Genomic DNA, 57,671 nt, shown 5'->3' with positions numbered 1-57,671 from the left:
GTTTAGCGACGAGCGCTCACCTAGTTTTATGGTGTCGCCTGTGAAACAAATATGGAAAGATTTTTCAAGTGGTAAAGGAGGGAATGTGGTGGCATTTTTAATGGAACACGAGCATTTTACTTATCCGGAAGCCATAAAATATCTAGCCAACAAATACAACATTGAAGTTGAGGAAACCTTGCAAACGGACGAACAGAAAGAGCAAGCAGACGAGCGTGAAAGCTTGTATTTGGTGAGTGAGTTTGCAAGTAAGTACTTTCAAAATATATTACATAAAACAGATCAAGGAAAAGCTATTGGTTTGAGTTATTTTAAAGAACGTGGATTTACTGAAGAAACTATAAAAAAATTCCAATTAGGTTATTCTTTAGATGAATGGCAAGCCTTTACAGACGAAGCTTTGAAACAAGGTTATCAGTTGGAATTTCTTGAAAAATCGGGAGTTACTATTGTTAAAGAAGAAAAGCGCTTTGATAGATTTAAAGGTCGTGTCATGTTTCCTATTAGAAGCATGAGCGGACGAGTTCTTGGTTTTGGAGGAAGAATTTTAATTAATGATAAAAAAGCTGCGAAGTATTTAAATTCGCCAGAAAGTGATATCTATCATAAGAGTAAAGTGCTTTATGGAATTTTTCATGCCAAGCAAAGCATCGCCAAAGAAGACAATTGTTATTTGGTAGAAGGATATACCGATGTGATTCAATTTCACCAAAGAGGAATTCAAAATGTCGTGTCTTCATCTGGAACAGCTTTAACTCCAGATCAGATTCGTTTGATAAATAGATTGACAAAAAACATCACTGTTCTATTTGATGGCGATGAAGCTGGAGTTCGTGCTTCCCTACGAGGTATCGACCTTATTTTGGAACAAGGTATGAACGTGAAGATTTGCACTTTTCCTGCAGGTGACGATCCAGATAGTTTTGCAAAACAAAATACCTTAGAGGAACTTAGTTTATATTTAGAAGAGCATGCCCAGGATTTTATCCAATTTAAAGCCTCCATGTTATTTGAAGCTTCTAAAAACGATCCGATTAAAAAAGCTGAAACCGTTCGGGATATTGTAAATAGTATTTCTAAAATTCCAGATAGAATTAAGCGGGAAATATATATTCAGGAGTGTTCTAAAATCATGGATATTAGTGAAGACGTCTTGTATAGTACTTTGGCACAATCTTCAAAAAAGGATTTTCAAGATGCTAACAAGCAGTTTAGACAAGATCAAGAAGCGTTTAAAGTTATCAAGAACGAACAAGCCCAAAAAAGGGTAGATGTTCAATATGAATTGGAACGGAAAATTATTCAAATCTTATTATTGTATGGAAATAGAACAGAAGATTTTGAAGATTTAATCCTAAAGGAAAACGAAAAGAACGAGTTGATCCTAGAGCCCATAGTACAGCAAGCCAAGGTATTTGAAAAGATATTTTTGGATCTTCAGGAAGATGAAATGGAGTTTACCAACCTAAAGTTTAAGGGGCTTTATTATAAGATAATTGATACCTTAAACCAAAACCCAGAATTTGCTTTAGAGAATTTTGTAAACGATGTAGATGCAGATCTAGCAACAGAAATGACCACTATTTTAATGGAGGACGAGCGTTACACTTTGTCTAATTGGGAGCGCAAGAATATTTATCCGAAAGAGAAAACAGACTCCGTTGCACAATTGGTAAACGAAACAATTTTAAATTTACGTTGCTTTTTAATTAGCAAAAAAATAGACGCACTTAGCCAAGAGACCAAGACTAACTTAGAGGTTCAGTATCGAGAAATCTTAGAAGAGGTTGTTGGTTATAAAAAATTAGATAATCTACTCTCCAGAAAATTAAATAAAGCCCTTTAAATTTCCATTAATTTCGCTCTATTTATTAAATCAACTATATTTTCCACATGTAATTTTTTCATTAAGCGCGCTTTATAGGTGCTTACTGTTTTTTCATTAATTTCAAGTTCTTGAGCAATTTCTTTGTTTTTTCGTCCCACAGAAATAAGTTTTAAAACTTCAATTTCTCTAGTGGAAAGTTTTTTATAAGGAGATCGGGTAGTTTTGTTTGTATGGCGTCCAAAAGCTACTTTACTCGCTAAGTTATTACTTAAATAGGTGCTGCCTTCTCCCACTTTCATAATGGCTTCTTTAATAGTAATTATATTTGCGCTTTTTGATAAATATCCTGAGGCTCCAGCTTTAATGGTATTGATGGCGTAGATTTCTTCGGGTTGCGCAGAAAACATAAGAACTTTTATTTGGGGATATTCCTTAGACAAGCGCCTTAAAGCTGTGATACCATTAAGTTTTGGTAAATCTATTTCAGATAGAATAACATCTGCCGCTTCCTGTTTAAGGAATTCGAAGATGGCTTCTCCATTACTAACCCCTCCAACAACTTTTATGTCCTTGGAAGCAACAAACAAGAGTTCGATGCCTTTTCTTATAATAGGGTGATTATCAACAACTAACAGTTTTATCATGGTGTAAATATTTTAAATATTAAGTAAGACTGTCGAGGCAAAAAAGGTGAATTGGATAAAGTAAAGATAGGAAATTTCTGTTAAATTATAATTGTTTTTATTTTAAATTATTAGGGATCACACAAATAGGGATGGGGTCCATTTTATGTTTGTTGGCTGAGTTTAGACGCTGATAAATTTTAAACACATCTTTTTGCCTGCCTTCAAAATCATCGATACTTTTATTGTTCTTTACCATTTTCATGGCCCATTCTAGCTCTGGATAGGATGCTCCAATTTGATCTTCGTCAGTTCTATCATCACCAAACAAACCATCGCTTGGAGCTGCATTTATAATGGATTCTGGTACTTGCAAGGCTTTGGCTATTTGGTAAACTTCAGATTTTAGTAAATCGGCAATGGGACTTAAATCCACACCGCCATCGCCATATTTTGTAAAAAAACCAACTCCAAAATCCTCTATTTTATTTCCGGTTCCTGCCACCAATAATTTATTTAAACCAGCATAATAGTACAAGGTTGTCATTCGTAATCGTGCTCTTGTATTTGCCAAAGCCATGTCAATAACTGCACGGTCTCCAGTGGCGGTTACTTCGGCTTTAAACGCTTCAAAAACTGGGGTTAAATCGGTTTTAAGGCTGCTTACATTTTTATAGTTTTCTTTCAAAAATGCTAGGTGTTCTTGAGCTCTTGTTACATGAGTTTCTGCTTGGTGTATAGGCATTTCCAAACACAATACCTCCAAGCCGGTTTTGGCACATAAGGTGGATGTTACAGCCGAGTCGATACCTCCAGAAATACCAAGAACAAAACCATTAACCTTAGCATTTACGGCATAATTCTTAAGCCAATTAACTACATAATCGATAACTTTTTCTGTTTGCATTTTGAACGGATTTTAAACAAAGAATCTTACCTTTGCCTAACAAAAGTAAAAGAAACACCTTATTAATAAAAATTAACTAGCTTATTGTTTTATATGAAGAATTTTAGTGTGCTATTTTTTGTGTTAATATCTGTTTTTTCTTGTAAAAAAGAAAGTCAAGTTGAAAAGAAAATAGCCAATATTCCTATCGATTATATTATTGAACGTTTCGATATAGCTTTTGGTGAAACCACGGCAGAAAACTTAACCGAAACAAAAAATGCTTATCCGTTTTTGTTTTCTGAAAAGTACACGGATTCTTTCTGGATAGCCAAGGTTAACGATACCTTACAACAACAATTAACCGAAGAATCGGCACGTGTTTTTCTGGATCTCAAGGAAGAAAAGAAGGAAATAACCCAACTTTTTCAGCACCTTACATATTATTTTCCAGAATTTAAAACTCCAAGAGTAATTACTACGACCTCTACGGTTGATTATAGAAATAAAGTAATTGTAACAGATACTATTGTGCTAATTTCTTTAGACACTTATTTAGGGAGTGACCATGAATTTTATCAAGGCATTCAGAAATACTTGAGACAGGGTTTTGTTAAAGAACAAATTGTTGTGGATATGGCGGCTGAATATTCAGAAAAGTACATTTATCAACAACAGGTTAAAACCTTATTGGATGAAATGATTTACTACGGGAAACAGCTTTATTTTAAAGACTTGGTTATTCCGTTTAAAACAGATGCTGAAAAAATTGGTTATAGCCAAGAACAAATAGATTGGGCAAATGCCAATGAAACAGAAATCTGGCGTTTTTTTGTAGAACGTGAATTGTTATATAGTACAGATGCTTCGCTTCCAAATAGGTTTATAAATCCAGCTCCTTTTTCAAAATTTCAATTGGAGGAAATAGACAGGGAATCTCCTGGAAAAATTGGGAGATATATGGGTTGGCAAATTGTTAAAGCTTATATGGCGAATAACCAAGTGTCCATAAAAGATATGTTGCAGAAGGAAGCAAAAGAAATTTTTAATCAGTCTAATTTTAAACCTAAAAAATAAATGGCAAATACAACATCTGAAATTCAATTAACTGTCGAGCTTGACGAGAATAGAATCCCGGAAAAACTGTTTTGGACAGCCGAAGATGGCGGTATAAACAACGAAGAAGCGAAAGCTATGTTGTTATCTGTATGGGACAGTAAAGAGCAGGAAACCCTTAGAATTGATTTGTGGACCAAAGACATGCCCGTAGATGAAATGAAATTGTTTTTTCATCAAACCTTGGTAGCCATGAGCGATACGTTTCAGAGAGCGACCAATGATGATAAAATGACCGCAACTATGAAAGATTTTTGCGAGTATTTTGCAGAAAAATTAGAGCTAAAAAAATAAGACTGTTTAAAAAGTAAAGATTTTTTGGCACCATAACGTAATGGCAAGTAAAACCAAAGTATTATCAAAAACTTAAATTGATAATTAATGATCTGAAGTTTTTGGTAACCATGAGTTTACCTGAAAAACGTACTTGTTAAACAGTCTTAGTGTAAGATAAAACTAGTCCATTGCCTTATTTTGGAGCAAGGAACTTATAGAGCAAGCCGGCTAAAAGAGCTCCCACAATTGAGGCTATCCAAAAGAGTCGTAATTGGCTTAAGTGTTCGCCGCCAACAAATAAAGCTTGGCTGGTACTTCTAGCAGGATTTACGGATGTATTGGTTACTGGAATGCTGATTAAATGGATTAAGGTAAACGACAAACCAATGACGAAGCCAGCAAATCCAGGTGATGCATTTTTATGTGTGGCTCCAAGTATTACTATTACAAACATAAAGGTCATAACAACTTCAGATACTAGGGCAGCAGTCATACTATATCCGTGTGGAGATAAGTTGGCAAAACCATTGGCTGCAAAACCATCGTTAAGGCTAAAATTAGGGTTTCCACTGGCGATAAGGAATAAAATGCCAGCTCCGGCAATTCCTCCTAAGACTTGTGCTATAATATAGCCAGGTAATTCTTTGCCTTCAAAACGGTTTCCCATCCATAGGCCAACACTAACCGCGGGGTTAAAATGTGCTCCAGAAATATGTCCTAAGGCATACACTCCAGTTAATACGGAAGGGCTACCCCAGCATAGCCAATTCCCAATTCTGGAACACCTGCAGCAAGCACAGCACTGCCACAACATCCTAGGACGAGCCAGAAAGTTCCAATAAATTCAGCTAAAAGTTTTTTCATGTTTTTAATTGATTAGTTAGTAATTAAAATCTTCTATGTGGTTAATTAGATGGAAGATCCAAAAAAATGTTTTAGATAATCAAGAATTATTTTAGTCTTCGTTTCTTAAAGGTGTGTCCCATTGATCTTTTGGAACAACCTTAGGAATCTCAGTATCGGCTACATAGGAAGGTGTCATTATTTGCACATTATTTTCATTAAAAACATCTAAAATGTTTTGATTTAATACCGAATAAATAATGTTGATATGATGAATGTCCGTGCAGTAAGCATTAATCTCATAGTTTACGGCATAATCTGCTAAATCCTTTTTAAGTACAAATGGAGGAGGGTTTTTTAGCAAGCCTTCGGTTCTATTTGCAGCTAGTTTTAACATGGCATCCACCTGTCTCCAAGGTGTTTCGTAACCTATACCTACCTTGGTGTGTAATATAATGCCTGATTCTTTTGCTTTGTTGGAGTAGTTTGTAATTTTATTGTTTAATAAGACGGAATTTGGCAAGACTATTTCTTCGTTTTTATGTGTACGCAATCGGGTGACCAATAACTTTTGTTCCTCTACAATTCCGATTTGATTTTCTACTTCTATCAAATCCCCAATTTTAAAGGCATTTCTATAAATCATGGAATAACCGGCAATTAAATTTCCAATAAAAGATGAAGAGCCTAAGGAAAATATAACACCTATAAATACAGAAACACCTTTAAACGCAACAGAATCTGATCCTGGAATGTAGGGGTAAGCCATGACCAAAGCAAAAGCATTAATAAAAAATCTAACTATTTTATAAGTTGAAGGAGCCCATTCTGCATTAAAATCTTTAATAACAATCCCACCATCTTTTATTCCTGCAAAGAAAAGTTTAATTAATCTTAAAAGATATTTAGTGATCAAAAAGATGATGGCAATAAAAATAAATTTTGGAATGTATGCTACAAAAGCTTCACCAAAATTAATTAAGGGATTGAAAATTAACTCGCGAACATATTTTGCAAACGCGTTGGTCCAAGGGAAAAGCCCAAGAACATAGTCCAAGACAGCAACTATGAAAAAGATAATAATTATGACTCTAGAAGAATCTAAGAGAATATGGAAAACCCGCCATAAATGATTGGATTTAATAAGGTTAAATGAAATGTTTTCAACCGATTTTATTTGAGACTCAATTTTCTTTTGTAGCCAAATTTTAAAGCGTTTAATAACCCAAAGAATGACAATAAAAAATAAAATTAAAAGGATTAAAATTAAGCCTGCTTGTTTTAAATTTTTTAATAAAACAGGTTTGCTTCTATCATTTCTGTACTTTTCAATTGTAAATTTAATGTTTGATTTAACGGTTTCTGCTAAATCATGTCTGTCCAAACCTTCAAATTCGGCATCGGCATTAAAAATTTGAATTAAGGGTATTTTATTAGCATAAATAATGGAATGTTCTTCAAATTCAATTATTTTAATGGAATCTATGGAAAATGAATCATCTTGTGCAACTTGCTTAATTCTTGCACTAATTGCATTAGCGCGTTTTTCGGCTGTATAAGATGATACGCCTCGAACCTTAAATAATTCGTTACCATCTATTTTTACTGAGGCATGCTCAATTTTGTTTTCAGGAAGATTTTGATAATCTGTGTTTTGTTCCTGGCTGAAGGTGGCAGAAGTAAAAAGGAAACCAAACATGAAAAAAGCGAGCCATATTTGATAATTAATAGAACCTTTTTTATTAAAATGATACATGGATGTATTCATATACTTGAATTTAATGACAAAAAATTAAAGGTTTTTATTTTTTGATGTTACTCAGATTCAGGTAATAGTTTTAATTGCGCTTTTTCTGTTTTTTTCTTATAAATTTATTGTCTTAATCGATATCCAGCAGTCTAACCGGAACCATTAAGTGTGTTTTAGTTTTTTTCTTCTAATCTAAGATAATTCATAAAGTTGAAATCTTATATAAATGAACCAATAAACTTAGTTCCCTTGCATGCGTATTATTTCTAGTACATTGTCTTTATTTTAATTCTGTGTATAAATTATTCCTAATTGACACGATTCGCCAAGTTTTTTCTATTTCTCAAGAATCCCTTTTGGTTTTTAAAAGGAAAATTTTAGTGAAATGGCTAGGCACTTATGAAAACATTCGGTGGGATTTTTCTAAAGTCTAATCTGATGTTTGATTTGAATAAAGTGCGTCCATTTCAAACGGATAAATTACCTTCCAATCGCGTTTCATATCTATAATTGTCCAACCTTTTTCAATGGCTTCGTCCCAACCTTTATTAAAATTTCCAATATGGGAATCCCTGTCGTAAGCCCATTCTCTATCAGCATCTGTATGATGTACATACAATTGAAATGATTTATAACTATTGGAATCTGTCCATTGTAACATTTGTAAATCGCCATCAGAGTTTCCAGCAGCAAATACGGGTTTCCTTCCAATAAATTTATTGATGCCTATTGGTTTTCCTTCTTTATCGTCAACAAAATCAATTTTTGGCAAACGATTAATTACAGGGTTTCCGTCATTATAATCATATTCGGTTGCAATGCTACTTCCAACTACTTGGTCTTTAGGAATGCCATACGTTTTTTCTACCCAAGGTCTCATAAATTCAATGCCACCTCCAGAAACAATATATGTTTTAAAATCGTTGAATCTTAAATAATCAAGGAGCTCTAACATGGGCTGATAAACTAATTCATTGTATGGCTTATTGAAACGAGGGTGTTTTGCCGAAGCTAGCCATTCGGTTACACTTTTTTCAAAAGTTTCCGTGTTCATTCCGGCGTGGGTTGCCATTAAGAGTTCCATAAGTCCTTTTTCGCCAGAAGCTATTAAGGATTTCATGTCGTTTTCTAAAACCGCTTTATATGGTTGCTTGTTTTTCCATTCGGGATGCTCGGGAGCTAAGACCTTTACTCGGTCCATAACATAAAATAGTTGGAAATAGATGGGTTGCTCAGACCATAATGTGCCATCATTATCAAACGTTGCCACGCGTTCGGTGATTGGAATAAAATGATCACTTTCTTTATTGATAACGTCTGAAACGTAGTTGATAATGGCGTTTTTAGTTTCGCCATCTAACCAAGAGGGAAGTGGATCTGTTTTTACCGATGTGGTATCCGTAAGAACTATTTCTACTTGCTGATTTTCTGGTTGTTTAAGACAACCGGTTAAAAGCAGAAATCCAATACATACTATTGAAAATTTTTTCATGAAACTTAAATTAAGTGATAAAGTAATTTTTTATCAGTGATTATTTCAAAAGAAATAAATGAATGATGGGTTTTTTAGAAATTTTTGTAGCATTAAAATAATGGATGACTGTGCTAAAATAATTTCTAACAATTAAAATTAGACTATTTAAACGACGCGTCAAAAAAATAAATGTGCACTCTTGAAACATTTATATAAAAAGAAGGCTGAAGCAATAAGCCCAATTCATCTCCTGCTTTAATAAAAAAAAGGCAGACTGTTGAGTCTGCCTTTCGGTTTTAATAGTTTAAATTTTAGTCGCTACTCATCGTCATTTCTTCGATTTGTTTTTCAACCTTACTCAAACTCCAATCTCCAGCAGTTTGGCTTGGAGGGAATTCTTGGAATGTTGAAAGAAAGTTATATGCATAAGTTTGAATTGCAATTAAAATATAAGCTCTGTCAATATACCAATCATAATAGGTATTAGAACCTTCTAAAGCTTTTTCAAATGGATCTCTTCTTAGATTAAAAAGGTAAGGCGCTCTTAATTCGACAAAAGGCTCTAACCAAATCTGTAATTTTTCAGCTCTGTTTTCTAGGAACATGGCTTTCCAATCTCCAAATCGTAAGGCAGCAATTGACCCAGCGTCATTTACATAAATAAATCCTTCTCTTGGTGATTCTTTTGTTTTTCCTGTTAAATAATCTAATTGATTATAACCATCGATATGATTTTTATAAGATCTGCCATTTAAGGTCACCCCTTTTTTAGCCTTTGCAACAATATCTGGTTCACCAGCTATTGCAGCGAAAGTTGGCAACCAATCTTCGTGTGCAACAATTCCATTTAAGGTTTCACCTGCAGGAAAATGACCTGGCCATCTTACGAAAGCAGGAACACGGTAAGCACCTTCCCAAGAACTGTTCTTTTCACCATGGAAAATAGTAGTTCCAGCATCTGGCCAAGTATTATAATGTACGCCATTGTCTGTAGAATACATAACAACTGTATTATCTGTTATGCCTAATTCATCTAATAAATCAAGTAGTTGTCCAACATGTAAATCGTGCTCAACCATACCATCACTATATTCATCTTGTCCAGAAATTCCTTGATGCTCAGCTTTAACATGGGTTCTAAAGTGCATACGAGTACCATTCCACCAAACAAAGAAAGGTTTACCGGATTTTACAGTTTCTCTAATGAATTTTTTTGTTGCTGCTACACTTTCGTCATCAATGGTTTCCATACGTTTTTTTGTAAGTGCACCAGTGTCTTCAACGCGTTGTCCTCCTTTACCATCTGACCAGCTATGAATTACACCACGAGGACCAAATCTTTCTTTAAAAGTTTTACCGTCTTTTAAAACCAATTCTGCAGGATAATCGAAATTTTCCGGTTCTTCTTCTGCATTCAAGTGATAAAGATTACCAAAAAACTCATCAAAACCGTGATTAGTAGGTAAATGTTCATCGCGATCGCCTTGATGGTTTTTACCAAACTGACCTGTAGTATATCCTTGACTTTTTAACACAGTCGCCATAGTAAGATCACTTTCTTGCCAACCCTCTTTAGCTCCAGGCATTCCTACCTTGGTCATCCCAGATCTAACAGGCACACTTCCACCTATAAATGCAGCGCGGCCAGCGGTACAACTTTGTTGCGCATAATAATCGGTAAATGCAATACCTTCCTTTGCTACGCGATCAATGTTAGGAGTTTTGTAACTCATCATACCACGATTGTTATGGCTGATGTTCCATGTTCCAATATCGTCTCCCCAAATAACTAAAATATTTGGTTTTTGTTTTTTTGTGAAAGTGATATTAATGGGATTAGCATTATTAGGACTCCCGTGAATAGTTTGTTCATAATTTATTTATTGGTTAGTAATTACTCTTACAAATTTAATGAATGCTGTTTTATTGACATATTATTATTATTTCTCTTTTTATATATCCTATTGATTGTCAAGTGTTAATGTCTGCTGTGTCATTGTCGTCTTATTTTAAAATAAAAGTCGCCTGTGCCTGGATCAACCAATCTGCGTCTGTAGGATGAGCTACGTATTTAAAAACTCCAGCCTTTAAATTAATAGGAAGATATCTATTATGGGTGATTAGCTTTCCAGCGCCAGCACCTAAAGGTATGGTCCATTGTTTTGCACTTGGCGCATTCCAATCGGCTGTAATAATTGGACTGGAGTACACGTACCAATTTTTTTTAAGCTTTTTAGACAGAATAACTTGAGTATATAAATAATTAACATCTTCAACACTACTAGGTCCAGCCACCGAAAAAAAGTTTTGTAATAATAAGCCATAAGTAAAACCATTGGTTTGTTTTAAGGCTATAACGGAAGGTCCAATGGAAAATTTTTCAAAACCCAATCCTTCTACACCTGTTGGTAACATAAAAACCGGGCCAATTCCCCAAGAAAAATCACTTGGTTTTGCAAGTGTTAGTGTTCCGAGAAACGTTACGTTTCCTACGCCATTTTCATAACCGCTCTCGGTTGGAACATTCATAAAAGGAAGGTGGGTTTGTGTTATTAAAAGCCAGTTTTTAGATAATTGTATAGGAATAATTGGTTGTAGGTTTACAACATTTGTGTATTTGTCGTTTATAGACAGATTGTAATTAAAAGGAAGGCTTGCCATATTGGCAATGGGATTCTGAATCTTGTCTTCCAAGCCGTGCCCATCTTCAGGATCGGCACTCGTTCTGTTTTCCTGAGCGTTAAGGATTGATGCAAGCATGAAGCCAAACGTAAATAAATAGTGTTTTCTCATGGGTTGATTTTTAAAATTAAATTAATAATTCGCTATCAATCTAGATGTCAACTCTTTTTCTTACGGGGGAAAATTACTTGCTTGTAAGATAAATATACTTATAATAATTAATTAAAGGAAATAAAAAATCGAAATAAATTTTATAAAGCTCTTAAAGTCAGTCACAAACTTTAATTTTATTGAGTTCTAGTATGGTGTCTATTTTGTTTTAGTGAAGATTTATACCACTTAGTTTTTTTATAAACTTTTAGCGTAGATACGAATAGGGAAGGCGTGAAGATTCGGACAAAATGTAGTTATATTTTGGTCTCAATGAAGTGGTTTTTCGCTGTTTTTATTATGGTAAATAAGTAGCTGTTATTATAAAAATAACAGCTACCACAACCATATTAATAGGATATTATTCCGCTTTAACCTCTACAATCTCATACATGTTTTTACCATCTATTTGAATAGGTTGGTAGTAGGTGTTGCCAAATTGAACATAAGTAACATCTCCAATTTTAACCTCATTGCCACCTTCTGGTAAGCCAGGAACAATGGTTCCGGCAGTTGCAGGAACAACTATATATCCATCAGCATTCTTTTCGTAAAAGGCACCGCCATAATAATAGTTATTGGTGGTTTCGGTAACTTGTACTTCTTGTGCTTCTTTAGGTAGGGAAGAAACCTCTGCTCCAATAGGTGCTTGTACAGCAACAAATCCATCTTCGGTTTTTAGGTAATACGTACCATTATCATAGTGGTATTCATCTTTATTATTGTCAGTATCATTAACAATGCTTACAATTATTGCAGTTGTAGCCATGGTAGTTACAAAATAGCCCCAAGGATGCCATATTGGTCCCCAATAAAAAGGTGTATAAGGATGGTAGTAATAAGGTCTATGACAATAATAATTATAACCACCATAATGATAAGGAGGTCTTGAGTAATGAACATGACTAGGTCTTACATAGGTGTTTCCTCGATTGATGTTAACGTTTCTACTATTATCAATATTTATATTTCCTCTATTAATGTTATTTCCATTACCTCTAGTCCCGTCACCTCTTTTTATATCATTTGTTTGAACATTAGAGGTTCTTTTATCTCTAGTATTTAATTTAGGAGCTGCGTTGCTAGCTTTATTATCTAATACTTTAGATTTAGCAGTAGAGGCTGCAGGTCTTGTGTTTTTGTTTGGAATATTATTAGTATTTCTATTTGAAAAATCACGACTATTCGTTTGGTTATGACCGCCATTTATGGTGCGTGAAGGTGTTCTATTTGTTGTTGCTGGTCTTGCAGCGGGTCTTTGTCTGCTCGGGGCTTGTGTTGCGCGACTTGGCATTTGGCTTGGTCTAGACATGGTATGTCCACCACCTCCACGAGAAGCGCCATGACCCATTCTTTGTGCATGTATTGTCTGTAATGGCAATATAAACGACAAGAGGCATATAAATAGACCGGCTTTTAGTTTTGAATTTATTTTCGTTGAAATCATTTTCATAAATTTTAATTAATTTTCTAAAATATCGATGAGTTTAGAATTTGGTGGAGGTAGAAATTCAAATGAAGCCAAAGGAATGTTTGGGTTTAATATCCATTCTTGAAAAGTCGATTCATATTGGAGATTTCGATTATTTTTATAAATAATCACCATTTTTTTAGGTAAAAAATACATGCCATTCTCTATCCATATTTGTACGCTCATGTCATCATTTGTTGCCATGATATAATAACACTCTGTATTTTCAACACGTCTTTTTCCTAAAAAATAAATGTTGTCGAAATCGTCTATTATATCATCTGTAAATGATGGATAAAAGAAATCGGCTGCCGGAAATTTAAAGTCAAATCTTAAGTGCATGTTGTCAATCATGCCAATAATATTGTCTGGTGCTTCAAGGGTTACATAATTATTTTCATCGAAGGAATAATATGTCATATATTCCCCATCATACCAATAGCCATGATGGCCTCTGTCTCCCTTAATTCTTGCAGATAATTTGTTAGGACCAGCCATGCTTACGGTACTTTTGCTGTAGTGCTTTTCAATATTATTATCGTCATTAATTTTGTCAACAGAAGTATTTAGCTTAAAGGTTACAGATTCCAAATCACCAATAACATGGCTCATTTGATCAAGAATAAAAATGGCCGTGGAATCTATTTGTTTGGAGTTTTGGGAAATTCCTATAAGGGGTAGGGCCATAAGTGTTATGGCAATTAGTTTTTTCTTCATAATTATATTTAGTAAAAAGAGGTTGTTTTTTTAAAGCAAGCTCCTATTGACATTGATGTGTTTCTACCTATAGGATTCTGTATTAGGATTTCCTAAAAGCTTCTACTAAAAGATTTATTTTTTGATAGGAGCTACAGGAAATTTTTTCATTAGTTTACTAATGTTTTTAGGAATTGTTTTGTCTCTTTTTTCAGATTTTTCTTGAACATCTGTAGTCATATCACCTTGCCATATCAAATTTTTTCCAGCAGTATCGTACATGTCAATAACAAGTGTACCAACTCTATAGTCACTTTCAGTTAGTGTTGTACTAGCACCTCCCATACCGCCATACATACCTCTTCCGTAACCCCAACGGCCAGCATAACCCATGCCACCATTAAAATCTGAATATGCAGTAATATTGGATTTTGTTTTAATTACAAGATATAAGGTAACAGTTGCATCTCCTCCGGATGGAACTACTTGAATACCTCTAGAATTAAATTCGTTTGTAAAGGCATCACTAATTCTTTTTTTGTCGAAATCGTTTAATTGTTGGTCACTATCTTTTTGCCAACCTCCAAAGCTTACGGTTTTATATTTAGTAAAATCTGTGTTTTTATCGTAGTCGCTGTTTACTTGAGAATACACATTAGTGGTGAAAATTACGGTAGCAAATAAGATGCTAAGAGTTTTAAATAAAGTTTTCATTTTATTTTTTTTAAGTTGTAGTTTGTTTGAAACGAGTGTTTAACACAATAAAATTACAATTATTTTTATTTTTATTTCAATATTTAAAAACAAAACATAATTTTTCAACTACCACTCATTAATCCTATTGGAATCGAGTTTAATAAAAATGAACAAAAGAATGGTGAAAGCCCAAAGTCCGGAGCCGCCATAACTAAAAAATGGAAGTGGAATACCTATGGTTGGAATTAGTCCCATAACCATACCTATGTTTACCATAAAATGGAAGAACAAAATAGCGGCCACACTATAGCCATAAACTCTACTAAACTGCGATTTTTGTAATTCGGCAAGATGTAAAATTCGCAAGAGCAGTAGCACAAAAAGTATTACAACAAAAGAGGTGCCTGCAAAGCCCCATTCTTCGCCAACGGTACTAAAAATGTAATCTGTATGTTGTTCTGGTACAAATTTTCCAGTAGTTCTAGTGCCCTGCATAAAGCCTTTTCCTGTTAGACCTCCAGAACTAATGGCTTTTTCAGATTCGTAAAGATTGTATAAAATATCCCGACGCATTTCAGCAATTCTTGTAGGATCTTTTTCCAAACGCAACCAAAGACTAATTCGGTCTTTTTGATGGCTTTGTAAAATATTATCGTATAGAAATTCAACCCCAGTACTTAAAATAACGCAAGCTATAATGGTAAAAATGGTTTTTATAAGAGCTGGCTTTCTTCGTCTTGTAAAATGATAGGTTAAAATAATGAGGGTAATGACAATACTTGTGGATATGTCATCAAATTTCAAGGAACTTATAGAAATTGCAGCCAATAGTACACCTATAATTAAATATATTCTAGGCAGTCCTTCGCGGTAGAACACAAAAAAGAAAGCCGTATAAACCAAGGCACTACCGGTATCGTTTTGAAGTACTACCAGAATGGCAGGAATAGCAATAATTATTAAGACTTTAACCTGATCTTTAAAATACTTTAAATCGATGTTTAAGTCGCTAATAAACTTGGCGACGGCAAGCGCTGTGGCCGCTTTGGCAAATTCGCTCGGTTGTATGGTCATTCCACCTATACCGTACCACGCCGTGGCGCCATTAACATTTTTCCCAAAAATAAATAGGCCAACCATGGACAGCATGGAAACGATATAAATAACACTGGAAAACCTTTCGTAAAACTTAGATTCTATAGATAAAATGAGGATGATTAAAGCGAAGGTTAAAAGAATAAATAAAGATTGTTTTCCATAAGGTTGATCTATATTAAAATAGTCTACGGTATCGCCAACATGAGAAGCCGATAAAATATTAAGCCATCCAAAACCTACCAACAGTAAAAATAAAATGATGGTGAGCCAATCAAATTGAAAATATTTATTATTATCTCTATACATTATCTGTTAATGGTGAAAGGTTTCCCCGAATAAGGTTTTGCATATTCGTCTTCTAAGCTTTTTTCTAAAACAAGTTTTTCCATTTGTTTTAAGGTCACCTCTCCTTTAATATATTGTTCTATCATTAAACTGGCAATTCTTCCTGCCCAACGCGAGCCATAATATCCATTTTCCACAAAAACAGCTATGGCAATTTTCGGGTTATCCTTTGGAGCAAAGGCAATAAAAATAGAATGGTCGGTTAGTTGGGTTCTTTTACCTTCAATGATAGCAAAATTTTCTGATGTTCCTGTTTTACCACAAATTTCAATTCCAGGAACTTTTAAATATTGTGCAGTTCCATAATTATAAACATCAAATAGACCTTCCACCACAGGTTCGAAGTATTTAGGATCTACAGTTGTGTGCTTCATTGTGGTGTAATTTTCGTCTATAGGCTGCCCAGCTATTTCTTTAATAATGTGTGGGGTGTAATAGTGTCCTCTGTTGGCAATGGCAGCTGTAGCATTTGCCAATTGAATAGGGGTTACTAAAACTTCACCTTGGCCAATAGCATTGGAAATAATGGTTGTGGAACCCCATTTAAAATCTGGATACCATTTATCGTAATAAGCACCATCTGGGATGTTACCTTTTTTTCCAATAGGCAAGTCGTAACCAAGAAAATCGCCCAAACCAAAACTTTTCATATGGTTGCTCCAAACGTCCATGGCATGGCCAGCATCAGGATATTTATCGATACTTTTTCTAAAAGCATTTGCAAAATAGGAGTTACAGGATTTCGCAATACCCAGAATTAAATCTCGTCTTCCACCTCCACAATGACACGCCATAGAACCTCTTCTTCCATAATGATAAGCTCCAGTGCAAACGATTGTGGTTTCTGGAGTAATGGCATTTTCTTGGAGCGCTTCTAAAGCTACTAGAATTTTAAAAGGTGAACCTGGTTCGTGCATGCGCAACAAACCTCTATCTATTAATGGACGGCTTAAGGTGTCGTTATATAACTTGGTGAAATTTCTAGAACGTTGTCTGCCCACTAGTAAGTTAGGGTTATAAGTAGGGGCAGAGATCAAGCTTAAAATCTCTCCTGTAGAAGGTTCGATAGCAACAATTCCTCCACGTTTATTTTGCATGAGTTTTTCGCCGTATTCCTGAAGTTTGGCATCAATAGAAATGGTAATGTCTCTTCCTTGTTGTGGAATGGTGTCGTATAGGCCGTCTTTATAAGGGCCTAAATCTCTGTTAAATCGATCCTTCTGAATAAATTTAATGCCTTTTACACCTCGAAGTTGTTCCTCGTAAGAGAGCTCAACGCCTTGTTTACCCAATAAATCACCCATGTTGTAATATGGGTTTTTTTCTATTTGGTTGGGTGTTGCTTCAGCAATATATCCTAAAACGTTTGCTCCAATGGATGTTTGATAGTCGCGAATTGAACGTTTTTGAATATAAAATCCTTCATATTTCCTCATTTTTTCTTGCAGAACAGCATAATCTTCTTTTGAAAGTTGTGCTACAAAAACAGAAGGCAATCTAGGTGAATAATGGTAAGCCCGTTTATAAATTTTTTTAAATTGTTCTATGTCAATTTTCAAAAGATCGCAAAACTCCAAAGTGTCTAATGGTTTTACATCTTTAGGAATTACCATCACATCATACGAAGGTTGGTTAGAAACCAAAAGAGTACCATTTCTATCGTAAACAAAACCGCGTTTTGGGTAGTCGTATACTTTTCTAATGGCATTATCGTCGTAGAGATTATGTTCTTCAGAATTGTAAACCTGTAAATAAAAGAGCCTAGCAATAAAGCTAAGGCCTACTAGAATAATAGTAATAAATAGTAAAAGTTGTCTCATTATTTTCTCCTGTTAAAAATAACGGTTGTTAATAAACAAAGTATAATAGTAAATATACTAGAGAATAACGTGTTTTGAAGGATTAAAATTATGTTATAAAAGTTAAAAATTTCCAATGAAAACAGAACGAAATGATGAATTACTGTTAAAATAACAATATAGGTAAGTTTAGAGCCAAATTCCACATTGCTAAACTTCATGGTTTGATGGTCGTAAACAGCTCCAAAAGAAAACTTTAAAACAACAGGCCTTATGTAGGCAATTGTAACAGCAGCGGCAGCGTGAATACCGCCCGAGTCCAAAAACATATCTATGGTTAATCCCAGAAAAAAGCTTAATAAAAGAAAGATAACCCGATTGTTTTTTAAGGGAAACAACATAATAAATAAAATATACAAATACGGATTGATATAGCCTAGGAAATTAATATGGCTCAATATCAGTACCTGCAATAAAACCAGGAGGATAAAACGGGAGGCATGTGTTAATACAATACTATTCATGTGGGTTGTTTAATAGCATGTTAATTTCTTCTACATCCTTGTTTTCAATAACATACACGTGTTCTAAACTAGTCATATCGTTAAATAAACGTACATGAATGGTGTAATAATTTTCAGAAGCATCCAGATTATAACTTTCTATGGTTCCTACTGGAATGTTTTTAGGAAAAATGGCCGAGCGCCCAGAAGTTACAATAGTATCTCCTTTTTTTATGGGTGCAATTTTCTGAATTTCGGTTAACTGCACAATGTGTGGCGATTTGCCATTCCAAATTAAAGAACCAAAATGGTTGGATTTTTTTAACTGGGCACTTATGCGACTGGTAGTATTTAAAATAGAAATAACCGTAGCATATTTTTTACTGGTATTATCTATAATGCCCACAATTCCTTTTGAAGAAATAACCCCAAAATCCTGTTGAATGCTATCTCTTTTCCCTCTATTTAACAACAACATATTATTGCTTAAAGAGTAACTGTTTTTTATAACAATTGCGGGAGAAAATTTATATGAAATTCCCGAGTATGAACTATCAATAAATGTGTTTTGAAGGCTGTCTGGTCGATTGTACAAAACAGATCTTAATTGATTGTTCTCTTCTTGAAGTAACTCGTTTTGAGTTCTTAGATGGATGTACTCATTGACATTATTTACAGAATTATAAATTCCTCCAGACAAAAAATTTGCCGAATTTATAAATTTACTTTTATGATACGAATGCGATTGAATAGTAAAGCCAAAAGCAATTGAAAACAACAATAAGTATAACAAAAAGCCTCTGTTTCTTATGATGAAGTTTATTATTTGCTGCATGTGTTAGGCTATTTTATCAAAACGCTTTTGTATTTAGATAAGTTTTTTAGAGTAATTCCTGTACCACGAACAACCGCACGTAATGGATCTTCAGCAATGTAAACAGGTAAATCTGTTTTTTGAGATAAACGTTTGTCCAAACCTCTTAACATCGATCCGCCACCAGCTAAGTAAATACCGGTATTGTAAATATCTGCCGCCAATTCTGGAGGTGTTTGAGATAGGGTTTCCATAACGGCATCTTCTATACGCAAAATAGATTTATCTAAAGCCTTGGCTATTTCTCTATAAGAAATATTAACTTGTTTTGGTTTTCCAGTTAACAAATCGCGTCCTTGAACACTCATGTCTTCTGGTGGAAGTTCTAAATCTTCAGTAGCGGCACCAATTTGGATTTTTATTTTTTCGGCAGTACGTTCACCAACATATAAGTTGTGTTGGGTACGCATATAATATACAATATCATTTGTAAAAACATCTCCAGCAATTTTAACCGACTTGTCGCAAACAATTCCTCCAAGAGCTATAACTGCAATTTCGGTAGTTCCACCACCTATATCCACTATCATATTTCCTTTAGGTTGCATAATGTCCACACCAATTCCAATAGCTGCTGCCATTGGCTCGTGAATTAAGTACACTTCTTTTCCATTAACACGTTCGGCACTTTCTTTTACCGCACGCATTTCAACCTCTGTAATTCCAGAAGGAATACAAATAACCATGCGCAAAGCAGGTGTAAAAAACTTCCTTTTTAAGGCAGGAATGTTTTTAATAAACATACTTATCATTTGTTCACTCGCATCAAAATCTGCAATTACCCCATCTTTCAAAGGTCTAACAGTTTTAATGTTTTCGTGTGTTTTTCCTTGCATCAAGCTAGCTTCCTTACCTACGGCAATTATTTTTCCAGAAATTCTATCTCGTGCAACAATAGAAGGGCTGTCTACTACTACTTTGTCGTTATGAATAATTAGTGTGTTTGCAGTACCTAAATCTATTGCAATTTCCTCGATTAGGAAGTCAAAAAATCCCATGTATTTTAGTCGTTTAGTTGTGGGTTGTTAATCAAATCTTGTAAATGTAATAAAAGTTATGCAATAATTAACTTTGGTTTTCTTTTTGAATTTTATTTTTCGATGAGATGCTTATTTTTAATAAGATAACCTCTATTTATTAATGAAATCCGCAAATTTTAACTAGCTAAAAGCTTTGTTAAATAAAAAGTTATAAAAAAACTCCACCTTCCTGTCTTCCAACTGGCAGGCATGGAACTTAGTGTTTAAAATGTCTTGTTCCTGTAAACACCATAGCCACATTATTTTCATTGCAATAATCAATACTCAATTGGTCTTTAATAGAACCGCCTGGTTGAATAACTGCCGAAACCCCAACTTTATCTGCAATTTCTACACAGTCTGGAAACGGAAAAAACGCATCACTTGCCATAACGGCTCCATTTAAATTAAAATTAAAGGATAGTGCTTTATGGATGGCTTGGTTTAAAGCGTCTACACGACTGGTTTGCCCTGTTCCACTAGCACATAATTGTTTGTTTTTTGCTATAACAATGGTATTGGATTTCGTGTGCTTGCAAATTTTTGATGCAAATATCAAATCTTCTAACTCGCTTTGGCTTGGTTTATTGTTGGTAGCATAAGATAAATCTGAAATTGAATCGGTTATATTATCTCTATCCTGAACTAGAATGCCATTTAAACAGGTTCTAACTGTAGTTTGAGGCAAGTCGATTTCTTTTAAAATCAATAAAATAAGATTCTTTTTAGTTTTTAATAATTCTTCAGCTTCTGTTGAAAATGAAGGGGCAATAACGACTTCGCAAAATAAATTATGAATTTCTTTAGCTGTTGCTAAATCTATTTCCGTATTACTTATTAAAACACCACCAAAGGCAGAAACCGGATCTCCAGCCAAAGCATCTAAATAAGCTTGATGAACAGTGTCTCTTTGTGCAAAGCCACAAGCATTATTGTGTTTTAAAATAGCAAAAGTAGGCGCCTCTCCTTTAAACTCGTTCATTAAATTAACAGCAGCATCCACATCCAACAAATTGTTGTAGCTTAATTCCTTTCCATGAAGCTTGGTGAAGATGTCGTCAAAATTGCCAAAGAAAAATCCTTTTTGATGTGGGTTTTCGCCATAACGCAATACTTGACCCTGAGTTTCGCTAATTTTTAGAGTAGTTATTTCATGATTTTTATTGAAATAATTAAAAATAGCCGAATCGTAATGTGAAGACACATTAAAAGCTTTGGCTGCAAATGCTTTTCTATCGTTTTCAGAAGTTTCTCCGTTTTTGGTTTGAAGTAATCCTAAAAATTCGCTGTAATCTTCAACCGAAGACACACAAATTACATCTGCATAGTTTTTAGCAGCTGCACGAATTAATGAAATTCCTCCTATATCAATTTTCTCAATAATATCTTGATTGTTTGCTCCAGAAGCAACCGTTTTTTCAAAAGGGTATAAGTCAACAATAACTAAATCTATTTGTGGGATTTCGAAATCTATGAGTTCTTGAACATCACTTTCGTTGTTTTGTCTGTTTAAAATTCCACCAAATACTTTGGGATGTAAGGTTTTTACACGTCCACCAAGAATGGAAGGGTAGGACGTAACGTCTTCAACAGGTACTACTGGAATGCCTAAATCCTTAATGAATTTCTCTGTTCCACCAGTTGAATAAATTGTAACGTTTTGTTGATGTAGTTGGTTTACAATAGGTTCTAATCCGTCTTTGCTGAAAACAGAAATTAAAGCCGATTTAATGGTTTTGTTGTTGCTCATTTTAGTTGTATTGTGTGTGTGGATATGATTTCGTAAAACGAAATTTTATCGCGTAAGAATGTTAGTTGTTTTTAATGAGTGCAAAAGTAGGGATTTCAATCAAAAAAAACCTAGTTCTAGAAGCTAAAAACATAGGTTTTTTCAACTTAAACAAAAAGTTATCAACAACTATAGAATTGTTGCAACTTTCTTACATACAAATTCTAAAAATCGTTCATCTGCTTCGCTAAATGGATCGATTGTGTTGGAATCTATATCTATTTGTCCAATATTTTCATTATTAACAAAAATAGGAATCACAATTTCGGCCTTCACGGTCATGCTACAAGCAATATAATTATCTTGGGCAGAAACATCTGGAACCACGAAATTCTTATTGCTAACAGCCACTTGTCCGCAAATACCTTTTCCAAACGGGATTATGATGTGATCTGTTGGTTCCCCAACATACGGGCCTAGTTTTAATTCGTTTTTATCGCCGTTTTTAAAATAAAAACCTACCCAATTGTAATATGGGATTTCTGCTTCCAAAAGCTCGCAAATGTTTTTTAAACGCACATCAACCGTTTTTTCTGTGGAAGAAATAATGTGTTCTATCTGTGGTTTTAGAGAGGTAAAAGTCATTGTTTGAAAATTTTTAACAAAAGTATTTAAAAAGGGAGCATTCTCATGTGTAATTTGTATAATTTTAACGTCGGAATCTATATCATTTTTTTTGAAAGAACTTATTTTAAAATATAAAACGGTTATCAAGTTTATTCTCACCTTTCTGTTGGTGTATGCCGTTTTGACTTTTTCATATAAATTATATTTACAATACGGTTCGAGTGAAACTTACTATCCAGATTATATGACGAATTTGGTGGCTCGGCAAAGTAAGGAGTTATTGGAAACACTAGGCTACGATGCGCAAGTTATTCCACATCCAAAAGAAGCTTCCATGAAACTTATTATTAATAATAAATTTGTGGCTCGTGTTATTGAAGGTTGTAATTCCGTGAGTGTTATTATTCTATTTGCCTCATTTATTGTTGCTTTTGCAGGTAAGTTTAAAACCACGTTTTTTTATTTGTTGGCAGGTAGTGTTTTAATTTACATTGCTAATCTTGTTCGAGTTGTTATTTTGTCTGTTGGCCTCTATCATTATCCTTGGCGCAAGGATATTTTGCACCCGGTTATTTTTCCTGCCATTATTTATGGAATGGTTTGTTTGCTTTGGTTGTTTTGGGTAAATAGATTTTCTAATCCAACGAAGAGCCATGAATAAACTACTAAAATTCATCTTGTTTTTTGTTTTGGTTGGTTTTTTGGTGCTAATTCGGGTTTTTGAAGAACAGCTTTTCTACGACCCGTATTTGTCATTTTTTAAAAACGATTATCTTTACATCGATTCCCCAAGACAGGAAGTTTTTAAATTGGCGGCATACACCACACTTCGTTATGTATTGAATACCATTATCTCTTTAGCCATTTTGCTTGTGCTTTTTAAAGATAAGAGTATCATCAAATTTTCCGCACTTATTTACGTCATCGCGTACGTGGTGTTTATGTCTTTATTCTTGTATTTTGTTATCAACCCAAAGCAAGAGGAATACTATCTTTTTTTTAATGTAAGACGTTTTCTAATTCAACCATTAATTGCCTTATTGCTTATTCCAGCTTTTTATTATCATAAACAGCGTTTATAAATAAGAATCTTAAAATTAAATTGGTGTTTCATTTGCTTTTTTAGTAATTTCGTCCCGAAACTTTATGATGATAAAAGCATTTTTACATAAAATTTTTTCAGCAACATTAGCCTGCTTGGTATTATTTTCAACCCTGTCTTTTACGGTTGAAAAACATTACTGTGGCGATAATTTAATTGATGTCGCCATATTTTCTAAAGTAGATAATTGTGGGATGGATATGGATTCTGCGTCCTCCACTTATTTGGAAAAAAAGCACTGTTGCAAAGATGAAATCCATGTGTTTAAAGGTCAGGATAAGCTGAAAAAAGTATCTTTTGAAGACCTACAATTAGATCAGCAATTATTTCTTGAAGTTTTTTCTTATACGTTTTTAAATTTTTTTGCAGGCTTGCCAGAGCAGGTAATACCTCATAAAAACTACTCTCCACCCAATCTGATTGCCGACATACAAGTGCTCGATCAGGTTTTTATTATTTGATTTGTTTTGAATTTTAGTGTCAACTCGAATGCCTTAATTTATTAAGATATATCGAAACTGGCACGTAATTAACATGTTTTCGATACCATCAGTTTTCGAAAGCCAATTTTCAATAGTTAATTTATTAAAACAAACACAAATTCAAATATGGAATATATTTTTATTCAAAATTATATCAATTTATTTATGGCTATTTCTTTGCCAATTAAAGCTGTTAAATTATGAGGAAATTAGCAGTTTTATTAGCCCTTTTACCTATTATTTCTTTTTCACAAGAAAAGATAAAGGGAATGATTATGGAAGTGAACGAAGCAAATAAGCACATTCCTGTTACCGGTGCCAATGTGTATTGGTTGGGCACCACTGTTGGGACTGTAACTGATTTTGATGGAAAATTTGCTATCTCATATAAAACCGATTACAAAAAATTAGTCATTAGTTTTGTAGGTTATAAAACCGATACCATAACTGTAAAAAGCACAGATCATATCCATCATTTACTTACATCTACCAGCAGTTTGAATGAGGTGGTTTTAACATCCAGAAAACAAGCAACTGCCAAATCTTATCTGCAATCTCAAAATGTGATGAATATTAGTAGCGACGAACTTTTAAAAGCAGCGTGCTGTAATCTTTCGGAAAGTTTTGAAACCAATCCTTCCATCGATGTTAATTTTGCCGATGCTGTTTCAGGTACCAAACAAATTAAAATGCTGGGCCTTACAAGTCCTTATATATTGATTACTACTGAAAACATTCCTTCTATTCGTGGCGCATCGCAAGCTTATGGTTTGAGTTTTATTCCGGGAACCTGGGTTGAAAGTATTCAAATTACCAAAGGAGCCGGAAGTGTGGTTAATGGTTACGAGAGTATTGCTGGACAAATAAATGCCGAATTAGTGAAGCCAAAAACCGACAACTCGTTGTTTGTTAATTTATATGCCGGAAGCAACGAAAGATTGGAGATGAACGCACATTTAAATACAAACGTATCGGATAAATGGGATACAGGTTTGTATATTCATGGAAATACACATAATAAAAAACACGATGTCAACGACGATGGTTTTATGGATATGCCAATCTATAATCAGATTAACTTGATGAATCGATGGCAATATACCAATCCAGAAAAAGGCGTGGTAAGTTTTATTAATGTGAAATATTTAAACGACAACAAGCAAGGAGGTCAATTAAATTTTAATCCAGAAACCGATAAATTGACAACTCATGCCTGGGGAAGTGAAATAGACACCCAACGTTTTGAAACGGCCGTTAAATTAGGTTTTGTTAATACAAACATTCCATATCAAAGTTTGGGTGTGCAAGCAGCTTTTAGCTGGCATGAGCAGAGCTCGTATTTTGGACTCAATATTTACGATATTACCCATAACAGTTTGTACGCAAATGCCATTTATAATAGCATTATTAGCGACTCCCGACACAAGGTGAAAACTGGATTAAGCTATACTTACGATCATTACAACGAATTGGTGAACACAACAGAATACGGACGCACCGAAGCATCTGTTGGTGGTTTTTTTGAATATAACTATGATAATTTAGATAAACTGAATTTAACAGCTGGGATTCGGGTAGATAATCATAACTTACTAGGTGTTTTTGTAACGCCAAGGTTGCATGCCCGTTATACACCCTGGGAAAAATCGGCTGTGAGAGCTTCTATAGGAAGAGGGAAACGAAGTGCCAATATTTTCACTGAAAACCAAAGCATGTTTGCTACTTCTCGAATTATAAATATAGTAAATTCTGGAGGAGATATTTATGGACTTGATCCAGAAATAGCATGGAATTATGGAATCTCTTTTTTACAAGGATTTAATCTGTTTGGAAGAAAGGCCGATGTGACTTTAGATTTTTATAGAACCGACTTCCAAAATCAGATTGTGGTAGATTATGAAAATCCGCAAGCTGTTAGTTTTTATAATTTAGACGGAGAAAGTTATGCCAATAGTTTTCAATTGGAGTTTAATTTCAACGTATTCAAACAATTCGATTTACGCACGGCTTATAAGTTTTACGATGTTAAAACCCAATATAATTCGGGGAAATTAGAAAAGCCTTTAACGGCTCAACATCGCCTGTTTGCTAACGTGTCGTATGAAACAAATTTAAAAACCAATGGAAGTCATTGGAGATTTGATGCTACATATAATTGGTTGAGCGAGCAACGTTTTTCTTCAACTATAGCAAATCCTGTGGCATACCAAGTGCCAGAATACTCTCCAACAGTTGGGACGTTAAATGCCCAAATAACCAAAGTGTTTTCACCTAAATTTGAAATATATTTTGGTGGTGAGAATATTACAGACGTTAGACAAGAAAGTGCTATTTTAGCGCCAGACGATCCTTTTGGTTCCTATTTTGATACCACGTTTGTGTACGGACCTGTTTTTGGAAGCACTTATTATGCAGGATTACGATTTAAAATACAATAAAAAAACAAGAACAACTTAAAAATTTTATTATGAAAAAATTAGGAATATTATTAGTGATGCTGATTGGAATGACGGCTTTTTCGCAAGACAAAAACGCAAGAGCTACAATGGAAGTGGATGGTGTTTGCAATATGTGTAAAGAGCGAATTGAAAAAGCATGTATTCAAACCAAAGGAGTGAAATCGGCAGTGTGGAATGTGAATACCCATGAGCTAAGTCTTATTTATGATGCTCGTAAAACCGATTTAGCAACTATTGAAACCAATATTGCTGCTGTAGGTCACGACACCAAAAACGTTGTAGCAACTGAAGATGCTTATAACAGTTTACACAATTGTTGTTTATATCGGGATGAAAAAGTGGTAGACGACCATAAAGATGACTAACTAAAAGTATAAAACTTAAAAAGCCCAAACTGAAGTTTGGGCTTTTTAAGTTTGGAGAATTGCCATTTAAATGCGTAACTTAGAATACCTTTTATAAACTATAAATTATGGATAGAAAGTTGATTTTTTCGGGAAACTCCCAGATTTTAGCATCAGGCGTTAAAAATGCCCTTGACGAAGCAGGTATTACTTATTTTGAAGTTAATAAATCGGACTCTTCCTACCCAGGTATTATTGGAGAAATAGATATTTTTGTGAATGGAACAGATGAAGTAAAAGCAAAATCTCTTATTAAGGATATCGTCTAATTATAATTCATTTTAAAAACTAAATACAAAAAGCGTCTCAATTTCTTGAGACGCTTTTTTATTATAAATGGTATCCAAGTTTACAACTTACATCATGCCTGGCATTCCACCTCCACCCATTGGCATGGAAGGAGTATCTTCTTTAATTTCTATTAAAGCACATTCTGTAGTTAGAATCATTCCTGCAACCGAAGCTGCATTTTCTAAAGCAATACGAGTTACTTTCTTAGGGTCTACAATTCCAGCTTTAAGCATATCTACATAAGTTTCAGTTTTGGCATCAAATCCAAAAGCACCTTTTCCTTCGATAACTTTAGCAACTACAACACTTCCTTCGCCACCTGCATTTTCAACAATAGTACGTAAAGGAGCTTCAATTGCACGAGCAACGATTTGAACGCCTGTCGTTTCGTCTAAGTTATCAGTAGTTAATTTCTCCAATACTGATTTTGCTCTAACTAAAGCAACACCACCACCAGCTACAATACCTTCTTCAACTGCAGCTCTAGTAGCATGTAAGGCATCATCAACACGGTCTTTTTTCTCTTTCATTTCAACTTCACTAGCAGCACCAACATAAAGTACAGCAACGCCACCAGCCAATTTAGCTAAACGTTCTTGTAGTTTTTCTTTGTCGTAATCGCTTGTAGTTGTTTCAATTTGTGTTTTAATCTGGTTTACTCTTGCTTTAATGTCTTCAGCTTTTCCAGAACCATTCACTATGGTTGTGTTGTCCTTATCTATAGTTACCGTTTCAGCAGTACCTAACATGCTTAAATCGGCATTTTCAAGAGAGAATCCTCTTTCTTCAGAAATAACAACACCACCCGTTAAGATAGCGATATCTTCTAGCATGGCTTTACGTCTGTCTCCAAATCCAGGAGCTTTAACTGCAGCAATTTTTAATCCACCACGTAATTTATTCACTACTAAAGTAGCTAATGCTTGACCTTCTACATCTTCAGCAATAATTAATAGTGGACGGCCAGATTGAGCAACTGGCTCTAATATTGGAAGGATTTCTTGTAAATTAGAAATCTTTTTGTCGAATAGTAAGATATACGGATTTTCTAAATCGGCAACCATTTTATCGGCATCTGTTACAAAGTAAGGAGAAAGGTATCCTCTGTCAAATTGCATTCCTTCAACCACATCCACATAGGTATCCATACCTTTTGCTTCTTCAACAGTAATTACACCTTCTTTACCAACTTTTCCGAAAGCTTGAGCTATTAAATCGCCAATGGTATCGTCGTTATTGGCAGAAATCGATGCAACTTGTTTGATCATTTCTGATGAGTTGCCAACTTTTTTAGCTTGTTTTTCAAGGTCTTTAGTAATGGCTGCAACAGCTTTGTCAATCCCACGTTTTAAATCCATTGGGTTTGCACCAGCGGCTACGTTTCTTAAGCCTTCTTTTACAATTGCTTGAGCTAAAACGGTTGCAGTTGTAGTTCCATCACCAGCTAAATCGTTGGTTCTTGATGCTACTTCTTTTACCATTTGAGCTCCCATGTTTTCAAGCTCGTTTGCTAATTCTATTTCTTTTGCTACGGTTACTCCGTCTTTGGTTACTTGAGGAGCACCAAAGCTTCTGCTAATAATAACGTTTCTACCTTTTGGTCCTAAAGTTACTTTTACTGCATTAGCCAATGCATCGACACCGCGTCTTAGTCCGTCGCGAGCATCTATATCATATTTTATATCTTTTGCCATAATGAAAAATTTTGTTTAAAATTTTTAAATCTCAAAATTCAAATATTAAATCCCAAAAAGGAATTGTTGTCATTAAATTAGAGATACTTGGAAATAATTTTTATATTTTTTGGTTCCGAGAATTCGGGATTGCAATTAAATAACTGCTAGAATGTCGCTTTCACGCATTATTAAATAATCTTTCCCTTCAAGTTTAAGTTCGGTTCCAGAGTATTTTCCGTAAAGAACTGTGTCACCAACTTTTACTGTCATTGGTTCATCTTTAGTGCCTTTACCAATAGCCATAACTTTTCCTTGTTGCGGTTTTTCTTTGGCATTATCAGGGATGATAATTCCAGAAGCCGTTTTAGTTTCGGCCTCAACAGGTTCTATAAGAACTCGATCTGCTAAAGGTTTAATGTTTAAGCCCATAGTTTATATTTTTTTATTTAGTTAATAATTTTTTACTGTAATAGAGAGGTACTAAAAATGTGCCATGATAGCTTGTCTGACAAATTTTCATTCAAAAAAAAATGCCAACTATAATAGTTGGCATGTATCGTGATTTTTTTTTGAAACAATTTTATTCTTCAGACCCTTATTCGGTTTCAGTATTGTTTGTTGGCATTGGAGCTGCAGGAGTTACTGGAACTACTGGTTTAGAAACTGCTTCAGTATCTAAAGCTTTAGAATCTACTACGCCAGAACCTTTGTTAATGGCAACGTTAGATAATAAAATTAGAACTAACATAAAAGTTGCTAAAGCCCAAGTGCTCTTGTCTAAAAAATCGGTTGTCTTTTTTACACCTCCTAATTGTTGTGTTCCACCACCGCCAAAGGAAGAAGATAAGCCTCCACCTTTTGGATTTTGTACCATAATAACTACTATTAGTAGAAAGGCGACAACGACAATTAGTGCTAAAAATATTGTAAACGTACCCATTGTTATTTGTTATTTTGTTCTTGTAATTTTTTTATTGCTTTAATTTGGTCTGCAAAGAAACCACTTTTTTCTGGATATTTCAAACTTAAAATGTTGTAAGATTGAATTGCTTTCTTGAAGTTTTTTTGTTCAAGGTAAATTCTGGCTAAAGTTTCGGTCATTAGGGATTCGGTCTGAATCATCTGTTCTTCAGCTATATTGCCAATGCTGCCAGTGTGCTCTTTTGGTTTTAACTTTGGATTGTTGGAAATAAACCGATCGATTAAATCAAATTTCTTATTTCTGTTAATAGATAGATCTTCTTCTATTGTTTCAAGTTTTGGATTTTCAACAGGAGCAGATTCCGGTCGTTCAATAGGTTTAAAACTAGCAATTTTTAACCACTCGTTAAAAGAATGGGTTTCACTTTTATTGAATTGTAGAGGTTTACCTATTTGCAAAACGCTATCGGGAGAAACTGGGTTTTCTAAAGTGTTTTTATCTGAATCGTCTTTATCCTGAATCGTTGTCTTTATATCCTCTTCGGGAGGTTCAGGACCAAAATAGGCTAATTTTTCTTTTTTTATTTTTGGTTCAAATAAATCTGGATCAAATACGCCTGTGGTAGCTTCAATTTGTTTGTTAAGCGTGTCGTCGATATTTACACTTTTAGACACTGAAATATCTTCAACATCTACGAGAATATCTTTTAAATGAGCTGTATTTTGTTTTATGTACTGTGAGATCTTATTTTGAAGGAATTCTTCCGAAGTAATAAAATCGAATAAAATACTTCTGTCTGAAGTATAGGCTGCCGTTGTTTTTAATTCCTGATTATATTTAAAGCTTTCTTTGCTTTTTAGTCCTTTTAAATAAAGGGCTCTAGCTGCCTGAAAATATGGAAATTCTTCGGTAATGGCTAATAAGGCTGAGGTATTTTCAGTGCTTATGCCTTGCGGATCTTGAAGGATGTCTATAAATTCTTTTTGATTCATTTTACTACCACTTAGCTAAGGTTGCATTGAAAATATCTTGCGTGAGTCTTTCAAAAATCTCTTCGACGGCTATTACTTTTTGTGCACCAACAAGGTTCATGTCTCCAGCATAATCATAGAAAAATGAGAAACGCTGTTCTAAATCGTCTGCTTCATTTTTTCTATTATAAAAACGCACGTTTACGGTAATCGTTAATTTGTTCTGTGCAGCGGTATTATTGGCTGTTGCTGTAGTTGGCGAGATACGGTATTCGGTAATTTCACCTTCATAAATTAAATCGCCACCAGAGGTTACCAATTCTAAATTGGTCTGGTTTAAAAGTAAATCGGCCAGTGCATTTGTAAAATCCCTGTCTAATCCAGGTTCTACTAAAATAGCATTATTCTGAAAGTAATTAACTTGAAAGGTTTTTATGTTTGATGAAATGGAAGCTCCAGTAAACGAATAGGCGCCACAACCTAGAATGGTGAGTGAAATAAGGGCAAAAAGAGTGATTTTGAATAATTTCATAGGAAGTATTATAAGTCGTATTGCTTTATTTTTCTGTACAAGGTGCGTTCGCTAATGCCTAATTCGGCTGCTGCCAATTTGCGTTTTCCATCGTGACGTTCTAACGATTTTTTTATAAGTTCCAATTCTTTATCGTGTAAAGATAGGGTTTCTTCTTCCTCAATTTCTTCAGCGAAATGATATTTATCTTGAGGTTCTACAATAGATTCGTAACTGTCTGCCGATTTTTCACCAATCGATAAAACTTCTAAATCCTCAATAGTTGCATCTTCTTCATCCTCGTCTCCATAAATTTTTTGGATAAGTCCTTCGTGATCTTTTTGAACTTCTTTCCCACTGCCACTTTTCATAAGTTCCATGGTAAGTTTTTTCAAATCGTTTAAATCACTCTTCATATCAAATAATACTTTGTACAGAATTTCCCGTTCATTGCTAAAGTCACTTTCAGATTTAGAGGTTCTTACAACAGCCGGTAAATTGCTGCCTTCGTTAGGTAAATAGCCTTGAAGGGTAGCAGCGTTAATCGTTCTATTTTGTTCTAAAACCGAAATTTGTTCGGCTATATTTCGCAATTGTCTGACGTTTCCGCTCCACCTATATTTTAGCAAAACAACAACGGCATCGTCTGTTAATTTAATGGTTGGCATTTTGTATTTTAAGGCAAAATCGCTCGCAAATTTTCTGAAAAGTAAATGAATATCTTCTTTTCTTTCTCTTAAAGGAGGTAAGTGAATTTCGACGGTGCTCAATCTATAGTAAAGATCTTCACGGAATTTTTCTTTTTTAATGGCTTCAAACATGTTCACGTTTGTGGCTGCCACAATGCGTACATCGGTTTTTTGAACCTGACTGGAACCTACTTTTAAAAACTCGCCATTTTCCAATACACGTAGTAAGCGTACTTGGGTGGTTAGGGGTAATTCGCCTACTTCATCCAAGAAAATTGTTCCGCCATCTGCTACTTCAAAATAACCCGATCTGGCTTGGGTAGCACCAGTAAACGATCCTTTTTCATGACCAAAAAGTTCGGAGTCTATAGTCCCTTCTGGAATGGCTCCACAGTTTACAGCTATATATTTTGCGTGTTTCCGGTGGGATAATTGATGTATAATTTTTGGAATACTTTCCTTACCAACTCCAGATTCTCCAGTTACCAAAACCGAGATATCTGTTGGCGACACTTGCATGGCTTTTTCTATGGCACGATTAAGCTTGGCATCGTTACCAATAATTCCAAATCGTTGTTTTGTTGCTTGAATGGATTCCATATTATTTCCTGCGCAGGCAGGAATCTTTTTAATTAGTTTTTATTTATATAATCGTAGGTAAAACTATTTGATTCAAATAGATTGCCATAATATGTTGTCGTTTGTGTTTTGGTCTTGCCATTTGAAAAGGAAAATATTAAATGGATTAAGATTTTTTTTTCATTTTCATTATGCATAAGATTCTTGCCTTCGCAGGAATTTGTTAATGATTTAATGAAAACCCAATAGCTTCCCCAATTAAAGTTGCGCTGGTACAATTAGTTATTTTTACCTGAACCAAATCTCCAACCTTGTAATTTTCTTTTGGAAAAACGGCTACACTATTTTGTGAGGTTCTTCCAGACCACTCGGCATCAGATTTTTTAGACTCTTTTTCAATTAAAACTTCTACGACCGTGTTTAAGTATCCTTTTGTTTTAATCTCGCTATGTTCCCGTTGGCGCTGAACAATTTCAGCCAATCTGCGTTTTTTTACATCTTCAGGAACATCGTCATCCAATTTACGTTCTGCCATAGTTCCTGGTCTTTCGGAATACATATACATAAAACCAAAGTTGTATTTTACATAGTCCATTAAACTTAAAGTATCCTGATGGTCTTGTTCTGTTTCTGTTGGAAATCCAGAAATTAAATCTTGACTAATAGCACAGTTCGGAAGGATGCGCTTAATATTGTCTATTAATGCGAAATATTCTTCACGGGAATGCAAACGGTTCATTTCCTTTAAAATTCGGTTGCTTCCACTTTGAACAGGTAAATGGATGTGTTTGCAAATATTATGGTGTTTAGCCATAGTTTTTATCACATCCATGGTTAAATCTTGTGGATTTGAGGTAGAAAAACGAATGCGCATTTTTGGATATGTTGTGGCACACATATCTAATAAATTTGAAAAATTAACGGCTGTTGCTTGTTGTAAATCGCTAGCCTTATCAAAATCTTTCTTTAAACCTCCTCCATACCAAAGGTAACTGTCCACATTTTGTCCTAAAAGCGTGATTTCCTTAAAGCCTCTAGTCCATAAATCGTTTACTTCTTCTAAAATACTTTGCGGATCGCGACTTCTCTCGCGTCCACGAGTAAAAGGTACCACACAAAAGGTACACATGTTGTCGCAACCACGAGTAATGGAAACGTAGGCAGTAACGCCATTGCTGTTTAAACGTACAGGAGAAACATCGCCATATGTTTCTTCTTTAGAAAGAATAACGTTGATAGCATCTCTACCATCATCTACTTCAGCAAGTAGATTGGGTAAGTCTTTATAAGCATCTGGACCTACAACTAGATCTACAATTTTTTCTTCTTCCAGGAATTTGCTTTTTAAACGTTCGGCCATACAGCCTAAAACGCCCACTTTCATGCCTGGGTTGGTGCGTTTTACAGCATTGAATTTTTCTAAGCGTTTTCTAATGGTTTGTTCGGCTTTATCACGAATGGAACAGGTGTTTATTAAAACCAAATCGGCGTCTTCAAGAATTTCTGTGGTATTATAACCCTGATCCGAAAGAATGGAAGCCACAATTTCACTATCGCTAAAATTCATCGCACAGCCATAGCTTTCAATATAAAGCTTGCGCGAATTTTGATCTTTATTTTCTATAACCAGACTTTCGCCTTGTTTATTTTCTTCTATAACTTTATTCATGGTTTTTTGAAAAATTATTTTTAGTCAATTTTTCTGCCTGTTTAAGCAAGCAGCTGCAAATATACAATTATTTTAAGGAAAGTGACAAAGTGGCAGAGTGTTAAAATTATTATAAGAAGTTACATTATTTAATTACTTTTAACCGCTAACCAAATACCCTTACAATGACCTTCCTAGAAATAGAAACTAGAATTAAAAACGCACCTCCATTAGATTTTGGAAACCTTATTAACGATGTTATCGAATTGTTTAAAAACATTTGGCTAAAAGGGTTTATATCCGTTTTGCTTATCCTGGTTTTTGCCTTGGGGATTATTTTTGTTTTTAGCCTTATTGGGCTTGCTCCTCAAAACCTAACATTTCAAGAGACCTTCGAGTTGGAAAATTTTTACAATTCGTATTTTTTAAATGTGCTTTACGGAATTCCTCAAACTATTTTAGTAAGTACTGTAACACTTGCTGTTTTAGCTGCTTTTTATAGAATATGCAGGCAATTTGTTTTAGGAGAAACTGTAGAGGCTAATTATTTCTATTTCTTTAAAAAGGAATATTTCTCAAAAGTATTTATGTTAGGAATGATTTACACGGCTATTGCTGCTGTGGCTCAGCTTATGTTTATACTTCCATATTTATACGTTTATATTCCATTATCCTTTTTTGCTGTTGTTTTAGCTAATAATCCAGATATGGGTGAGTTGGCAATAGTGAAGTTGAGTTTTAAATTAGGTAATAAAAAGTGGTTTATTACCTTTATAACCATGCTTGTTGCTGGAATTATTGGGATGTTGGGAATAATTGCCTGTGGAATAGGAGTTGTATTAACGATATCTATTGCTTATTTGCCTTCATTCCTTGTTTATAAAGAAGTGGTTGGATGGGATGAAAGCAATGAGATCGACACTATTGGAACTCTTGATTAATCGAATTATTAGAAAATAAAATCTCTATTATATGAACCCTATAAACATCCTATTAGAAAAAATTGAAAATGCCAAAGCTTTGGATTTTGGTGATATTTTTAACGAAAGCATCGAGCTCTTTAAGAAAGTTTGGCTTCAAGGTCTGATTATGTTGCTTTTAAATGCAGCGATTTTAATCCCATTTTATTTTATCATGTATCTTCCATTGCTTGGAGCAGGCTTGTTAGAGTCTAATGAAAACTATGATTTTGAAGATTTCAATATGATTCTTATGATACCATTATTCATTTTTATCTTTGTTTTCTCTTTGGTAGCTATGGTGGTTAGTTTTGGAATGAAAGCTTCTTTTTATAGAATCTGTAAGCATAAGGATTTAAATATTGCGGTTTCTGATGATTACTTCTTCTACTTAAAAAGACCTTATTTAGGGAAAGTCACTGTTTTGTCTCTTATGACTTTTGGAATTTCTCTCTTGGCAACCTTGCTATGTTTTTTACCACTTATTTATGTCATGGTTCCGGTAACTTTAATAAATGTTATTTTTGCTTTTAATCCAGATTTATCAGCATCAGATATTGTAAAAGCAGGTTTTAAGCTAGGGAATAAAAAATGGCTATTAACCTTCGGATTGATTTTTATCTCTTCAATTTTAGCCCAAATGGTTGGAATGTTGATGTGTTTGATAGGAATTTTTGTTACGGTGTCTTTTTCATATCTACCAGCTTATTTCGTTTACAAAGGATCCGTTGGTTTTGAGACTACTGTTGAAACCCCAAGACTTGAAGACTAAAAGCTCTTTACCCGATTAAACACGTTTTTTTGAGAATAAAAGCAAAAAAAATCGATAAAAAGCACTTGATTATTTTATTAATTAGGTAGATAAATTTTTTTTCACATACATTTGTAGCCATAAAAAATGAGAAATGGCGAAGAACTTAGTAATTGTTGAGTCACCTGCAAAGGCCAAAACCATAGAAAAATTCCTTGGAAAAGATTTCAAGGTCGAATCTAGTTTTGGACATATTGCAGATTTACCTTCAAAAGAATTAGGAGTAGATGTAGAAGGAGATTTTAAACCGAAATACGAGGTTTCTAAAGATAAAAAAGCAGTTGTAAAAAAACTTAAAGACTTAGCTAAAAAAGCCGAAATGGTTTGGCTAGCAAGTGATGAGGATAGAGAGGGTGAAGCTATTGCGTGGCATTTGGCTGAATCTTTAAATTTGGATAAAGAGAAAACCAAACGTATTGTTTTTCACGAAATAACAAAATCGGCTATTTTAAAAGCCATCGAAAACCCGAGAGGTATCGATTACGATTTGGTAGATGCACAACAAGCCCGTCGTGTTCTAGATAGAATAGTAGGTTACGAACTATCTCCTGTACTTTGGCGAAAAGTAAAAGGCGGTCTTTCTGCCGGACGTGTTCAATCGGTTTCTGTAAGATTGATTGTTGAGCGCGAACGTGAAATCCAAGATTTTAAACCTGAAGGATCTTATAGAATAGATGCTGAGTTTTCTAACGAGGCCGGACAAGCTTTTAAAGCGAAATTACCTAAGAACTTCAATGTAAAAGAAGATGCTCAAGCTTTTTTAGAGAAAAATGCAACAGCTGATTTTAAAGTGGCTGACTTAGAAAAAAAACCAGCTAAAAAATCGCCAGCCGCACCATTTACAACTTCAACTTTACAGCAGGAAGCTGCTAGAAAATTATATTTTTCGGTAAGTAAAACCATGACTATTGCACAACGTTTGTACGAAGCAGGTTTAATTACTTATATGAGAACGGATAGTGTAAACCTATCGGACGAAGCCAGAAAAGGCGCTCAAAACGAAATAGAAAACGCTTATGGTTCAAAATTTAGTAAACCAAGAAATTATAAAGGAAAATCGAAAGGAGCTCAAGAAGCGCATGAGGCCATTAGACCAACAGATTTTTCGCTTCATTCGGTAGATATCGATCGCGATCAATCTAGATTATACGATTTAATATGGAAGCGCGCCATTGCTTCACAAATGAGCGATGCGGAACTGGAAAGAACCAATGTAAAAATTAGTGCGTCATCACATAAAGAAATCTTTACTGCAAATGGAGAAGTAATTACATTTGAAGGATTTTTAAAAGTGTATTTGGAAGGAACGGACGACGAAGATGCCGAACAAGAAGGGATGTTACCAGCCATGAAAACCAACGAGACGCTTCTAAATAATTATATTACAGCTACAGAACGATATACACGTGCACCATATAGATATACCGAAGCTTCTTTGGTAAAGCAATTAGAAGAATTAGGAATTGGACGTCCGTCAACTTACGCGCCAACAATTTCTACGATTCAAAACAGAAATTACGTAGAAAAAGGAGCTATAGAAGGTGTAGAGCGAAACTATTCGCAATTAACCTTGAAAAATGGGCAAGTAAAAGATAAACTGTTAACCGAAAAAGTAGGTTCGGATAAAGGGAAATTAGTGCCAACCGATATTGGAATGATTGTTACCGATTTCTTGGTTACGCATTTTCAAAATATTCTTGATTATAATTTTACAGCGAAAGTTGAGGAAGACTTTGATGATATTGCCGAAGGAAAGGTAAATTGGACGACCATGATGAAAGATTTTTACAAAGACTTTCATCCTAATGTAGTAGATGTTCAAGAAAACGCCGATAGAGAATCTGGAGAACGTATTCTTGGGAAAGATCCAAAAACAGGAAAACAGGTAAGTGTGCGTTTAGGGAAGTTTGGACCTATGGTTCAAATAGGAACTGTTGATGATGAAGAAAAACCAAGCTTTGCAAGTCTTTCTCCAGACCAACAATTAAATACCATTACTTATGAGGAAGCTATGGACTTGTTTCAACTTCCAAAAAACTTAGGGACTTTTGAAGGAGAAGAAATAGAAGTAAATAACGGACGTTTTGGACCTTATGTTAAATTTGGAGATCAGTTTGTGTCTTTGCCAAAAGGAGTAGATCCTTTAAGCGTAGAGTTAGATGATGCCATTGTTTTAATTAAAGAAAAGCAAGAGGCAGATGCTCCTATATATATGTATCAAGATTTACCAGTTCAAAAAGGGAAAGGACGTTTTGGACCATTTATTAAATGGAACGACATGTTTATTAATGTGAACAAAAAATACGATTGGGATGATTTATCAGATAAGGACATTGTAGAACTTATTGAAGATAAAATCCAAAAGGAAATAGATAAAGTAATCCACAATTGGAAAGATGCTGGTATTCGTATCGAAAAAGCCCGTTGGGGAAGACACAATGTAATTAAAGGTAAAACAAAAATAGAGTTGCCAAAAACTGTGGATGTGTCTGAAATGACTTTAGAAGAAGCCCAAGCGCTTATAGAAGAAAAAGCACCTAAGAAAAAAGTTGCCAAGAAAAAGCCGGCTGCAAAAAAAACAACCCCTAAAAAGAAATAATAATTAAACGTATATATAAGGTCTAATGAATTTTAATTTTCTTTCTCCTGTTTCCGATTTGGTTCTAGCTCATAACGAGTTATTGTCTCAACAAACCTTAGGAAAAAAAATAAAAATTCATTCCAAGCAACAAGGTATTCCAGAATTGGACAATGTTCACTTGGCTATAATTGGTGTTCTTGAAAATAGAAATAACATTAATTATATAGGTGAAGAGTTTAATTTAGACGAAATTAGAAAGTCGCTTTATTCTCTATTTCCAGGAAGCTGGCATAAGACCATTGCTGATTTGGGCGATATTAATAGAGGAGAATCGGTAGAAGACACCTATTTTGCCTTAAAGACAACGATAAATATTTTAGTTCAAAAAAACATCATACCTATTATTATAGGAGGGAGTCAAGATTTAACTTATGCCAATTATCGCGCATACGATACTTTGACTCCGATGGTAAATATTGTTAATGTAGATTCTAAATTTGATTTAGGAGATTCTGCCAAACCTATAAAGAACGATAGTTTTGTAGGTAAAATTATTTTAGACCAACCTTATAATTTATTTAATTATGCAACTATAGGATATCAAACCTATTTCAACTCACAAGAAGAAATAGATTTAATGGATAGGTTGTATTTTGAATCCTATAGATTGGGACAAGTTTCAAAAGACATTACCTTAGCCGAACCTGTATTGCGAGATGCCAACATTGTTAGTATCGATTTAAATGCTATAAAAGCCTCAGAACTGAGTTCTAGGCAAAAAACCTCCCCCAATGGATTGGACGGTAAAGAAATATGTGCTATTTCCAGATATGCAGGAATTAGTAATAAGGTTTCTTCCATTGGGATTTATGAATATAAACCATCGTCGGACGATACCATTACATCTATGATGGTAGCTCAAATAATTTGGTACTTTATTGAAGGAGTAAATTGTAGAATTAAAGATGATGATTTTTTAAATGATGAAAGTTATCAGAAATTCATTACTTTGGTCGACCATCAAGAATTGGTGTTTTACAAAAGCATCAAGACGCAACGATGGTGGATTGAAATACCTTTTTTATCAGAAGTAAATACTAAATTAAAAAGGCATACGTTATTACCTTGCATGCATGAAGATTATTTAGATGCTTGTGATAACAAGCTTCCAGAGCGCTGGTATAAAGCTTATCAAAAGAACTGCATTTAGTGGTTGTGATAAATTATGCGCTTTTCATCGTTGAACCGCACTTTTTTCACGATGAAACGTGAATTTTTTTAAAAAAAAGTTGTTTTTTAAAAAATATATAGATATGTTTACGCTCTTAAAAATCTTAAGACACAAAATTAAATTATTAACCTCGAGTTTTCTATGGATATGAAGAAGTTTATTTTATTAACCGCAGTTTTGACATTTTTAGCTAGTTGTGGCTCTGGAGACAGAGGTCAATTGGTTGGTGTTAAAGGAAAGAAGTGGCATCCTGAAAAGCCTTTTGGTATGGAATTAGTACCAGGAGGAGCTTTTATTATGGGTAAGGCAGACGACGATCTGGCCGGTATTCATGACGCACCTTCAAAAACAGTAACTGTTAGATCATTCTATATGGACGCGACAGAAATTACAAATAGCGAATATCGTCAATTTGTAAACTGGGTAAGAGATTCTACTATTAGAACCAAATTAGCAATACTTGCTGACGAAATTGGTGAAACCCCTGGAAATGGAGGTATTGGAGAATATGCTTTTAAAGATTCAGATCCTGAAAACATGACTGTTTACGAAAAGTATATGTACGATAACTACAGTGGTTTAGGTCCAACTGGTTACGAGGGAAGAAAATTGAATCATGATGTTGATATCATTTTTGATACAGCAGATTATCCAGACGAATATTATGCTGAGGTAATGGATACCATGTATATTCCACTTGAGGAGTCTTATAACGGACAAAGAACTTGGGATGTAACTAAATTTAAGTTTCAATATTCTTATATGGATATAGAAAAAGCTGCAAAAAACAGATCTTTAAAGAGAAAAGATGTTATTATTAAGGAGGAAGTAGAAATTTATCCTGATACGACTACTTGGATTAGAGATTTCGCTTACTCATATAATGAGCCAATGCACAACGATTATTTCTGGCATGATGCTTACGGAGATTATCCAGTGGTTGGAGTGTCTTGGACTCAAGCAAAGGCTTTTTGCCAATGGAGAACCATGTACCACAATGCTTATAGAAAAAGCAGAAAACAACACTATGTAAACTCATACAGATTACCGTCTGAAGCAGAATGGGAATATGCTGCAAGAGGGGGTCTTCAAGCTGCAACTTATCCTTGGGGTGGACCATATACTAAAAACGACAGAGGTTGTTTTATGGCAAACTTTAAACCTTTAAGAGGAGATTATGCTGCTGACCAGGCTTTATATACTGTTGAAGCAAAATCTTACGATCCTAACGATTTCAACTTATATAACATGGCAGGAAACGTGTCCGAATGGGTAAGTGCATCTTACGATCCATCTTCTTACGAGTATGTTTCCACTATAAACCCTAGTGTTAACGATATTAACAACAAACGTAAAGTAGTGCGTGGAGGTTCTTGGAAAGATGTAAAGTACTATTTACAAGTAAGTTCAAGAGATTACGAATACGCAGATTCAGCTAGAAGTTATATTGGATTCAGAACCGTTCAAGATTATATGGGAACTGAAGTAACCAAAAACTCTGCGGCTACCAACAGATAAGAATTAAACAACCACAATAATAATAACTAAATATTAACCTTCTTTAAGTACAACTTAAACACTTAACTAAAAAACTAAAATTATGGCACAATCAAGAGCATTTAAGAAATTTATGGTAATGTCTTACGGATTTGGAGCATCAATTGTAATCATTGGAGCTTTATTCAAAATCGTTCACTTCGAAATAGGTCCGTTAACGGGTAACGTTATGTTAACCTTAGGCCTGGTAACAGAGGCTATTGTATTTGCCATTTCTGCTTTCGAACCTGTAGATGACGATTTAGACTGGTCTTTAGTATATCCAGAATTAGCTGGAGGACAAGGTCTTTCTAGAAAACAAGAACAACCTAAAGATGCTGAAGGATTACTTTCTAAAAAATTAGACAGTTTATTAAAAGACGCGAAAATAGATGCGGAATTAATGGCAAGTTTAGGAGATAGCATTAAAAACTTCGAAGGAGCTGCAAAAGGTATTAGCCCAACAGTTGATTCAATTGCTGCTACTAAAAAATATGGTGAAGAGCTTTCTTTAGCTGCTGCACAAATGGAATCTTTAAATAGTTTATACAAAGTACAATTGGAAAGTGTAAACCGTCAAGCTACTATTAATGAAGAAGCTGTTGAAAACGCGACAAAATTAAAAGAGCAAATGAAATCTTTAGCATCTAACTTATCATCATTAAATGGTGTTTATGGAGGTATGCTTTCTGCAATGAATAAAAGCTAATTAGTATCGTACTAAAAATTAAATTTTAACAATTAACTACAAAACTAATTAGAAATGGCAGGAGGAAAATTGTCCGCAAGACAGAAAATGATTAACTTGATGTATTTAGTGTTTATAGCCATGCTAGCACTTAATATGTCGAAAGAGGTCCTATCGGCATTTGGTTTAATGAACGAGAAATTAACCGAATCCAATGAGGCTGCAACGACGCGTAACCAACAATTTTTTGCTGGTTTACAGCAACAAGCTGTAGATAATGAATTGAAATATGGTCCTTTAAGAGATCAAGCAGCTCAAATTAATACTTTAGCTAATAATTTCAATACTTATTTAGAAGATTTAAAAGGAAAGATGGTAGCTACTGTCGATGACCCACATGAATATGAAGTCATGGATAAAGGAGATTACCTAGATAATCATTTCTTTATAGGCGATAAATTAAAGCCAGAAGGCCAAGCCTTTATGTCTGAAATCGCAACATTTAGAGATGGTGTTATAGAGGTTTTGTCAAAAAATCCAGATATGGCAAGCGTTTCTGCCGATGTTAAAAAGAAATTTGCAACAGATGATGTTAAACGTGCCGCAGGAACTGTTGCTTGGTTAGATCATAACTATAAAGGTTTCCCTTTAGTTGCTTCTTTAACTAAAATGACTCAGTTACAAGCTGATGTTAAAACAACTCAATCGGAAGTATTATCATCTATGTTAGCTGGTAAATTAAAAGTTGAAGCGTCTTTAACAAATTTTGATGCGATTGTTGTTCCAGACAAAACGGCTTTCTTCTCGGGAGAAAACTTTACTGGAAGAATTATCTTAGGAAAAAAGGATAACACGTTAAAGGCTGATAAGGTTGTAGTAAATGGTAAAGAATTGGCTGAAGATGCAATGAAGGCCGGTGAAACATTCTTAGAATTTCCTGCAGGAGCTGTTGGAGAGCAAGATATTAAAGGCCAATTCATCTTTAAAGAAGGTGGTGAGGATATAATTATCGATTTTGAAAGCACCTATGCGGTTGTACCAAAACCAAACTCGGCTACTATTTCTGCCGATAAAATGAATGTGGTATATCGTGGAGTTGCGAACCCAATGACAATTTCTTTTGCTGGTATTTCAGATAATAATGTATCTGCTAGTGCACCAGGTTTAAGTAAAGCTAGTGGTGTTGGTAAATACATAATGAATCCAGGAACAGGTAGAGAAATCACCATTAATGTAACTGGAACTTTGCCTAACGGAGATAAAGTAAGTGATAAAGCTTTGTTTAGAATTAAAGATATTCCAAAACCAACAGGAACTATAAGTGGACAAGATGGTATTGTAAAATTACCACGTAACTCTGTTGAAATTTCAACCATTGGTGCCATGTTAGACGATTTTGATTTTGAATTACCAATTCAAGTAACTTCGTTTAAATTTAAAGTACCTGGTCAACCATCTGTGGATGTTAATGGAACTAAATTAAACGATCAAGCTAAAAGTGCTTTACGTAAAGCTAGACGTGGCGACAACGTTCAAATTTTCGAAATTAAAGCACAGATTAAGGGGAACTCCGCTTATAAGTTAAAAGGAGTTTCAGCTGTAATTGTTGAGATAGCAAACTAATAGAAATTATCATCTCGAAAAGTTGATAGGCCCTAATAATTAAATGTAAAATGATGAATTATAAAAGTTTTTTATTAACCGTTTTAAGCATATCGTTTGTATCTGCTTCCTTTGCTCAGGCGAACATTTTAAATGCTAAAACTCCTAGTGAGATTGGTGTTAGAACCGAGGCTCAAAAAGAAGTAGATAACGACAAGCCATTGGAATATGGTTATGTGGACGATAGGGACATTATGTTTTCTAAAATGACTTGGGAAAGAGTGGTTTTAGACGAACGTGTTAATTTCCCATTATACTACCCTGTAGACACAAATAATATTGGTAAGGAAAGACGTTCTTTATTCGATGTTCTTTGGAAAAACGTAAAGGATGGTAATATTGAAAACATTTATGACGATTCTTATTTTACAACCAAACGTACATTAAAGGATATTCAATCAGCTATGTCTAAAATTGATACTTTAGATATAGGTTTCGAACAATTTAATGCCGATGGATATGTAGATCCGGAATATATTGTAAAACGCGATATTACATCTTACGATATTAGTGCTTATTTAGTGAAAGGGTTATGGTATTTTGATAAGCGTCAATCAGAATTAAAGTACAGACTTCTTGGAATAGCACCAGCTGCTCCAGATGTTAACTTTATCGATTCTGACGATGAAGCAAACAAAGAACCAATTCCTTTATTCTGGGTGTTTTTCCCAGATGCTAGAGATATTCTGCACCAAGCTAAATCGTTTAACAACGAAAACAGTGCCGTGCCTTTCTCTTTCGATCACTTGTTAAACGCAAGAAGATTCAACGGATATATATATAAAGAAGAGAATGTTTATGGAGACCGTAAAGTAACCGAATACATTTCTGAAAATGCTTTAATGCAACTCTTGGAATCTGATAGAATTAAAGAAAAAATTAGAGATTTTGAATTAGATATGTGGGCTTACTAAGTATTACCACATAATACACCTAAAAACGTTCACCTTAAAGTGAACGTTTTTTTTTATTCTGTACAGAGAGTTTCTTTTTAACTTACTTTTGTACCGTATGAAACAAGTAGATTATATTATAGTAGGTTGCGGATTGGCCGGAATAGCTTTTTGCGAGCAGTTAATTGCTGCAAACAAGAGTTTTCTTATTTTTGATAATCAATCGCAGCAGTCTTCTGTTGTTGCAGGAGGTTTATACAATCCAGTGGTTTTAAAACGTTTTACATCTGTATGGAAAAGTGAGGAGCAATTGGATTTGGCCTTGCCCATATATCACCATATAGAGGAAAAACTTCAAGTAAAAATTGATTATAAAATACCTGTTTACAGACGTTTTTCTTCGCATGAAGAGCAAAACAATTGGTTTTTAGCAAGCGATAATCCTTTATTGGCGGAACACCTTTCATCTAAAATCATAAAGAATTCAAATTTAAGTATTCATGCGGATTATGGTTTTGGTGAAGTTTTAAAAACGGGAAGAATAGATACCAAGGTTCTTATTTCTTCATATAAAACATATTTAAAAGAAGGAAATAAGCTTATTGAAGAATCATTTAATTACTCGGAGTTAAAGACCTCGAAAGGAAGGCTTTCATATCAAGACATTTCTGCTTCCAATATGGTGTTTTCTGAAGGTTTTGGCTTAAAAACAAATCCATTTTTTAATTACCTTCCTTTAAAGGAATCAAAAGGGGAACTATTAACTATTTACGCTCCAGAATTGAAAATTGATTATGTTTTAAAATCGAGTGTGTTTATTTTACCATTAGGAAACGATTTGTATCATATAGGAGCCACATACAACTGGGACGATAAAACCAATAACATTACTAAAGAAGGTAGAGAAGAGCTGTTAAACAAGCTTAAAACCTTTTTAACCTGCAGCTTTGAGGTAGTGGATCAAGTAGCAGGAATAAGACCAACTGTTAAAGACCGTAGGCCATTGGTTGGGACACATCCAGAACATAATAACATGTTTGTTTTAAATGGGCTTGGTACTAGAGGCGTCATGATTGGTCCTTATGTAGCCAAGCAGCTTTTTGATTATATAGAAAAGGGTAAAGCTTTGGATAAGGAGATTGATATCAATCGTTTTGGTCTTTAGTTAAAGTTTCATCGTAATGCATAAAAAGATTGATCCAAATATTTCTGGACCAACGCATAATAATAGGGCCAAACACAATTAATGTAACAACTATTGCGATAAAAGAAGTTGTTAAACTGGTTCCTAAAAAGAAAAAACTTATAACAAAGGCAGCAAAAGCGAACGCAATACCAACACCATAGCTTACATACATGGAGCCAAAAAAGAAGGAGGGTTCCATTCTATATCTGGTACCACATTTAGAACAATGGTCTTTTATTTTTAAAACATCCTTAAGTTTATAAGGATTATTATTGAAGTACATGGATTCTTGATGGCATTTAGGACATGCCCCACTAAAAATGCTATAAAGCTTATTACCTTTTTTTATCATTGCTAAAACAATTACTTTTGCGCTTTGTAAGTTTCCGCAAAATTAGAATTTTATTTAACAACATACCGTAACAAGAGTCATAAAAATGATTAATATCCATAATCTATCAATTTCCTTTCAAGGAGAATATTTATTCGAAGACCTAACCTTTAAATTAAGTCCGGGTGATCGTGTTGGATTAATTGGAAAAAATGGCGCTGGAAAATCAACCATGCTAAAAATTTTAGCGAAAGAAATGGAACCAGATTCCGGACAAATAGCTGCCGATAAAAACATGAGTATTGGTTTTTTAAAGCAGGATATCGATTTCGTGTTAGGAAGAACAGTTTTAGAGGAATCATACGAAGCTTTTAAGGAGTTGAAAACCATAGAGGCCAAATTAGAAGATATCAATTACCAATTGGTAAATCGCACCGACTACGAAAGCGAAGGTTACCATCAAATAATGGTCGATTTAAACGACTTACAACATCAATATGAAATCCTAGGAGGTTATAACTATCAAGGTGAAACAGAAAAAATACTACAAGGTTTAGGTTTTAAACGAAGCGATTTCGAAAAATTAACAGATACCTTTTCCGGAGGATGGCGTATGCGTATTGAACTAGCCAAGTTACTTCTTCAAAACAATGATATTTTATTGCTGGATGAGCCAACAAACCACTTGGATATAGAATCCATTATCTGGTTGGAAAGCTTTTTAAAAACCTATTCAGGAGCTGTTGTTATTGTATCTCACGATAAAATGTTTTTAGATAATGTAACCAATCGTACCATAGAAATTTCCTTAGGAAGAATTTACGATTACAACAAACCTTATTCTAAATTTTTAGTACTTCGTCAGGAAATTAAGGAACAGCAACTTGCCACCCAAAAGAATCAACAAAAACAAATAGAGCAAACCGAAAAGCTTATTGAAAAATTCCGAGCCAAAGCCTCCAAAGCTACAATGGCACAGTCTTTAATTAAAAAATTGGACAGAATAGATCGGATAGAAGTAGATGAAGACGATAATTCCGTTATGAAACTGAATTTTCCAGTATCGGTTATTCCTGGAAAAGTGGTTATAGAAGCTAATAATATTACTAAAAATTACGGCGATGTTCAGGTTTTAAAAAACATTAGCCTCACCATTGAACGCGATACAAAAACAGCTTTTGTTGGCCAAAACGGACAAGGAAAATCCACTTTAGCTAAAATTATTGTTGGTGAAATAAAGCATCAAGGGGAATTGAAACTTGGACATAATGTGCAAATAGGTTATTTCGCCCAAAATCAAGCCGAATATTTAGATGGAACAAAAACCGTTTTAGATACGATGATTGATGCTGCAAACGAAACCAATCGAAGTAAAGTAAGAGACATTCTTGGTTCTTTTTTGTTTAGAGGCGAGGAAGCGGAAAAATACGTTCGTGTACTATCTGGAGGAGAACGTAACCGTTTGGCATTAGCTAAATTGTTGTTGCAACCTTTGAATGTTTTAGTCATGGATGAGCCAACAAACCACTTGGATATAAAATCTAAAAACGTATTAAAAGAAGCTCTGAAAAAATTTGAAGGTACGCTGATACTTGTCTCTCACGACAGGGATTTTCTTCAAGGTTTAACCAATACGGTTTACGAGTTTAAAGATCATAAAATAAAGGAATATTTAGGAGATATCGATTTCTACTTACAACAACGAAATGTTGAAAATTTACGGGAAGTTGAAAGACGCGATGTTGTTAAGGAAACCCCTAAAGAAAGCAATAAGGAATCTTATGAGTCTCAAAAGAAAATGAAATCTTTAAACAATAAGCTCAGCAATATAGAATCTAAAATTCAGCAGCTAGAAAAAGAAATCAAGACTATGGATGTAGAGTTGGCGTCAAACTATGATGCTACTGTTTCCAAAGCCAGTTTTTTTGATAACTATCAATCTAAAAAGAAAAAACTGGAAGCATATATGGGAGATTGGGAAAAAGTCCATGAATCTCTTGAAAACCTATAAACACATGTTTTATACATTTTAATTAATTCTTCCAAAAAGATGTAGTTCATCGATTAAATTTGTTTGTCATCTATAAATCTTCTATTATTGTTAGAGAATAAATCCCAAATTTAACAACTATGAAGACTTTTACACTTGTATTACTTTGTTTTTTGGCAACCACTTTTTCTTTTTCAGAGGTATCTAAAATTGAAAAAGATGCTCTTTTGGCATTGTATAAATCTACAAATGGCGAAAAATGGAATCACACTTGGAATTTAAGCGAGCCTATTGAAAATTGGTATGGGATCACAGTTGAAAATAGTCAAGTGGTAGAGATTAATTTACATTTCAACAATTTAAAAGGAACACTTCCTCAAGAAATTGGAAATTTAGTAAATCTAAGAAAACTGAATCTTGGGTTTAATCAATTAGAAGGGCAATTACCATCCACTTTAGGGAATTTAAAAGCTTTAGTTTCTTTGGAATTATTTATGAATAAATTTATGGGAACCATTCCTTCAGAAATTTGTAACCTAACAAATTTAAAGGTTTTAAAACTATATAGTAATGGTATAACAGGTGAAATACCGACTTCCATCGGGAACTTGGTAAATTTAAAAGAACTCTTGTTAGGAAGTAATTATTTAACTGGAACCATTCCAGCAGAAATTAAAAACATACAACAACTAGAAATATTAAGTTTAATAGATAACAACTTGGTTGGTGAGATACCTTTTGAAATAGGTAGCTTAACACAGCTAAAGGAGTTAGTTCTAGCAAGTAACAAATTAACAGGAACTGTACCTTACCAAGTTACTGGTTTATCTCAGCTAAGTACCTTTATGGTAAGCGACAATGATTTTGATCGCGAATACGTGTCGTTAGTTGGAGGAAATGGAATTCATCCAAATAAGTTTATAGAATTTAATTCTAAAACGGTTATCACCGATAATGATTAATTATTAGTTAATTTATAAATGAAAAGAGACTATCTGAGAAGATGGTCTTTTTTTTTATCTTTGGATTATGGAAGAACACGAATTTCAATGTCCGTATTGTTGGGAGACTATTTCGATGTTATTGGATAGCTCGCAGTCTGAACAAGAATATATTGAGGATTGTGAGGTATGTTGCAATCCCATACAGATTTCGGTAAAATTTCAAGCACAAGAACTTGTAAGTTTTCGGGTTGAAAGCATTGAGCAATAAATTTATTTAAAATGTGCTTGTTATGTCTAAAAAGCATTGTATATTTGCAGTCCTAAAATGATTGAGTCGGTATTATGAGCCAAAAGTTAAAAGCTAAGAAAATCATTTTGGTATTAAATCGCGGGATAGAGCAGTAGGTAGCTCGTCGGGCTCATAACCCGAAGGTCACTGGTTCGAGTCCAGTTCCCGCTACTAAGCTTAAGGCTAACTAAATCAAAGGGTTGTGTATTCACAACCCTTTTTTTTATGTCTTCAATTTTAAGTTTTATATTGCAGGTACATGATTCAGTACATGATTTTGCTATGAAACCCAACTACAATGAACCTAAAATCTACACTGGTGGTGTAGATGTTGACCAATGGTCAAAGCTAACCTCCAAAGAGCAAAAAAAAGCTCTTGAGAAGGATTGGTATGTCTATTTTTCTTTTCGTGATCCTGAAACAGGATATATGAAACAACAAAAAAGAATGAAGGCCTCAGCTAACAGTTTTAACAACAGAAAAGACAGGTTGAATATCCTCAAACCTCTTCAGCGAAAGCTTATGGATGTGCTTGACGCTGGATTCAATCCGTATCTTAAGGATAATTCTCACGTTAGGCGCAAATTAATGGGAGAGCCAGAGGTTATAATAAACGAAAAACCAAAGCCAGTTCAAACAATAATAAAAGATCGGCCAAAGCCTGTCGAAGTTATTGAAGAAGTAAAGACTGTTGTCACTTCAATGAAAGAAGAGTCTATCGTGACTCTTGAGGAAGCGAAAAAGTTGGTTTTAGATACGAAGCAGAAGGTATTAAATGAGACCTCCTTTCCACAATATAGAAGCCGAATAAATAGGTTCTATAAATGGCTTTATGAAAACGATTTTAAGGAAAGTGATGACATTAAGAAAATCAATAAAAAGACCGTAATACAATATCTCAATACCGTATTACAAAGTACCAGTCCAAGAAATAGAAACAACACACGCAACGATCTTAATTCATTTATCGAGACCCTTATCGATAATGATGTATTACAAGAAAATTTTGTTACAAGATTAAAGAAATTGAAATCTACCCCAAAAAGGAATAAGTCCTATAATTCTGAACTATTAAAAGATATTAAGGACTATATGGATAAAAACGATCCTCTATTGTCCCTTTTTGTGGATTTTGTATGCTATGGGTTTTTACGGCCTATTGAAGTATGTAGAATGAAGATAGGAGACCTTAATTTTAAGGATATGAAAATGCAAATTCAAGCAAAAAATAAGCTCGTAAAGGAAAAGATAATACCGAGCATACTATTTGACAAACTTCCTGATCTGACTGGTTTTTCTCCCGAAGATGATTTGTTTACAATCAAGCAGATAGGAGGGCAGTGGGACGTAAATGAAGTTAATAAAAGAAACTATTTTTCAAAACGGTTCAAGAAAGTTAAGGACCATTTTGGGCTAAGTGTAGATTATGGGCTTTATAGTTTTAGGCACACAACAACTTCAGAGCTCTATCGGGAAATATCCAAAGAGCCCAATATGTCGCCCCATGCTGTCAAAAGTAAATTGATGCTTATTTCTGGTCACTCCTCCATGTCCGCATTGGAAAGTTATCTTAGGGATATTGATGCTGAATTGCCAGAGGATTTCTCACATTTTTTAACGTAAAGTTATTAAATAAGGGGTGGTTGTATTACAGTGTATTACGATTTAGGTACAATGTATTACGAGTAATACATTGTAATACAAGCCTCATATTTGATCCTATATTGATATTTTAGCAGTTCCTTAAATCTATAATTTACTATGAAACGCTTTGGAGTATTAATTAAAGAGGATTTTGAAATGGAGTCAATTGAGATTCAGGATCAAATCTTAGTATTGAATGGTTTATTCGAAAAAAATGTCACCGTAAGTATTACTGACATTTCAGAAGCGAGATATGGCAATGGAATTAAAGCGCCATTAGTTCCATTGATTGAGCCAACGAAATCATTGGTTTATGATTTTTATGATTTTTTAGTACTCCGATACAAGGAATATATTGACGAACACTTTGTTGATTTTTTCATACAATTTAATAAAGAGGTGTATGGAAAGTCTAAGAAAGGTCAAAAGAAAAGGGCACTTCATTATTTCAATGAAATATTTAAGGAATTTAGTATTGATGGTTTTAATACATTTAAAAGAGATGTTTCCGTAACAGGTTTTGAAAGCATAGAAGCGGAAAACAGGATGTTCTTTCTTTACAAACAAAGAGAAGCAATGAAATGGAATATTGCCAAACGTGATTTCCTGTTAGAATACCTTTATGGCAATTTGAATTACTTTGATGGGGTTTTAATGAATGAGAATGAATTATTAAATGAGTTTATTGCATTTGAATTTCACCTTAAACAATTAATCGGTTTAAACGATAAATATAAATTTGAACTTGATTTCTACTTTTCAAAACGGGGTGTTTTAAATGACCTTTTCCAGCATTACAATCATATCTTCTCAAATATCGATATTTTCATAAAAGTTAACAATACAATTGAAGAGTTGAATAGTTTAATACCTGCCCACATTGATAGTCTGTACCCTGTATTAGTGCAACTAAAATTAATTACGGATAGTAAGAAAGACTTTATGGACTATCTCCTTAAAGAGCACAAAATCAAAAAAACCAATATTCCAGTTATTGATGAAGCTATTCAGTTGGAACATGCCAAAAGAATGCAATTTTATATGAATGAATTTAAAGAATTAGCATCAGAAAAATAGGGTTTTTACAAAAACACCAGTTTAACGTAGTTACCACTATAAAACACTACTCCACCACCATTCCCAGCACCATCCATTTTTTGAAAGTCGGTAGTAAATTGCCATTAGAAAAACCTAAACACAATTCTAATGGAAAAAGACTTCAAACAGTCATCAGAAAATTTTTTAAAAGCATTCGACGCATACCATAGTGTCGTTTCAAAAATTCATGCAAATGAAAGATATGATTCCGTAAGTGAATCTACATTTTCAATTGCAAAAAAACAATTAAGCCGCTTAAAGATGATATTCATCTCTAAGTGGCTTCCTTATTTATTAACCTTTTTTAAACCACAAAAACCATGAAAAAAACAGGATTAACTATCCGTATTGATGATCACTTACGAGAATCAATCGAAGCGGCCGCACTACGAGAAAACCTGACAGTTTCTCAGTATGTTCGGGAATTATTATGGGATAAACATGGAATTTATATGTAATTATGGGAGAAAGAAAATTCATTGCCCAAGGAAATCTTGAAGTCGTCAATGATGATATTGACAAGTTTCAGAAAGAAACAGTAAAACAAGAAAGCAACACCAGTTGCTTTCTTGTTAAACCCGCAAATAAATGGATTGATGAAGCAAAATCACGTCCAATTCCAAGACTATTGTTTGATAGGTTCTGGTACGAAGGTGAAGTCTGTATTCTATTTGCAGACACCAATGTAGGTAAGTCCATTTTAGCTGTTCAAATAGCAAACAGTATCAGTAAAGGAAAGGCTATAAATGGTTTTCAAATTGAAACAGGGCCTTTACGAGTTGCATATTTTGATTTTGAGTTATCGGACAAGCAATTTGAAAAGCGTTATTCCAATAATTATAAGGACCATTATGTTTTTCCCCACAACTTGTTAAGGGTGGAAATCAATACCGAAGCCGAAATTCCTAAAGAGTTTAAAGACTATGAGGAATTTCTATGTAATTCTTTTGAAACTGTAATAGTAAAAGATAAAGTAGAGGTTTTGATTATTGATAATATCACTTTTTTAAGGAGTGATAACGAGAGAGCTAAAGATGCACTTGTTTTAATGAAACACCTTAAGAGCATTAGTAAAAAATATGGTGTCTCTATACTTGTATTGGCTCACACTCCTAAGCGAGATGCAACCAAACCTATCACTAAAAATGATTTATCGGGAAGCAAAATGCTTATGAACTTTTGCGATAGCGCTTTTGCTATAGGTCAAAGTGCCTCGGTACCATCTATGCGTTATATCAAACAGATCAAACAACGAAATACCGAAGAAATATTTCATGCTGAAAATGTGGCTGTGTGCAAAATTGAAAATCCTCATAATTTTTTAAGATTCCAGTTTGAAGAATTTGGTTCTGAAAGTGAGCATTTAAGACAATACACATCATCAGACCTATCAGAAAGAGATGATCAAATTATTGAAATGAAAGAGGAAGGTATGCCAAATACTCAAATTGCATCAAGATTAGGTATTAGCGAAGGTACCGTAAGAAACACAATTAAGCGTTTAGAAGCATAAGTCGATTATAATGGATGCATCAGTAGTATATAAAGTAGCTAAAGCACTTCCAATGGAAGAGCTGGCGAAGCTATATGATATGCTGAAAGCTGATTTGTCTCCAGTACCTATTGCAAGACCAGACGTTAAGAATGTGCGAAAATTTACCGATGAAGATGCATTAAATTATCTTTTCAATAAATTGGAAATCCATTAAAAATGACTCGTAACGCTCGTAACGTTCGTAACCCTTAAGGATGTTACGAGCGTTACGAACATTACGAATCCTATGAAAATTAAAACAAACAACTAAAAATCAAATAATTATGAATTATAAATACCATTTAGATAAATCGAGCAAGAAATTTCCGTGTCCTCAATGTCAAAAAAGAACCTTTGTAAGATATGTTGATACCGAATCAAAACAATATTTAGAAGATCGTATTGGAAGATGCGATAGAGAAAGCAAATGTGCTTATCATTTATCTCCAAAAGGTAATATGCCAATCACAGGGCCTTCAGTTGAATACAAATCAGAAGAACCAACCTTTCATGACCAAAATATTATAGAAAAATTTGGTAAAAACTATATGGATAACAACTTCATTAGATATTTGCTCACAATCTTTGATCCAGTAGATGTAAGAGAAGTTATATTAAAATATCTTATTGGAACATCAAATCATTGGAGGGGATCAACCGTGTTTTATCAAATTGATGAGAAAAATGACATTCATGCGGGAAAAGTGATGTTGTATGACAAAAAAACTGGAAAAAGAGTCAAGAAACCATTCAGTTTTGTTACATGGTTACATCGTGTACTACGAATTAAAGACTTTGTATTACAACAATGTTTGTTTGGATTACATCGTCTAACAGATGAATGTGAAATTAAAACCATAATCATAGTAGAATCTGAAAAAACCGCCATTGTTATGAGTGTATTTAGAAGAGACATTATCTGGATGGCAACAGGTAGTAAATCAAATTTTAAAGCTGAATTATTAAAGCCTTTAAAAGGGCGTGAAATTATTGCTTATCCAGATAAAACAGAATATGAAAACTGGAATAAAACAGCAAAACATTTAAGAAATGAAGGTTTTAATATTAAATGTAGTAAATTAATGGAAGAAAATGGTCTTGAAGATGGAGATGATCTGGTGGATTTTATTATTAGTCAAAAAAGAGCTTTAGCAGCTTAATCAGGCATGAGTGTTTTCGAAAAACCGTAAAAAAAGTAAGGCAACACTTTACTTTTTTTACGGTTATTTCTTTCTAATATTTAGGTAAATCCATTTTAAAATAATTAGTTAATAATAAGCTTTTTTGGTTATATGTGTACCCAAATTGGGAACTTCTGTACCCAAAATCAACGGTCTATCAACGGTCTATCAACGATCAACCAACGATCAACCAACGGTCAACCAACGGTCAAAAAATTATTAAAAGTAATGTAACACCTTACTTTTTGTAAGGCTCAACCCTAACTTAAATAGGGCCAATCCATCTTCATGCTAATTAGATAACAGTAATAAAATTTTAGATTATATAAGATATAGATGGCATGTAGCAAATTGTTAGAAGAACAAGTTTTGGGAGATGGATCTGATCTGTTGAATTTTGTTATTCAACTAAAAGTGGCTTATACGGTTTCCCGTAATTAGATGTAACTGTTTTTTCCTATCTTTAAACTCCTTAAAGAATTAACTAAACACAATATATTTTGGTTTAAGCACATGGTTTATATGTGTCTAAAAATCATTGAGATATACTATTTATGGCTAAGAAATCTACCAAAAAAGAAAAATCAATGGAGGAAACCTTATGGGATTCTGCCAACAAATTAAGAGGTTCTGTAGAGCCTTCCGAATATAAACACGTTGTATTAGGACTTATCTTCCTAAAGTTTGCCAGCGACAAGTTTGAAGCGCGAAGAAGCGAGCTAATAGCAGAAGGTCAAGACAAGTTTTTAGAAATGAAGGAATTTTATAACATGAAAAACGTGTTTTTCCTTCCTGAACAATCGCGTTGGTCATACATTATACAGCACGCTAAGCAAGATGATATTGCTTTAAAGATTGATACAGCACTTCACACCATAGAAAAAAACAATCCAGCCTTAAAAGGAGCTTTGCCAGATAACTATTTCTCACGATTAGGACTCGATAAAAGCAAGCTTGGAGCCTTATTGGATACCATAAACAATATTGATACTCAAAAAGATAAAACCCAAGACATCGTCGGGCGTGTTTACGAATACTTTTTATCCAAATTCGCCATTGCCGAAGGAAAAGGGAAAGGGGAATTCTATACACCAAAAACCATTGTAAACCTGATTGCTGAAATGATCGAGCCCTACAAAGGGATTATTTATGATCCTGCCTGTGGTTCTGGTGGTATGTTTGTACAGTCTGTTAAATTTATTCAAGCTCATGACGGAAACACGAAAGAGATTTCTATTTACGGACAAGAATACACAAACACCACTTATAAGTTAGCGAAGATGAATCTTGCCATTCGTTGTATTTCGGGCAACTTAGGCGAAAAGGCGGCAGATACCTTTTCGGACGACCAACATAAAGACCTGAAAGCCGATTATATCATGGCTAATCCACCCTTTAACCAAAAAGATTGGCGAGCCGAAAATGAACTATTGGACGATCCACGTTGGCGAGGTTATGATGTGCCGCCAAAAAGTAATGCCAACTATGGTTGGATTTTAAACATTGTATCCAAACTTTCTGAAAACGGCGTAGCAGGTTTTTTGTTAGCCAATGGTGCTTTGTCTGGTGGTGGTGAGGAATATAAAATACGCAAAACACTTATTGAAAATAACTTGGTAGAAGCTATTGTAATTTTACCTCGTAGTATGTTTTATACTACCGATATTAGTGTGACACTTTGGATCTTAAATAAGAACAAAACCCATCATGTAAAAACTATTGGAGACCAAGAACGTAATTATAGAGATAGAGAAAATGAAGTTTTATTTATGGACTTACGCCAGATAGGCGAGCCTTTCGAGAAGAAATACATTCAGTTTAGCGAGCAGCACATTCAAGATGTGGCATTAACCTATCACAATTGGCAAACTACGGTCATTGCGAACGGAGTGAAGCAATCTCTTTACCAAGACATTCCTGAATACTGCGCTTCGGTAACCAAAGAAGACATTACCAAAAAAGATTATTCGTTAGTGCCAAGCAAATATATTGAGTTTGTAAATAGAGATGAAAATATTGATTTCGATACCAAAATGGCGAGTTTACAAACCGAAATGGCGCAATTACTAAAAGACGAAGCACAATCTAAAACCGATTTATTAAACGTTTTTAAAGCATTAGGATTTGAGATCGAATTATAAAAAATTAGGACAATTTATTCAAGAGGTTAATATCCGGAATTCAGATTTAAATGTAGAAAGACTTTTAGGTGTAAGTATTAGAAAAGTATTAATGCCGTCCATAGCGAATACTATAGGTACAAATATGAAAACCTATAAAATCATCAAGCGTAACCAGTTTGCTTATGGACCAGTAACTTCTCGAAATGGCGATAAAATTTCTATTGCTTTATTAGAAGACTATGATGAAGCTATTATATCTCAAGCCTATGTTGTTTTTGAAATAATTGATGAAACGCAATTGTTGCCCGAATATGCCATGATGTGGTTTAGGCGACCAGAATTTGATAGATACGCACGTTTTAAATCTCATGGAAGTGCAAGAGAAACTTTTGATTGGGATGAATTGTGTGATACCGAACTTCCAATCCCAAGCATAGAAAAACAACAAGAAATTGTTGTCGAATACAACACCATAACCAACCGAATTGCTTTAAACGAACAACTCAACCGAAAATTGGAAGAAACCGCACACGCTTTATATAAACATTGGTTTGTAGATTTTGAGTTCCCAAATGAAGATGGGAAGCCTTATAAATCTTCTGGTGGTGAGATGGTTTATAATGAGGAATTGGATATGGATGTGCCTGAGGGATGGGAAGTTGGTTCTTATGAGCAAGTATTCGACTTTAAAACGGGTAAACTAAATTCAAATGCTGCTGTTGAAAACGGTAGTTTTCCGTTTTTCACATGTTCGTCGGAAACTTTTAAAAC

General features: G+C 34.2%; 53 protein-coding genes, 1 tRNA gene and 1 pseudogene (1 of these 55 running past the window's edge). 30 read left to right on the top strand and 25 right to left on the bottom strand.

The window, feature by feature from the left end:
* On the top strand, positions 1-1,846 hold the 3' portion of the coding sequence (dnaG, locus tag VKY47_RS02625) for a DNA primase (protein WP_324310121.1). 113 nt of this gene lie to the left of the window's left edge; 1,846 of the gene's 1,959 nt are visible here — the last part of the coding sequence; its start codon lies off the left edge, out of view; its stop codon occupies positions 1,844-1,846.
* Here the strand turns inward: dnaG and VKY47_RS02620 are convergent.
* Together VKY47_RS02620 and nadE are read right to left on the bottom strand one after the other, a co-directional pair.
* Positions 1,843-2,472 carry a response regulator transcription factor gene (locus VKY47_RS02620; RefSeq protein ID WP_324310119.1) on the bottom strand — a complete coding sequence of 210 codons (630 nt, stop codon included), beginning with the start codon at positions 2,470-2,472 and terminating at the stop codon, positions 1,843-1,845. The genes dnaG and VKY47_RS02620 overlap by 4 nt on opposite strands.
* 97 nt (positions 2,473-2,569) lie before the next feature.
* Positions 2,570-3,358, bottom strand: coding sequence for an NAD(+) synthase (gene nadE / locus VKY47_RS02615; RefSeq protein ID WP_324310117.1), 789 nt, complete (start codon positions 3,356-3,358; stop codon positions 2,570-2,572).
* Positions 3,359-3,451: 93 nt separating this feature from the next.
* Here nadE and gldB point away from each other — a divergent pair, with 93 nt between their 5' ends.
* Both gldB and gldC read left to right on the top strand, forming a co-directional pair.
* The gene (gldB, locus tag VKY47_RS02610) at positions 3,452-4,414 is read left to right on the top strand and encodes a gliding motility lipoprotein GldB (protein WP_324310116.1); all 963 of its coding nucleotides are present in this window, start codon (positions 3,452-3,454) and stop codon (positions 4,412-4,414) included.
* Positions 4,415-4,747 (top strand): gliding motility protein GldC, encoded by a 333-nt coding sequence (gldC, locus tag VKY47_RS02605; protein ID WP_324310115.1) that lies wholly within the window; start codon positions 4,415-4,417, stop codon positions 4,745-4,747. It abuts the gene before it with no gap.
* Between the two features lie 175 nt (positions 4,748-4,922).
* Here gldC and aqpZ read toward each other — a convergent pair.
* The 15 genes and pseudogenes from aqpZ to VKY47_RS02530 form a co-directional block, all read right to left on the bottom strand.
* Positions 4,923-5,593, bottom strand: a pseudogene (gene aqpZ, locus VKY47_RS02600) (aquaporin Z).
* A gap of 91 nt (positions 5,594-5,684) precedes the next feature.
* Positions 5,685-7,340: a mechanosensitive ion channel family protein gene (locus VKY47_RS02595; protein WP_324310114.1), complete on the bottom strand. Its 1,656-nt coding sequence runs from the start codon at positions 7,338-7,340 to the stop codon at positions 5,685-5,687.
* Between the two features lie 412 nt (positions 7,341-7,752).
* A complete protein-coding gene (locus VKY47_RS02590; RefSeq protein WP_324310113.1) occupies positions 7,753-8,814 on the bottom strand; it encodes an HAD family hydrolase in 1,062 nt (353 codons plus the stop codon).
* Positions 8,815-9,107: 293 nt separating this feature from the next.
* The gene (locus VKY47_RS02585) at positions 9,108-10,622 is read right to left on the bottom strand and encodes an arylsulfatase (protein WP_324310130.1); all 1,515 of its coding nucleotides are present in this window, start codon (positions 10,620-10,622) and stop codon (positions 9,108-9,110) included.
* Positions 10,623-10,800: 178 nt separating this feature from the next.
* On the bottom strand, positions 10,801-11,589 hold the full coding sequence (locus tag VKY47_RS02580) for a neuromedin U (protein WP_324310112.1): 789 nt from the start codon (positions 11,587-11,589) through the stop codon (positions 10,801-10,803).
* A gap of 400 nt (positions 11,590-11,989) precedes the next feature.
* The gene (locus VKY47_RS02575) at positions 11,990-13,075 is read right to left on the bottom strand and encodes a DUF6515 family protein (RefSeq protein ID WP_324310111.1); all 1,086 of its coding nucleotides are present in this window, start codon (positions 13,073-13,075) and stop codon (positions 11,990-11,992) included.
* Positions 13,076-13,090: 15 nt separating this feature from the next.
* Complete coding sequence (locus VKY47_RS02570; RefSeq protein ID WP_324310109.1) at positions 13,091-13,816, bottom strand: DUF2092 domain-containing protein; 726 nt, start codon at positions 13,814-13,816, stop codon at positions 13,091-13,093.
* Positions 13,817-13,930: 114 nt separating this feature from the next.
* Positions 13,931-14,509: a DUF4136 domain-containing protein gene (locus VKY47_RS02565; RefSeq protein ID WP_324310107.1), complete on the bottom strand. Its 579-nt coding sequence runs from the start codon at positions 14,507-14,509 to the stop codon at positions 13,931-13,933.
* Positions 14,510-14,617: 108 nt separating this feature from the next.
* Complete coding sequence (gene rodA / locus VKY47_RS02560; protein ID WP_324310105.1) at positions 14,618-15,895, bottom strand: rod shape-determining protein RodA; 1,278 nt, start codon at positions 15,893-15,895, stop codon at positions 14,618-14,620.
* Positions 15,895-17,754, bottom strand: coding sequence for a penicillin-binding protein 2 (gene mrdA, locus VKY47_RS02555; protein ID WP_324310103.1), 1,860 nt, complete (start codon positions 17,752-17,754; stop codon positions 15,895-15,897). The genes rodA and mrdA overlap by 1 nt, the downstream gene beginning before the upstream one ends.
* Positions 17,754-18,257 (bottom strand): rod shape-determining protein MreD, encoded by a 504-nt coding sequence (locus VKY47_RS02550; RefSeq protein ID WP_324310102.1) that lies wholly within the window; start codon positions 18,255-18,257, stop codon positions 17,754-17,756. Before VKY47_RS02550 ends, mrdA begins: the two co-directional genes overlap by 1 nt.
* A complete protein-coding gene (gene mreC / locus VKY47_RS02545; protein WP_324310100.1) occupies positions 18,250-19,071 on the bottom strand; it encodes a rod shape-determining protein MreC in 822 nt (273 codons plus the stop codon). Before mreC ends, VKY47_RS02550 begins: the two co-directional genes overlap by 8 nt.
* A gap of 8 nt (positions 19,072-19,079) precedes the next feature.
* A complete protein-coding gene (locus VKY47_RS02540; protein WP_324310099.1) occupies positions 19,080-20,108 on the bottom strand; it encodes a rod shape-determining protein in 1,029 nt (342 codons plus the stop codon).
* 238 nt (positions 20,109-20,346) lie between these two features.
* Positions 20,347-21,879: a bifunctional phosphoribosylaminoimidazolecarboxamide formyltransferase/IMP cyclohydrolase gene (gene purH / locus VKY47_RS02535; protein WP_324310097.1), complete on the bottom strand. Its 1,533-nt coding sequence runs from the start codon at positions 21,877-21,879 to the stop codon at positions 20,347-20,349.
* Positions 21,880-22,047: 168 nt separating this feature from the next.
* Entirely contained in the window at positions 22,048-22,503 is a 456-nt protein-coding gene (locus VKY47_RS02530) for a GAF domain-containing protein (protein ID WP_324310095.1), read from the bottom strand.
* Positions 22,504-22,594: 91 nt separating this feature from the next.
* On the opposite strand from VKY47_RS02530, the gene xrtF reads away from it, so the two are divergent.
* The 6 genes from xrtF (at position 22,595) to VKY47_RS02500 (ending at position 27,201) form a co-directional block, all read left to right on the top strand.
* Positions 22,595-23,146, top strand: a complete 552-nt coding sequence (gene xrtF, locus VKY47_RS02525) for an exosortase family protein XrtF (protein WP_324310094.1) — start codon at positions 22,595-22,597, stop codon at positions 23,144-23,146.
* Positions 23,139-23,567, top strand: coding sequence for an exosortase F system-associated membrane protein (locus tag VKY47_RS02520; protein ID WP_324310092.1), 429 nt, complete (start codon positions 23,139-23,141; stop codon positions 23,565-23,567). The genes xrtF and VKY47_RS02520 overlap by 8 nt, the downstream gene beginning before the upstream one ends.
* A 67-nt stretch (positions 23,568-23,634) precedes the next feature.
* Positions 23,635-24,048, top strand: coding sequence for an HYC_CC_PP family protein (locus VKY47_RS02515; protein WP_414731187.1), 414 nt, complete (start codon positions 23,635-23,637; stop codon positions 24,046-24,048).
* 221 nt (positions 24,049-24,269) lie between these two features.
* Positions 24,270-26,507, top strand: coding sequence for a TonB-dependent receptor (locus VKY47_RS02510; RefSeq protein ID WP_324310088.1), 2,238 nt, complete (start codon positions 24,270-24,272; stop codon positions 26,505-26,507).
* Between the two features lie 29 nt (positions 26,508-26,536).
* Complete coding sequence (locus VKY47_RS02505; protein WP_324310087.1) at positions 26,537-26,893, top strand: heavy-metal-associated domain-containing protein; 357 nt, start codon at positions 26,537-26,539, stop codon at positions 26,891-26,893.
* A 107-nt stretch (positions 26,894-27,000) separates the two neighbouring features.
* Positions 27,001-27,201 carry a putative signal transducing protein gene (locus VKY47_RS02500; RefSeq protein ID WP_324310086.1) on the top strand — a complete coding sequence of 67 codons (201 nt, stop codon included), beginning with the start codon at positions 27,001-27,003 and terminating at the stop codon, positions 27,199-27,201.
* Positions 27,202-27,288: 87 nt separating this feature from the next.
* On the opposite strand, the gene groL is transcribed toward VKY47_RS02500, so the two are convergent.
* The 7 genes from groL to miaB form a co-directional block, all read right to left on the bottom strand.
* The gene (groL, locus tag VKY47_RS02495; RefSeq protein WP_324310084.1) at positions 27,289-28,917 is read right to left on the bottom strand and encodes a chaperonin GroEL; all 1,629 of its coding nucleotides are present in this window, start codon (positions 28,915-28,917) and stop codon (positions 27,289-27,291) included.
* 135 nt (positions 28,918-29,052) lie between these two features.
* Complete coding sequence (groES, locus tag VKY47_RS02490; protein ID WP_324310083.1) at positions 29,053-29,328, bottom strand: co-chaperone GroES; 276 nt, start codon at positions 29,326-29,328, stop codon at positions 29,053-29,055.
* Positions 29,329-29,494: 166 nt separating this feature from the next.
* Complete coding sequence (secG, locus tag VKY47_RS02485) at positions 29,495-29,839, bottom strand: preprotein translocase subunit SecG (RefSeq protein ID WP_324310082.1); 345 nt, start codon at positions 29,837-29,839, stop codon at positions 29,495-29,497.
* 2 nt (positions 29,840-29,841) lie between these two features.
* The gene (locus tag VKY47_RS02480; protein WP_324310080.1) at positions 29,842-30,813 is read right to left on the bottom strand and encodes a hypothetical protein; all 972 of its coding nucleotides are present in this window, start codon (positions 30,811-30,813) and stop codon (positions 29,842-29,844) included.
* Positions 30,814-30,817: 4 nt separating this feature from the next.
* Positions 30,818-31,324, bottom strand: coding sequence for an LptE family protein (locus tag VKY47_RS02475; RefSeq protein WP_324310079.1), 507 nt, complete (start codon positions 31,322-31,324; stop codon positions 30,818-30,820).
* An 8-nt stretch (positions 31,325-31,332) separates the two neighbouring features.
* A complete protein-coding gene (locus VKY47_RS02470; RefSeq protein WP_324310077.1) occupies positions 31,333-32,592 on the bottom strand; it encodes a sigma-54 interaction domain-containing protein in 1,260 nt (419 codons plus the stop codon).
* 202 nt (positions 32,593-32,794) lie between these two features.
* Positions 32,795-34,240, bottom strand: a complete 1,446-nt coding sequence (gene miaB / locus VKY47_RS02465) for a tRNA (N6-isopentenyl adenosine(37)-C2)-methylthiotransferase MiaB (RefSeq protein ID WP_324310076.1) — start codon at positions 34,238-34,240, stop codon at positions 32,795-32,797.
* 164 nt (positions 34,241-34,404) lie between these two features.
* On the opposite strand from miaB, the gene VKY47_RS02460 reads away from it, so the two are divergent.
* The 9 genes from VKY47_RS02460 (at position 34,405) to VKY47_RS02420 (ending at position 45,745) form a co-directional block, all read left to right on the top strand.
* Complete coding sequence (locus VKY47_RS02460) at positions 34,405-35,160, top strand: hypothetical protein (RefSeq protein WP_324310074.1); 756 nt, start codon at positions 34,405-34,407, stop codon at positions 35,158-35,160.
* A 31-nt stretch (positions 35,161-35,191) separates the two neighbouring features.
* A complete protein-coding gene (locus VKY47_RS02455) occupies positions 35,192-35,950 on the top strand; it encodes a hypothetical protein (RefSeq protein ID WP_324310072.1) in 759 nt (252 codons plus the stop codon).
* A 133-nt stretch (positions 35,951-36,083) separates the two neighbouring features.
* Positions 36,084-38,588 (top strand): type I DNA topoisomerase, encoded by a 2,505-nt coding sequence (topA, locus tag VKY47_RS02450; protein WP_324310071.1) that lies wholly within the window; start codon positions 36,084-36,086, stop codon positions 38,586-38,588.
* 25 nt (positions 38,589-38,613) lie between these two features.
* The gene (locus tag VKY47_RS02445) at positions 38,614-39,780 is read left to right on the top strand and encodes a formimidoylglutamase (RefSeq protein WP_324310069.1); all 1,167 of its coding nucleotides are present in this window, start codon (positions 38,614-38,616) and stop codon (positions 39,778-39,780) included.
* Between the two features lie 168 nt (positions 39,781-39,948).
* Complete coding sequence (porK, locus tag VKY47_RS02440; protein WP_473964599.1) at positions 39,949-41,319, top strand: T9SS ring complex lipoprotein PorK/GldK; 1,371 nt, start codon at positions 39,949-39,951, stop codon at positions 41,317-41,319.
* Positions 41,320-41,401: 82 nt separating this feature from the next.
* Positions 41,402-42,046: a type IX secretion system motor protein PorL/GldL gene (porL, locus tag VKY47_RS02435; RefSeq protein WP_324310066.1), complete on the top strand. Its 645-nt coding sequence runs from the start codon at positions 41,402-41,404 to the stop codon at positions 42,044-42,046.
* 54 nt (positions 42,047-42,100) lie between these two features.
* Entirely contained in the window at positions 42,101-43,648 is a 1,548-nt protein-coding gene (porM, locus tag VKY47_RS02430; protein WP_324310064.1) for a type IX secretion system motor protein PorM/GldM, read from the top strand.
* Positions 43,649-43,701: 53 nt separating this feature from the next.
* Positions 43,702-44,601, top strand: coding sequence for a type IX secretion system ring subunit PorN/GldN (porN, locus tag VKY47_RS02425; RefSeq protein ID WP_324310129.1), 900 nt, complete (start codon positions 43,702-43,704; stop codon positions 44,599-44,601).
* A gap of 97 nt (positions 44,602-44,698) precedes the next feature.
* Positions 44,699-45,745: an NAD(P)/FAD-dependent oxidoreductase gene (locus VKY47_RS02420; protein ID WP_324310062.1), complete on the top strand. Its 1,047-nt coding sequence runs from the start codon at positions 44,699-44,701 to the stop codon at positions 45,743-45,745.
* Here VKY47_RS02420 and VKY47_RS02415 read toward each other — a convergent pair.
* Positions 45,726-46,118: a DUF983 domain-containing protein gene (locus tag VKY47_RS02415; protein WP_324310060.1), complete on the bottom strand. Its 393-nt coding sequence runs from the start codon at positions 46,116-46,118 to the stop codon at positions 45,726-45,728. The two genes, VKY47_RS02420 and VKY47_RS02415, sit on opposite strands and share 20 nt — an antisense overlap.
* A gap of 85 nt (positions 46,119-46,203) precedes the next feature.
* Here VKY47_RS02415 and VKY47_RS02410 point away from each other — a divergent pair, with 85 nt between their 5' ends.
* The 12 genes from VKY47_RS02410 to VKY47_RS02355 all read left to right on the top strand — a co-directional run.
* Positions 46,204-48,108, top strand: coding sequence for an ABC-F family ATP-binding cassette domain-containing protein (locus VKY47_RS02410; RefSeq protein WP_324310058.1), 1,905 nt, complete (start codon positions 46,204-46,206; stop codon positions 48,106-48,108).
* A gap of 119 nt (positions 48,109-48,227) precedes the next feature.
* On the top strand, positions 48,228-49,049 hold the full coding sequence (locus VKY47_RS02405; protein WP_324310056.1) for a leucine-rich repeat domain-containing protein: 822 nt from the start codon (positions 48,228-48,230) through the stop codon (positions 49,047-49,049).
* 67 nt (positions 49,050-49,116) lie between these two features.
* Positions 49,117-49,299: a CPXCG motif-containing cysteine-rich protein gene (locus VKY47_RS02400; RefSeq protein WP_324310054.1), complete on the top strand. Its 183-nt coding sequence runs from the start codon at positions 49,117-49,119 to the stop codon at positions 49,297-49,299.
* 119 nt (positions 49,300-49,418) lie between these two features.
* Positions 49,419-49,491: transfer RNA gene (locus tag VKY47_RS02395), tRNA-Met, on the top strand.
* A 54-nt stretch (positions 49,492-49,545) separates the two neighbouring features.
* Positions 49,546-50,943 carry a tyrosine-type recombinase/integrase gene (locus VKY47_RS02390; protein ID WP_324310053.1) on the top strand — a complete coding sequence of 466 codons (1,398 nt, stop codon included), beginning with the start codon at positions 49,546-49,548 and terminating at the stop codon, positions 50,941-50,943.
* Between the two features lie 138 nt (positions 50,944-51,081).
* Positions 51,082-52,041, top strand: coding sequence for a hypothetical protein (locus tag VKY47_RS02385; protein WP_324310052.1), 960 nt, complete (start codon positions 51,082-51,084; stop codon positions 52,039-52,041).
* A gap of 341 nt (positions 52,042-52,382) precedes the next feature.
* Complete coding sequence (locus VKY47_RS02380; RefSeq protein ID WP_324310050.1) at positions 52,383-52,520, top strand: hypothetical protein; 138 nt, start codon at positions 52,383-52,385, stop codon at positions 52,518-52,520.
* Between the two features lie 2 nt (positions 52,521-52,522).
* Positions 52,523-53,575: an AAA family ATPase gene (locus tag VKY47_RS02375; RefSeq protein WP_324310048.1), complete on the top strand. Its 1,053-nt coding sequence runs from the start codon at positions 52,523-52,525 to the stop codon at positions 53,573-53,575.
* A gap of 10 nt (positions 53,576-53,585) precedes the next feature.
* A complete protein-coding gene (locus VKY47_RS02370) occupies positions 53,586-53,771 on the top strand; it encodes a hypothetical protein (protein WP_324310047.1) in 186 nt (61 codons plus the stop codon).
* Between the two features lie 109 nt (positions 53,772-53,880).
* Positions 53,881-54,756, top strand: coding sequence for a DUF6371 domain-containing protein (locus VKY47_RS02365; RefSeq protein ID WP_324310046.1), 876 nt, complete (start codon positions 53,881-53,883; stop codon positions 54,754-54,756).
* A 575-nt stretch (positions 54,757-55,331) separates the two neighbouring features.
* On the top strand, positions 55,332-56,918 hold the full coding sequence (locus VKY47_RS02360; protein WP_324310044.1) for a type I restriction-modification system subunit M: 1,587 nt from the start codon (positions 55,332-55,334) through the stop codon (positions 56,916-56,918).
* Positions 56,902-57,671, top strand: a 770-nt coding sequence (locus VKY47_RS02355; protein ID WP_324310043.1) for a restriction endonuclease subunit S, incomplete at its 3' end; no start/stop codon positions are given. The genes VKY47_RS02360 and VKY47_RS02355, both read left to right, overlap by 17 nt.

Source organism: Xanthomarina sp. (assembly GCF_035306705.1).
GTDB lineage: Bacteria > Bacteroidota > Bacteroidia > Flavobacteriales > Flavobacteriaceae > Xanthomarina.
Note: the sequence above shows the minus strand (reverse complement) of the source record. Positions and strands in the feature narration are given on the sequence as shown.

What these genes read in the sequence shown, in the direction of transcription:
- VKY47_RS02620 (WP_324310119.1), bottom strand. Translation starts at nt 2,472, where the DNA reads ATGATAAAACTGTTAGTTGTTGATAATCACCCTATTATAAGAAAAGGC.
- nadE (WP_324310117.1), bottom strand. Translation starts at nt 3,358, where the DNA reads ATGCAAACAGAAAAAGTTATCGATTATGTAGTTAATTGGCTTAAGAAT.
- gldB (WP_324310116.1), top strand. Translation starts at nt 3,452, where the DNA reads ATGAAGAATTTTAGTGTGCTATTTTTTGTGTTAATATCTGTTTTTTCT.
- gldC (WP_324310115.1), top strand. Translation starts at nt 4,415, where the DNA reads ATGGCAAATACAACATCTGAAATTCAATTAACTGTCGAGCTTGACGAG.
- VKY47_RS02595 (WP_324310114.1), bottom strand. Translation starts at nt 7,340, where the DNA reads ATGAATACATCCATGTATCATTTTAATAAAAAAGGTTCTATTAATTAT.
- VKY47_RS02590 (WP_324310113.1), bottom strand. Translation starts at nt 8,814, where the DNA reads ATGAAAAAATTTTCAATAGTATGTATTGGATTTCTGCTTTTAACCGGT.
- VKY47_RS02580 (WP_324310112.1), bottom strand. Translation starts at nt 11,589, where the DNA reads ATGAGAAAACACTATTTATTTACGTTTGGCTTCATGCTTGCATCAATC.
- VKY47_RS02575 (WP_324310111.1), bottom strand. Translation starts at nt 13,075, where the DNA reads ATGATTTCAACGAAAATAAATTCAAAACTAAAAGCCGGTCTATTTATA.
- VKY47_RS02570 (WP_324310109.1), bottom strand. Translation starts at nt 13,816, where the DNA reads ATGAAGAAAAAACTAATTGCCATAACACTTATGGCCCTACCCCTTATA.
- VKY47_RS02565 (WP_324310107.1), bottom strand. Translation starts at nt 14,509, where the DNA reads ATGAAAACTTTATTTAAAACTCTTAGCATCTTATTTGCTACCGTAATT.
- rodA (WP_324310105.1), bottom strand. Translation starts at nt 15,895, where the DNA reads ATGTATAGAGATAATAATAAATATTTTCAATTTGATTGGCTCACCATC.
- mrdA (WP_324310103.1), bottom strand. Translation starts at nt 17,754, where the DNA reads ATGAGACAACTTTTACTATTTATTACTATTATTCTAGTAGGCCTTAGC.
- VKY47_RS02550 (WP_324310102.1), bottom strand. Translation starts at nt 18,257, where the DNA reads ATGAATAGTATTGTATTAACACATGCCTCCCGTTTTATCCTCCTGGTT.
- mreC (WP_324310100.1), bottom strand. Translation starts at nt 19,071, where the DNA reads ATGCAGCAAATAATAAACTTCATCATAAGAAACAGAGGCTTTTTGTTA.
- VKY47_RS02540 (WP_324310099.1), bottom strand. Translation starts at nt 20,108, where the DNA reads ATGGGATTTTTTGACTTCCTAATCGAGGAAATTGCAATAGATTTAGGT.
- purH (WP_324310097.1), bottom strand. Translation starts at nt 21,879, where the DNA reads ATGAGCAACAACAAAACCATTAAATCGGCTTTAATTTCTGTTTTCAGC.
- VKY47_RS02530 (WP_324310095.1), bottom strand. Translation starts at nt 22,503, where the DNA reads ATGACTTTTACCTCTCTAAAACCACAGATAGAACACATTATTTCTTCC.
- VKY47_RS02520 (WP_324310092.1), top strand. Translation starts at nt 23,139, where the DNA reads ATGAATAAACTACTAAAATTCATCTTGTTTTTTGTTTTGGTTGGTTTT.
- VKY47_RS02515 (WP_414731187.1), top strand. Translation starts at nt 23,635, where the DNA reads ATGATAAAAGCATTTTTACATAAAATTTTTTCAGCAACATTAGCCTGC.
- VKY47_RS02510 (WP_324310088.1), top strand. Translation starts at nt 24,270, where the DNA reads ATGAGGAAATTAGCAGTTTTATTAGCCCTTTTACCTATTATTTCTTTT.
- VKY47_RS02505 (WP_324310087.1), top strand. Translation starts at nt 26,537, where the DNA reads ATGAAAAAATTAGGAATATTATTAGTGATGCTGATTGGAATGACGGCT.
- VKY47_RS02500 (WP_324310086.1), top strand. Translation starts at nt 27,001, where the DNA reads ATGGATAGAAAGTTGATTTTTTCGGGAAACTCCCAGATTTTAGCATCA.
- groL (WP_324310084.1), bottom strand. Translation starts at nt 28,917, where the DNA reads ATGGCAAAAGATATAAAATATGATATAGATGCTCGCGACGGACTAAGA.
- groES (WP_324310083.1), bottom strand. Translation starts at nt 29,328, where the DNA reads ATGGGCTTAAACATTAAACCTTTAGCAGATCGAGTTCTTATAGAACCT.
- secG (WP_324310082.1), bottom strand. Translation starts at nt 29,839, where the DNA reads ATGGGTACGTTTACAATATTTTTAGCACTAATTGTCGTTGTCGCCTTT.
- VKY47_RS02480 (WP_324310080.1), bottom strand. Translation starts at nt 30,813, where the DNA reads ATGAATCAAAAAGAATTTATAGACATCCTTCAAGATCCGCAAGGCATA.
- VKY47_RS02475 (WP_324310079.1), bottom strand. Translation starts at nt 31,324, where the DNA reads ATGAAATTATTCAAAATCACTCTTTTTGCCCTTATTTCACTCACCATT.
- VKY47_RS02470 (WP_324310077.1), bottom strand. Translation starts at nt 32,592, where the DNA reads ATGGAATCCATTCAAGCAACAAAACAACGATTTGGAATTATTGGTAAC.
- miaB (WP_324310076.1), bottom strand. Translation starts at nt 34,240, where the DNA reads ATGAATAAAGTTATAGAAGAAAATAAACAAGGCGAAAGTCTGGTTATA.
- VKY47_RS02460 (WP_324310074.1), top strand. Translation starts at nt 34,405, where the DNA reads ATGACCTTCCTAGAAATAGAAACTAGAATTAAAAACGCACCTCCATTA.
- VKY47_RS02455 (WP_324310072.1), top strand. Translation starts at nt 35,192, where the DNA reads ATGAACCCTATAAACATCCTATTAGAAAAAATTGAAAATGCCAAAGCT.
- topA (WP_324310071.1), top strand. Translation starts at nt 36,084, where the DNA reads ATGGCGAAGAACTTAGTAATTGTTGAGTCACCTGCAAAGGCCAAAACC.
- VKY47_RS02445 (WP_324310069.1), top strand. Translation starts at nt 38,614, where the DNA reads ATGAATTTTAATTTTCTTTCTCCTGTTTCCGATTTGGTTCTAGCTCAT.
- porK (WP_473964599.1), top strand. Translation starts at nt 39,949, where the DNA reads ATGAAGAAGTTTATTTTATTAACCGCAGTTTTGACATTTTTAGCTAGT.
- porL (WP_324310066.1), top strand. Translation starts at nt 41,402, where the DNA reads ATGGCACAATCAAGAGCATTTAAGAAATTTATGGTAATGTCTTACGGA.
- porM (WP_324310064.1), top strand. Translation starts at nt 42,101, where the DNA reads ATGGCAGGAGGAAAATTGTCCGCAAGACAGAAAATGATTAACTTGATG.
- porN (WP_324310129.1), top strand. Translation starts at nt 43,702, where the DNA reads ATGAATTATAAAAGTTTTTTATTAACCGTTTTAAGCATATCGTTTGTA.
- VKY47_RS02420 (WP_324310062.1), top strand. Translation starts at nt 44,699, where the DNA reads ATGAAACAAGTAGATTATATTATAGTAGGTTGCGGATTGGCCGGAATA.
- VKY47_RS02415 (WP_324310060.1), bottom strand. Translation starts at nt 46,118, where the DNA reads ATGATAAAAAAAGGTAATAAGCTTTATAGCATTTTTAGTGGGGCATGT.
- VKY47_RS02410 (WP_324310058.1), top strand. Translation starts at nt 46,204, where the DNA reads ATGATTAATATCCATAATCTATCAATTTCCTTTCAAGGAGAATATTTA.
- VKY47_RS02405 (WP_324310056.1), top strand. Translation starts at nt 48,228, where the DNA reads ATGAAGACTTTTACACTTGTATTACTTTGTTTTTTGGCAACCACTTTT.
- VKY47_RS02400 (WP_324310054.1), top strand. Translation starts at nt 49,117, where the DNA reads ATGGAAGAACACGAATTTCAATGTCCGTATTGTTGGGAGACTATTTCG.
- VKY47_RS02390 (WP_324310053.1), top strand. Translation starts at nt 49,546, where the DNA reads ATGTCTTCAATTTTAAGTTTTATATTGCAGGTACATGATTCAGTACAT.
- VKY47_RS02385 (WP_324310052.1), top strand. Translation starts at nt 51,082, where the DNA reads ATGAAACGCTTTGGAGTATTAATTAAAGAGGATTTTGAAATGGAGTCA.
- VKY47_RS02380 (WP_324310050.1), top strand. Translation starts at nt 52,383, where the DNA reads ATGAAAAAAACAGGATTAACTATCCGTATTGATGATCACTTACGAGAA.
- VKY47_RS02375 (WP_324310048.1), top strand. Translation starts at nt 52,523, where the DNA reads ATGGGAGAAAGAAAATTCATTGCCCAAGGAAATCTTGAAGTCGTCAAT.
- VKY47_RS02370 (WP_324310047.1), top strand. Translation starts at nt 53,586, where the DNA reads ATGGATGCATCAGTAGTATATAAAGTAGCTAAAGCACTTCCAATGGAA.
- VKY47_RS02365 (WP_324310046.1), top strand. Translation starts at nt 53,881, where the DNA reads ATGAATTATAAATACCATTTAGATAAATCGAGCAAGAAATTTCCGTGT.
- VKY47_RS02360 (WP_324310044.1), top strand. Translation starts at nt 55,332, where the DNA reads ATGGCTAAGAAATCTACCAAAAAAGAAAAATCAATGGAGGAAACCTTA.